Raw genomic sequence first — 45,323 nt, 5'->3', positions numbered from 1 at the left:
GCCGCCCCACCCCGGGCTCCGGCGTCCGGTCAGGCGGGGTGCGGCGCCCAGGCGGCTTCGATCATCCCGAAGACCTCGTCCACCGTGGCCGCCGGGTCGGCCGCGTCGCGGGCCAGTGAGAAGGCGTCGATCACGAAGCGGGCGACGGCCCGGCAGGCGGTGGGGGTGCGGGTCTGCCCGGGCAGGGCGGTGACGGCCGCGGCGAGGGCCGCGGCGTGGCGCAGCCGCATCGACTCCTCGTAGGCGCGCAGGGCGGGCGAGGAGTCGATCAGGCGCCAGATCGTGGCGGCGCCGTCGGCGGTGCAGTGCCGCACCATGGCGTGGATCTCGCGGCGCAGGGCGGGGATCAGCGGGTCCTCGGGGGTCCGGTCGGTGACGGCCCGGACGAGGCGCTGTTCGAAGTCCTCGTCCTGCTCGAAGACCAGGGCCTCCTTGGCGGCGAAGTGGGAGAAGACCGTGGTGACGGCGACGTCGGCCTCGGCGGCCACCTCGCGGATGCCCACCGCGTCGTAGCCGCGCTCCAGGAAGAGCCGCAGGGCGGTGTCGGCGATCTTCCGGCGGGTCGCGGCCTTCTTGCGCTCGCGGCGGCCGGTCGGCTCGGGCGCGGCGCCGGCCCCGGTGGTCCCGGTCGCGGCGATGGTCCCGGTGGTCCCGGTCGGCTCGATGGTCCCGGTCGGCTCGGTCATGCCCGTGATGCTATCAGCCATGAAAACGGAACAGTTCCAAAATCCTAACCGTTAGTGCTACGGTCGGCCGCATGGAGACCATGAAGAAGGTGAGCTACACCGAGTTCGGCGGCCCGGAGGTCCTGCGCCTGGTGGACGCCGCGCGGCCCGAGGCGGGCCCCGGCCGCATTCGGATCGCCGTACGGGCGGCGGGCGTGAACCCCGTGGACTGGCGGCTCCGGGAGGGCCAGGTGCTGGGGGCCCATCCGCTCCGACTGCCCGCCGGGGTCGGGCTGGACGCCGCCGGGGTGGTGGACCAGGTCGGGGCGGGCGTCGAGGGGGTCGAGGTCGGCGACCACGTGTTCGGCGAAGGGGTCGACACCTACGCCGAGTTCGCGGTGCTGTCCGCCTGGGCGAGGATGCCCGAGGGGCTGGGCTTCGAGGAGGCGGCGGGGTACCCCTCCGTGGTGGAGACCGCGCTGCGCGTCCTCCGCGAGGTCGGTGTGCAACCGGGGCAGACGCTGCTGGTCAGCGGTGCGGCCGGGGGCGTCGGTTCGGCGGTGCTGCAGATCGCCCGCGACCGCGGCATCACGGTGATCGGCACGGCCGGCGCCGCGAACCAGGACTACCTGCGCGGCCTGGGTGCGCTGGCCACCACGTACGGCGAGGGCTGGGTGGAGCGGGTGCGCGGGCTCGGCCGGGTCGACGCCGCCCTGGACCTCGCCGGCAACGGTGTGATCCGCGAACTCGTCGAACTGACCGGGGATCCGAGGCGGGTGGTGTCCATCGCCGACCTCGACGCGCCCGGGCTCGGGGTCCGGTTCTCCGGCACGGCCGGAAGCGTCCCGGCGGCGCTCGCCGAGGCCGCCGACCTGATCGCCCGGGGCCGGCTGCACATCCCCGTCGACACCTCGTACCCGCTGGCCGCGGCCGCGGCGGCGCACGCCGACAGCCGGGCCGGGCACACCCGCGGGCGCCGGGTCATCGTGGTGTGAGAGCGGGCTGACGCCCCGGACCGGACCGAGCAGTGCCGGTCCGGGGCCCCGCTCGGGCCGGGGCGGGTCAGCCGTCGTTCTCCGCGGAGGGGATGTAGGCGCCGGGGACGTCGTTCGGGGCGTGGATCGCGTCCTCGCCCGGGTACGGGGTCCGCCAGTTGTGCGTCTGGTACCAGGTCAGGTGGTTCATCTGGGCCGGGTTGGCCCGGTCCGGCGCCGCGTTCGGGCCGGTCAGCTGCTGCTTGGACTTCCAGTCCTCCCACTGGGCCGCGACCTGCCGCTCGGCCGCCGGCGGGGCGACGGTCACCGGCGCCGCCGCGCCCGCGTCCGGGGCCCCGGGTACGTCGACGCCGCAGGACGGCGGGGTCTTGAGGCCGTCGGTCAGCGAGGTGCGGTTGGGCACCGCGGTGAACGGGGTGAGGTCCGGCTTGTCGGTGAAGGCGGTGGTCATCGGGCTGGCCGCGCTGTCCTTCTGGTTCATCGGGTGGATCCCGAGGATCTGCTCGATGGTGCGGACCATGGTGATCTGCGAGTAGTAGCGGCTGTCGACGGCGCCGTGCTGCGCCCAGGGGCTGATGATCTGGATCGGGGCGCGGTGGCCGTCGACGTGGTCGAGGCCGGCCTGGGAGTCGTCCTCGACCACGAAGATCGCGGTGTCCTTCCAGTACTCGCTGTGCGAGATCTCCTGGACGATCCTGCCGACCGCGAGGTCGTTGTCGGCGACCTGCGCGGCCGGACTGGCCGGACCGCCGGTGTGGTCGCTGGACAGCCACAGCATGTTGAGGGCCGCCGGACCGTTCTGCTCGAAGTCCTGCTTCCAGATCTGGTAGCGGTAGAGGTCCGGCACATCGGTGTCGAACTTCGGGAAGCCGGGCACCGACACGTCGTTGAGCGAGGGGATCGGCGAGGAGGAGTTGAGCGGGTAGGCGGTGTCGTCGCCCGTCGCGTCCATGTTCTTCGAGTCGCAGTACAGGTTCTGCCAGGTCGCGCCGTCGGGCTTGGTGAGGAACTGGTGGAACTCGCCGAAGTCGCGCACGTCCTGGCCGGCCGCCTGGGCACCGGTCCACAGGAAGCCCGAGCGCTGGTGGCCCAGGGCGTCGTCCTCGGTGTCGTAGCTGCGCTCGTACTCCCCGGCCGAGGACTCGGTGTACTCCGGATTGTCCGCCTGCATCAGCCAGTTGTGGCCCTCGGCGGAGTTGGTGCCGATGTCGTAGGTGTTGTCGTAGAGCCCGAACTGCTTGGCCAGCGCCTGCTGGTTGGGCGTGACGTTGGCACCGAACTGGGCCAGCTTCGGGTCGCCGTTGCCCTTGCCGATGTCGCCGAAGACCTGGTCGTAGGTCCGGTTCTCCTTGACGATCAGGAAGACGTGCTTGATCGTCGACGGGTCGCCGATCCGGGCCGGCACCGCGACGGGCTTCGCCTTGTGCCCGTCCGCCGTCCGGACGGCGCCCTTGGTCCAGCCGTTCTGCCGGAAGACCTGGTCCGTCCGGGAGCGGATCTCCTGGTCGGACGGCAGGGTGAACTGCGTCAGGCTGGAGGTGGTGTCGTGGGTGTTGTGGGCGCCGGTGGAGTTGGGGCGGCGCGCGTCGATGCCGCGGGTGTTGGAGACGACCACCTTGGAGCCGACGGTGGTGACCTCCGCCGGGAAGTAGTCGGTGGGCAGCAGGCCGACGTAGCTCACCGGCTCCTGGGCGCCCGCGAAGCGGTAGACGGCCACCGCGTCGGCCCGGCCGAGGGTGACCAGCAGGCGCCCGTCGTCGGTGAGCGTGATCGCGGTGGGCTCGTAGCCCACCGAGGCCTCCGGCCAGGGCTTGGTGGAGATCCGCTGCACCACCTTGCCCCGTGCCGCGTCGATCACGGACACCTGGTCGGAGGAGGTGTCCGCGACGAAGACCGTCCCGCCCTTGGCGTACACGGCCGTCGGGTGCAGGCCCACCTCGATGGACCCGACGGCGGCGGAGCGGTCCGCCAGGTCGATCACGCTGACGGTGCCCGTGGTGGTGGCGCCGGTGTCCGGGTCGGCCGGCACCTGGGTGCCGTAGGAGTTCAGCGTGTCGTCGTCGCCGGTGGCGGCGCGCCCGCCCTCGTTGCTGACGTACAGCTTGTGCCCGACCTGGACGATGCCGCGCGGTGCGTTGCCGGTCGTCCAGCTCTGCCCGAGCGCGCCGGTGGCCGCGTTGATCTCGACCACCCGGTTCTGGCCGTTGACGGCCGCGTACACCGTCGAGCCGTCGGCCGAGAACACCAGGCCCGAGGCCAGCGCGTGCTTGGTGCCGTCGGCCGGGATGGCGACCTTCACCGGGTTCGCCAGGGAGCCGTCCGCGTTCACGGTGAACCTGGTGTAGCCGTCGAGCTGGCCGAGCCAGAGCTGCTTGCCGTCCGGTGAGTAGACCGGGGCCTCCTGGCCGACCGAGCCGTCGGTCAGGTGCAGGTCGGCGGTCTTGGCCTTGCCGGCGCGCTGCTGCACCTTGCCGGTCCTGAGGTCGACCACGACCAGCGAGGCGTCGCCGTCGGCCAGCGAGGCGGCCAGGTGGGTGCCGTCCGGGCTGACCCGGGAGCCCATCAGCTTGCCGTTGTCGATGACCAGGCGGTCGCCGTACGGGGCGATGTACTGGTCGCTGGAGATCACCTGGCCGTCGGCGGTGACCTGGCCGACCTGGTCGGTGCCGAACTGGTGGGTGGTGGCGAAAGCGGTGCCCGTGGCCACGGCCACCGCCGTGATGCACGCCGTGGCCAGGGTGGCCCGGCGGCCGACCTTGCGGCCGAGGAGCACCGGGTGCTCCTTCTGGACTCGTCGACGACGCGTTACCTGCATGGCGTCAGCCCTTCGTGGTGAGTGCGCTGCGTTGATTCCGGTGTCTTCGCTGCGGGTGGTGCTTGTGGTGCACGTGGTGCACGTGGTGCCGGTGATGCGAGTGGTGCGGGTCATGCGCTCAGTGCGCTCAGTGCGCTCAGTCCGTCGAGGAGTCGAGCAGGTCGATCTGGCCGTCGAACTGCCAGAGCGGGTTCGGCGCGTCCCCGGTGCCGGTGTGGACCAGGAAGTAGCCGTTGACCTCCTTCGGCCCGTCGCCGTCGGCCATCACCCGGCCGTCCGAGGCGACGTCGAGCTGGTAGACCGCCGTACCGGGGGCCTCGGTGCCGGGCAGGTGCCAGGTGACCACGCAGCGCCAGTCGTTGCCCGGGCCCTCCGGTTCGACCTGGCCGTCGCCCCGGTTGCAGTCCGCGGCCACCCGCAGGTCGGCCTCGGTCACGGCGGGGCGGTGCAACTGCTCGGTCTGCAGCCGGTACAGGTGGGCGAACACGGTGGAGACCGTCCGCTGGACCTTCGCCCGGCTGATCCCCGAGCCCGTCGAGGGCGCGGCCACCGCGACCACCCCGGTGGTCAGCGCGAGCAGCCCGGCCAGCGGCAGCACCCCGTGGGTGAGCGCGCGGCGCTTCTCGCCGTCCTCGCTGCCGTTGGTGAAGTCCCGCCGGACGAACAGCCGGTAGGCCGCCGTGGTCGCCACCACGGCCCAGACCAGGCTGACCGCGACCGCGATCAGCAGCTCCGGCAGCCGGTTCGGCTCGGCGAACAGCCCGTTCCAGGAGACGAAGGCGTAGCCGGGCAGGGCCAGCCGCAGCGGCACCGGGAGCGGCAGCGTCTGGGCGAGCTGCATCGCGACCGCGGACAGCGCGGGGACGAGCAGGCCCATCGGGGAGCGGCCCAGCACGACCGAGCCGAGCAGGCCGAGCGAGGCCAGCGCCATCGTCGGCGCCAGCGCGGCGGCCCAGGCCAGCAGGACGCCCACGGCCGCGTCGGACGGCGCCAACAGGTGCCCGTCGACGCCCACCAGCGGCTGGTTCCCCACCGCGGCGAGCCCGCCCGCCGTACCGGACGCAACCAGTCCGGCCACCAGCAGGACGATCACGGTGGCGCTCGCCAGGGTCTTGGCGAGGAAGATCCGGCGCGGCGAACGGACCGCCACCAGCAGGTGCCGCCAGGTGCCGAGCCGGTCCTCGGCGGCGAACACGTCGCCCGCGACCACCGAGGTCAGCAACGGCAGCGCCCAGGAGCCCGCGAAGCCCAGCAGCACCAGCGGGCCGGCCCACGCCGTGGCGTGCATCCAGCGGCCGAACAGGGTGTCGGAGGGCAGCGTGCCCTGCTGGGCGACGGCGGCCACGAACAGCCCGGGCAGCGCCCAACAGGCCAGCACCAGCAGGCGGATCCGCCACTGCGAGACCAGCTTCACCAGCTCGAAGCGGTACACCCGGCCCACCGGCACCCGGCGCGCCCCGGCCCCTGCCGCCGCACCACCGGCCGTCGTCTCCCCGGCCGTGACCGTGCTCATCGTCCGTCCTCCTGCTGCTCCTCGGTGAGGGCCAGGTACGCGGCCTCCAGCGGCGACACCACGGGGGCGACCTCGCGCACCCGGACGCCCTCCTGCACCAGTCCGTCCACCAGCCGCTCCACGGCCGGCCCGGTGGCGCGCACCACCAGCGCCTCCGTACCGCGCCACGCCCCGGCCCCGTCCAGCACCGTCACCCCGGCCGTCCCGACGGCCACCCGCCGCGCGGCGCCCAGGTCGGAGGTGAGCAGCCGGTGGTCGAGCGCGCGGGTGTCGGCGGCCAACCCGCCCAGCGGGCCGGAGAACCGGACCCGCCCGGTGGCGAGGATCGTCACCTCGGAGCAGAGCGACTCCAGGTCGTCCATCCGGTGGCTGGACAGCACGACGGTCACGCCGTCCTCGGCGAGCCGGCGCAGCGCCCCGTGGACGTGCTGCTGGCCCGCCGGGTCCAGGCCGTTGGAGGGTTCGTCGAGCACCAGCAGCCGCGGCCGGGTGAGCAGCGCGGCCGCCAGGCCGAGCCGCTGGCGCATGCCCAGGGAGAAGCCGCGCACCCGGTCGTCGGCGACGTCCCGCAGCCCGACCTCGTACAGCACCTCGTCGATCCGGCCCGCGCCGGCGTCCTCCCCGCGCAGGGCCGCCAGCGCGGCCAGGTTCCGCCGCGCGGTCAGCGAGGGGTAGAGGCCGGGGCCGTCGACGAAGCCGGCCACGCCGTCGGGTGCGGCAAGCGCCCGGCCGACCGGTCTGCCCAGCACCTCCAGCTCGCCGCCGTCGGCGAGGGCCAGCCCGAGCAGCAGCCCGAGCAGGGTGGTCTTCCCCGCGCCGTTCGGCCCGGCGAGCCCGTGGATCCGCCCGGGCAGCAGCTCCAGCCCGACCCCGTCGAGCGCCACGACATCACCGAAGCACTTCGTCAATCCCCGTGCCCGTACGGCAGGTTGCGTGTCTTCCATGGCTCCTTCTCGCAGTCCCCCAGGGAAGGTAGGGGGTTGACGGGGTGGCGTCAGGAGCGCGCGGTTGAACTCCGGGGGAACAGCAGTCCGAGGGGCCTACACGAAGGGGCACATCACCATGTCGTACGACTCCACGCCGGACACCCTCCGGCACAGCCTGCGGGTCGCCGAGCTGATGGGCGAGCTGATCAAGGAGCTGCTCGACCGCTCCGTCCGGCACGACCTGAGCAAGACCCGCGAACCGGAACGGCCGGTCTACGACGCGGTGGTGCCGCGACTGCGCGCCGCGGCCTACGGCAGCGAGGAGTACCGGGCCCTGGTCGACACGATGGGCGAGGGGCTGCGGCACCACTACGCGCACAACCGCCACCACCCGGAGCACTTCGCCGACGGGATCAACGGCATGACCCTGGTCGACCTGCTCGAAATGCTGGCGGACTGGAAGGCGGCCACCGAACGCACCCCGCACGGCGACCTCGTGGAGAGCCTGGCGATCAACCGCGAACGGTTCGGCATCGCACCGCAGCTGATGGACGTCCTGACGAACACGGCCGGCCACTTCGGGTGGCTGACCGCAGAGCCCGATCCATCCATAACCGGTCAAGGAGGTTACAACATCGAGCCGAATGACTGTGAATGATCCGGATTATCCGTGACAAACCAGGGCAGTTGAGCACCAGCGCCTTGACTGCCACGACGGCCTCGCTCAATACTCGTCACCAGTTGAACCGGTGACGCAGAGAGCAGGCGCACCGGACGGACACTCACCAGGAGGCACAGTCATGGCAGTCAGCTACACCGGAACGGTCATCGTGACGGGCGAGGGCCGCAACGGCGGGCACGTCGCCTCCAGCGACGGCAGCCTCACCACCTCGCTCGCCGTCCCGAAGGAGCTGGGCGGCGCCGGCGGCGCCACCAACCCCGAGCAGCTGTTCGCCGCCGGCTGGGGCGCCTGTCTCCTGGGCGCCGTCCGGCGCGCCGCCGCCGACCGCAAGGTCCGGCTGACCAGCACCTCCATCGCGGTCGGGACCACGCTGACCCACGGGGACGACGGGGAGTTCGGCCTGAGCGCCGTCCTCACCCTCGAACTCGGCGGCGTGGACCAGGAGACGGCCACCGAGCTGGCCCACGCGGCACACCGGATCTGCCCGTACTCCAAGGCGACCCGGGGCAACATCCCGGTGACCGTGCAGGCGACCGCGGTGACCGGCTGACGCCACCGGCACGGGTCGCGTCCGGGCCCCGACCGGACGCGCAAACGCCGAACCCCCGCCCGGTGGCCGCAGCAGCGGCCGGGGCGGGGGCGGAGGACCAGCCCTGCGGCGGGGCGTCAGTCGTCGGCACCGCCGTGCTGGCGGGCCCGGTAGGACGCAGCCTTGACCCGGTTGCCGCAGGTCCGCATGGCACACCACTCACGCCGGTGGCCGCGGGAGCGGTCCAGGTAGACCTGGGTGCACTCCGGCCGGGCACACTCCCGCAGCAGTGCGGCGTCGTCGCCGCCGAGGATCTCGACGGCCTCCCGGGCCAGGGCCGCGAGGCCCTGGGAGACGGATCCGCTCCTGGTCGCCCCGGTGGCGTGCAGGCGCAGCGTCACCGGCAGTCCGGCCGCGTGCCGGTTCAGCTCGGCGATCGCCCGGGCCGGCATCGGCTGCCCGTCCAGCCGGGCGACCACCAGGGCGTAGATCGACTCGCGCAGGTCGACCGCGATGTCGAGGTCGGTCTCGTCGGCACCGGCGCCGCCGTCGAACATCCCGGACTCCACGAACCAGGCGTCGAGTTGCTCGGGGGCGGCCAGCTTCTCCAGCGGCGCGGCGTTGCGCCGGGCGCGCAGCGTGCCGACGAAGTCGAGGGGCAGGGTCCCGCAGGGGAAGGCGTGCATCACGTCACCATACTGACCAGTCACCGCCCCGAACGCAATGCCCGGCGCACTCCCCTGAGCCTTCCCGGGTCTCCGGGGGACTTCCCGACGGCGATGCGCCGCGTCGCCCGCTCCATCACTGTCCAGACCAGTAACGTTCCGCCCGGGTCCGGTTCCCGTACCGGCCCCGCAGCTTCCGGAGGGCAACTCATGATCGACAGGCGCAGCTTCCACAGGACCGTCGGACTCGGCGCCGGCGCGGCCGCCCTCGCGCTGGCCGGCCTGCCGGGCACGGCCGGCGCCGCCCCCGCACCCACCCGCGGCCGCTCCGGCCCGGCCCCGGTGGTGCCGACGATCACCCCCGGCACCCACACCACCTTCCCGGTGCTGCGCCAGGCCACCGCCGGCGTGCTCGACGTCGGCTACGCCGAACTCGGGCCCGCCGACGGGCCGGTGGTGCTCTGCCTGCACGGCTGGCCCTACGACATCCACAGCTACCTGGACGTCGCCCCGCTGCTCGCCGACCTCGGCTACCGCGTGACCGTCCCCTACCTGCGCGGCCACGGCAGCACCCGCTTCCGCTCCGCGCGCACCGTCCGCAACGGCCAGCAGTCGGCCATCGCCCGGGACATCATCGCGCTGCTGGACGCGCTCCGGATCGACCGCGCCGTGGTCGCGGGCTTCGACTGGGGCGCGCGGACCGCCGACATCCTGGCGGCCCTGTGGCCCGAGCGGGTCAAGGCCCTGGTGTCGGTGACCGGTTACCTCATCACCAACCGGGACGCCCAGCGGAACCCGATCGCACCGGTCACCGAGCACGCCTTCTGGTACCAGTACTACTTCGCCACCGACCGCGGCGAACGCGCCATGCAGGACCCGAAGCTGCGGCACGACCTCGCCCGGGAGGTCTGGCGGACCGCCTCACCCACCTGGAACTTCGACGACGCCACCTTCGAGCGCACCGCGGCCGCCTTCGAGAACCCCGACTACGCCGCGATCGTGGTCCACAACTACCGCTGGCGGCTGAGCCTGGCCGACGGCGAGCGCCGCTACGACCACGACGAGCACCTGCTGGCCCGCAAGCCGACCATCCAGGTGCCGACCGTCACCCTCGACCCCGCGCTGGACCCGTTCACCCCCGCCCCCGGCGACGGCTCCTCGTACCGGTCCATGTTCACCGGCCCGTACGAGCACCGGACGCTGCCCGGCATCGGCCACAACCTCCCCCAGGAGGCGCCGACGGCCTTCGCCCAGGCCGTCGTCGACGCCGACCGGCTCTGACGCCGAGTCCCGCGCCTCGCGCCGGAAAAACGAACGGCGCGGGGCGAAGCGGACTGCTACGCTGGCGAACGACCTACCCCCCTACGAGGAGTGCAGCAGACATGGCGGGTGACGACGACATCTCCGGGTGAGTCCCGGGCTTCTTGACCGTTGCGGGCGCAGGGCGCCCAGTGCAGCGGTCGGAATCGTCGTACCCAGTCCCCCTGTCTCATCCGGGCCGGACTCGTCTCCGCCCGCTCACTTCCAGGTAGTCCTCCATGTCTTCTGCGTCCTCTGCGTCTTCCGCGTCCGTCGTCGGCTCCCAGCTGTCCTTCTCCTGGCCGGACGACACCCCCGTGTTCCACGACCTCTCCTTCTCCGTCGGCACCGGCCGCACCGGCCTGGTCGCGCCCAACGGCTCGGGCAAGAGCACCCTGCTCAAGCTGATCGCCGGTCAACTGCGCCCCTCCACCGGGTCGGTGACGATCAACGGCACGGCCGCCTACCTCCCGCAGGACCTCCCGCTCACGGCCGGCCTCACCGTCGCCGAAGTGCTCGGCGTGGCCGGGGTGATCCGGGCCATCGACGCGGTGGAGTCCGGGGACGTCGCCGAGGAGCACTTCACCACCATCGGTGACGACTGGGACATCGAGGAGCGCTCCCTCGCCCAGCTCGAACGCCTCGGCCTCGGCGCGCTGCCGCTGGACCGCCGACTGGGCACCCTCAGCGGCGGCCAGGTCGTCCGACTCGGCCTCGCCGCCCAGCTGTTGAAGCGACCGGACGTCCTGCTGCTCGACGAGCCCACCAACAACCTCGACCTCGGTGCCCGGCACCGCCTGTACGACGCGCTGGAGGACTTCAACGGCTGCCTGCTGCTGGTCAGCCACGACCGCGCCCTGCTCGACCGGATGCACCGCATCGCCGAACTCGACTCGCACGAACTGCGCCTCTACGGAGGCGACTTCACCGCGTACGAGGAGGCGGTCCAGGCCGAGCGGGAGGTCGCCGAGAAGAACGTCCGCAACGCCGAGCAGGACCTCAAGCGCGAGAAGCGCGAGATGCAGCAGGCCCGGGAGCGCGCCGAACGCCGGGCCGGCAACGCCGCGCGCAACCTCAAGAACGCCGGGCTGCCCCGGATCTTCGCCGGGAACATGAAGCGCGGCGCCCAGGAGTCGGCCGGGCGCTCCGGCCAGGTGCACTCCGCCCGGGTCGACGAGGCCAAGGCCCGGCTGGACGAGGCCGGGCGCGCCGTGCGCGAGGAGCAGCGGCTCACCCTCGACCTCTCCGGGACCAGGGTGCCCAGCGGGCGCGACCTCTTCATCGGCGAGCAGCTCCAGGTCCGGCGCGACGGCAGCCCGCTGTTCGCCGACGGCGGGATCGACCTGACCGTCCGCGGCCCGGAGCGGATCGCCCTCTTCGGCGCCAACGGCGCGGGGAAGACGACCCTGCTGCGCCTGCTCGTCGGGGACCTCGCCCCGGACGAGGGCCAGGTCAAGCGCGCCGACGGCCGGGTCGCCTACCTCTCCCAGCGGCTGGACCTGCTGGACCAGGACCGCACCGTGGCTGAGAACTTCGCCGCCGCCGCGCCGGAGCGCCCCGAGGCCGAGCGGATGAACATCCTCGCCCGCTTCCTGTTCCGCGGCGCCCGCGCCCACCTGCCGGTGCGGGCACTGTCCGGCGGCGAGCGGCTGCGCGCCACCCTGGCCTGCGTGCTGTGCGCCGAGCCCGCACCGCAGCTGCTGCTGCTCGACGAGCCGACCAACAACCTCGACCTGGTCAGCGTCGGGCAGTTGGAGGGCGCCCTCAACTCCTACCAGGGGGCGTTCCTGGTGGTGAGCCACGACGAACGCTTCCTGGCCGGCATCGGCGTCGACCGCTGGCTGCGGCTGGCGGACGGCACGCTGACCGAGACCAGCGCCCCGACCGCCTGAGGCCCGCTCCCCCGCGGCGGCCGGCGGGGCCGCGCCGAGGCCCGCCGACCCGCCGGGCCGTTGCCCTCCGGGCGTGGCGCACCCCCGAGGCGGCCCCAACGCGGTTCACCGCCGGGGCACCCGGGGCGCCGGCGCCCCTGCCGAGCGGAGCCTGGCCTCGGTGAGGGCGGTCAGCCGGGCCGCGCTCGGGGTCTGGTCCTCGCGGTGGCGGTCGATCAGCCGGTACTGGGTGGCGGCCCTGCTCCAGGCCTCCAGGCCGGCCGGATCGGCCAGCAGCGCGGGGTTGGCGAGGTAGCGCTCGGCCATGGCGTCGGCGAGTTCCTCGATCCTCGGATCGTCCGGCTCCCAGCCCTCGGCCTCCCAGGCCCGCTGGGCCAGGTCGACGAAACCGGGGTCGTCCAGCTGTCGTTCGAGCTGGGCGAGGAAGGCGTCGAAGCCGCCGGGCACCAGCACCCGGGCGAGCACCAGCGCCTCGCGCTGCCCGGCCACGTAGTCCGGGCCGAAGCCGAGTCCAGCCATCCGGTCCAGGACGGCGCAGGCGCGGTCGGGCAGCAGGGCCCGGTCGCCCTCGGCCAGCCGGTGCAGCGTGGCGCGGCGCTCCTCCAGTTCGGCGATCCGCTCGGCCAGCCGTCGTCGGACGTCGGCCAGGGCGGCGGTGAACTCCTCGGGCCCGGCGTCGAGCAGCGGCCCGACCTCGGCCAGCGGGACCCCGGCGGTGGCCAGCGTGCGCACCTGTACCAGGCGCAGCAGGTGGTCCGAGCCGTACCGCCGGTAGCCGGAGCCGTCCCGCGGCGGCTCCGCCACCAGCCCGTGCTCGTGGTAGTGCCGCACCGTCTTCACCGAGACGCCGAGGAAGGACGCCGCCTGACCGATCGTGACTCCGCTCATCATGCGCCAAGTCTCCCGTGCGATCGGGCCCGGGCCCGGCGGCCGGCGGTCGGCCGGTCAGCCCGCCGACCCGGTCGGCTCGGCCGGCCCGGCCTGCTCGCCGCCGAACACCGCGCCCACCAGCAGCTGTTGGGCCCGCTGGAAGCCCGCGGCGACGGACATCTCCGGGTCGTCCACGAAGTTCAGACCGGCCGTCAGGACCCGGCTCCCGTCGGCGGAGCCGTACATCAGCGCCGCCGAGCCGATGGTGGCGCCGTTGTGGTGGTAGATCGTGCCGCCGGCCGGGCCGAGGTCCTGGGCGAACAGGCCGAGGCCGTAGCCGGCCCGCTCCTCCGGGGTGCGCATCTCGGCCAGCAGCCCGGCGGGCAGCAGTCGGCCGCCCATCAGCGCGGCGAAGTAGGTGTGCAGGTCCTGGGTGGTCGAGATCATGTCGCCGCCGGCCGCGACCCAGCTGGGGTCGTGCCGGGTGACGTCGACCGTGTGCTCCTGCCCGCCGTCCCGGTAGCGGTAGTAGCCGTGGTGGTGCGGCTCGGGGAGCTCGGGCGAGCTGCCCGGCGCCACGGTGCCGGTCAGCCCCAGCGGGGCCAGCACGAGCCGCCGCAGCTCCTCGGCGAACGTCCGGCCGGTGGCCCGTTCGATCACCAGCCGGGCCAGCACGTAGTTGGTGTTGGAGTAGCTCCAGCCCTCCCCCGGCGCGAACCTCGGCGCCCGGGACAGCGCCAGCCGGACCAGTTCCTCGGGCCGGTAGGTGTGGAAGCGCAGGTCCACCCACTCCTTGCCCCGCCAGGGGACGCCGGGCTCGACCGTGCCGTCCGCCAGCAGCTCGCCGGTGTGGCTGAACACGCCGCTGGTGTGCTGGAGCAGCATCCGTACGGTGATCCGGTGGTCCAGCCCGAGTTCGGGCAGGTAGTGGTCGGCGGGGGTGTCCAGGCCGATCCGGCCCTCGGCGACCAGCAGCAGCACGGTGGTGGCGACGAAGCTCTTGGTGCTGCTGCCGATCCGGAAGTGCCCGTCGGTCAGCGCCGGGGCGTCGCCGCCCCGTTCGCGCACTCCGGCGCCGCCGGCCCAGCTGCCCCGTTCGTCGCTCACCCGCAGCTGCACGCCGAGGAAGCCGGAGCCGGCCAGCTCCTCGATCGCCCGCCGCAGTTCCGGTCGGTCCTGCCCCTGGTCGGGGTCGGCGGATCGGTCAGGGTGGGTGGTGGCCATGGGTGCTCCCCGGTGTTCGTCGTGCCCGGACCGCGGTCCGGCTGCTACGACGAATCTCCACCCTGCCCCAGGGGCGGGCTCAAGCGTGATCCGGCTCACAGCGGCGCTGCGCACCGCGCCGGGGACTCAGCCGGCGACTCAGCCGGTGACCTCGATCGTCACGTCGTAACTGCGCTGGTTCGGCGTGCAGTTGAGGGCCTCGCCGCAGACGGTGCGGGAGGCGGTCAGGTGGGCCGTGCCCGCCGTACGGGCGGTGAAGGAGGTGGTGACGGTGCCGCAGCCGCCGCCGGGGCGGCAGGAGGGGGACGGCGCGGTGGTCGGGGAGCCGAGCGGGGAGAGCACCTCGGGGGCGGAGCTGGTGGCGGCGGACCAGTACGTCCCCTGGAGTTCGACCGAGACGGTGGCCCCGACGGTCGCCTTCACCGTGGTGTGGTTGGCCTTCTCGTCGGCGGTCACGGCGGCCGGCTTGATCGTGACCAGGGCCGTGGGGGACGCCGGGGCGGGCGCGCCGGTGGAGCCGCAGCCGGTCAGGGCCAGCAGGGCGGCGGCGCAGCCGAGGGCGAGGGTGAGGGGTCTGCCGAGATTCACGGGGGTTCCTCCGGGTCGGGGTGGAAGCGGTGGTGGTTCGACGCGCGGGACGCCGGATCGGATCCCCCCGAATGCGGAAGTACCGCACCGGGGCGGGCGCGAGGCCCACCCCGGTGCGTCGAGCCGAGGCGATCGTCAGGAGACGGTCACGTCGTCGTAGTAGGTGTAGGTCGGGTCACCCGGGTAGTTGTCGTCGTGGTTGCTCAGGGTGAGGGTGTACGAGTGGCCCGGGGTGACGGCGGCCGTCTTGTTGGTCCAGCTGCCGGTGGTGGTGCAGGTCTTGGCGAGGACCGTGGTGGTGGTGCCGGTGGTGTTGTCCTTCAACGTGGCGGTGGCCCAGTCGTAGGTGACCGTGTCGTCGCAGGTGTTGCTGTACCAGAAGGACAGCTTGCTGGAGCCGGTCGGGGCGGTGAAGGTCTGGGCGACGGAGGAGTCCCCGGTCGGGTTGGTGGAGCCGACCATCGCGCCGTAGCTGCCGCTGTGCGCCGCGCCCGTGGTGGCGGAGGTGGTACCGGCGGCGGTCCAGCCGCTCAGGCTGCCGGTCTCGAAGCCGCCGTTGGTGACGGCGTTGCCGCCGCCGGAGCCGCCGGACTCGGTCCAGCTGAACGTGGTGCTGCCCGCGGCGCCGGTGGTGTCGGTCGCGGTGACCGTCACGTTGGCGGTGCCGGCGGCGGTCGGGGTGCCGGAGATCAGGCCGGTCGAGGAGTTGATCGACAGGCCGGCGGGCAGGCCGGTGGCCGAGTAGGTCAGGGTCTGGCCGGAGGCCGAGTCGCTCGCGCCGATCTGCAGGCTGGCCGCCGTGCCGACGGTGCCCGACTGGTTGCCCGGGTTGGTCACCGTGACGGTGTTGGTGGTGCCGCCGCCGTGGTTCAGGATGGCGTGGGTGATGGCGCAGGAGTTGGTGTCGTTCGACCAGCTGGCCTGCTCGGCGAAGGTGCCGTAGGAGCCGAAGGAGACGTTGGCGGCGCCACCGGTCGAGCCGGGCTGGATCCAGGCGCACTCGTCCGAGTTCTCCTGGCCGTTGTACGAGCTGCCGGAGACGTGGTTGGTCCAGCCGCCGGCCGGGTTCTGGTCGGACATCATCTCGTGCCACTCGTGGCCGAGGGTCATCGTGAAGCCGTCCAGCGTGCCGGGCGAGTTGACGAAGCCGACGCCGCAGCTGCTGCCCTGGTCGATGTTGTACGGCTGGTTGGAGAAGGCGATGTCGCCGTAGGGCGAGCTGGCCGCGCCGCCGTTGAGGGTGGTGTCACCGTTCCAGTCGTGCCAGGCGCAGTACCCGGTGGTGGGGTTCTGGTAGTCGTCCGGGTTGGTGCCGTGCGGCGACAGGACGATGTAGTACGCGTCGCGGTTGGCGGCGGCCGTGGTGTTGCCGAAGTGGCCGGCGGCCTTGACGGCCTCCTGGGCCAGCTGGTTGCCGCTGGCCGAGGCGGGCGAGGCGGCCGCGTTGTCGTACCAGACGCCGGAGAGCACGCCGCCGCTCTGGTACGGGATGAAGTTGGCGTTCGACGGGCAGCTGACCGCGCCGGAGGCGACGTTGGGGCCGTCGCACCACTGGGTCAGGTCGGCCGACCAGGTCTCGCCGTTGGTGCCGATGCCCTTGAACATCTGCTGGGTGGCACCGGCCGCGCCGGCCGAGTCGCCGGAGAACTTGGCGTTGCCGTTGGCGTCGGTGCTCTGGGTGCCCCACTGGGTGCCGTAGAAGACCAGGTAGACCTTGGAGTGGCCGCTCTGCACGCCGATGCCGTCGACGCCGCCGCCGTAGGAGAGCGTCTCCTGGCCGGTGGCCGCCGCCTGGTTGTGGGCGGCCATCCACTCCTTGTACTTCTTCTGCTGCTGCTTGCCCATCACCGCGCCGTGGCGGTACGGGTGGCCGTTCTGGGGGCTCCAGGGGTTGAACTCGTTGTTGACGCTGCCCGAGGAGCTGGAGATGTCCTGGGCGGCGGCCGGTCCGGCCGCGCCGGCGAGACCGGCGGCGGCGAGCGCGATGGACGCCAGGCCGGTGAGCGCCGCGTTCTTCGCGCGCCGCATTCTGGGGGAGTGACCCATGGGGTGAGGGTGCCTCTCTGCTTACCGATCGCCCGTTGCGGCCGGGGGGCCGCGAACGATCCCTTTGTGGGGAAGGAGCAGCAGGCGGAATCCACCGAGCGCCGAATCCGGTTCTATCTTCCGGACAGCCGGAATTGACGGTCTCTCGGTGGGGCCAGCTGCTTGGGGATGAAGGAAAGCAGAGTTGATGAACGGTGGTCAACGGCTGCGGGTAAGGAAACATTAAGAACGGCGTCCGGGCAGGTGAAGGGAGTGATGGGAAGTCAATTCGCCTCCCTTCGCATTCACTGAATATCGCTCGGAAGACTGTTTCGACATTCGGTGAAACGTCACCGTTTCAACATTGCAGCTTTTTCGGAACCAGCTGTCGCACAACACCCGTCACAACCGCCCGCCGGCGCTGTCCGCCGACAGCCGCTGGGCCAGGTACACCGGGACGACGGAGAGCAGCACCAGCACCGCCGCCACCACGTTCACCACCGGGGCCTGGTTGGGGCGCGCGAGGTTGGCGTAGATCCAGACCGGCAGGGTCTGGACGGTCGGACCGGCCGTGAAGGTGGTCACCACGATCTCGTCGAAGGACAGCGCGAAGGCCAGCAGGCCGCCCGCGAGCAGGGCCGACCGCACCGCCGGGAAGGTGACGTGCCGGAAGGTCTGGAAGGTGTGGGCGCCGAGGTCCGCCGAGGCCTCCTCGGCCGAGGGGGCCAGCCGGCGCAGCCGGGCGAGGACGTTGTTGAAGACCACCACCACGCAGAAGGTGGCGTGCCCGATCACCACGGTGAGCAGGCCGAAGCCGATGCCGGCCGGGCCCAGCACCGTGCGGAACGCGGCGTTGAGCGCGATGCCGGTGACGATGCCGGGCAGCGCGATCGGCAGGATCACCAGGAAGGACACCGCCTGGCGGCCGAAGAACCGGTACCGCTGGACGGCGAAGGCCGTCATGGTGCCCAGGACCAGCGCCACCAGGGTGGCCCCCGCCCCGGCCTGCAGCGAGGAGACCAGGGCGCTGCGGGCGCCCTCGGACTGCCAGGCCCGGACCCACCACTCGGTGGTGAACCCGGTCGGCGGCCAGGCGAAGGAGCGGTCCCGGTTGAACGAGTTGACCAGCACCAGCAGCAGCGGCAGGTAGACGACGGCGAGGCCGAGGAAGGTGGCCGCGCGCAGCGCGATCCGGGTGCGGCGGGAGAGGATCACGGGGGTACGCCTCCGAAGGGGTCCTACAGCGAGTCCAGGGCGCCGGTGCGGCGCACGGCGAGCAGGTAGCCGACGATCATCACCACCGGGACGCAGGACAGCGCGGCGGCCAGCGGCAGGTTGAGCGTCACGTTGTCGGCGATCGCGGTGCCCAGCACCTGGGTCTTGCCGCCGACGATCCGTACGGTGATGTAGTCGCCCAGGCTGAGCGAGAAGGTGAACACCGACCCGGCGAACACCGAGGGCAGGACCAGCGGGAGGACCACCGAGCGGAAGGTCCGCCAGGCGGAGGCGCCCAGGTCGGCGGAGGCGTCGAGCAGGTTGCCGGGCAGGTTGTCCAGTCCGGCGTAGACCGGCAGGATCATGTACGGCAGCCACAGGTAGGCGAGGACCAGGATCACCGCCGTGGTGCCGTACCCCGGGCTGGACAGCCCGAACGGGGCGCCGAGCCGGTCCAGCACGCCGCCCTGGCCGAGGATGACCCGCCAGGCGTAGGCCTTCACCAGGTAGCTGGCCCACAGCGGCGTCAGGACGGCCACCACCAGCAGCTTGCGGGTGCGCGGCCGGGCGATCCGGGCCATGTAGAAGGCCATCGGGAAGGCCACCACGGCGTCGATGACGGTGACGGCGGCGGCGATGCCGAGCGTGCGCAGGGCGATCGTCCGGTAGACCGGCTCGGTGAGGACGGTGTGGAAGTTGGCGGTGTTCCAGACCCGGACGAGGTCGTAGGTGAAGTCGTCGACCGCCCAGAAGGCCGAGAGCAGCAGGACGGCCAGCGACCCCAGGTAGGCGAGCAGCAGCCAGGCCATCGGGACGGACAGCAGCAGCGCCAGCCGCAGCCCGGCGTGCCGGTGCAGTACGGAGGCGGCCCGCCGCACGCCGCCCCGCCGCGGCTGCGGTGCCGGGGCGGGTGCGGCGGCCGTGCCGGTCGGGCCGGTCGCCGGGCCGGTCGTGCCGGTCGCGGTCATCAGCCCTTGATCTCGGTCCAGGCGGACGTCCAGGCGGCGTAGTCGGTGCAGGCCACCGTGCGGCCGTCCAGGCAGCTCTTGACCGGGGTGGTCCAGTAGTACACGTCCTTCCAGTAGGCCTCGTCGGCGGCGTGGAAGGTGGTGCAGAAGCCCTTGTCGGTGGTCAGGTCGCAGGCCTTGGAGTTGGCCGGCGCCTCGCCGAACCACTGGGCGACCTGGGCGTTCGCGGTCGGCGAGACGATCCAGTTCATCCACTGGTAGGCGCAGTTGGGGTGGGCGGCCTTGGCCGACACCATCCAGGTGTCGGACCAGCCGGTGGCGCCCTCCTTCGGCAGCACGGCCTTGACCGGCGCCTTGTCCGCCTGGGCCAGGTTGGCGATCACCTGCCAGCTGGTGCCGACCACGGTGTCCCCGGTCTTGAAGGAGTTCTCCGACTTCTGGAAGTCGCTCCAGTACTCGCCGATCGCCTTGTGCTGGGTCTTCAACAGGTCGACGGACGCCTTGAGCTGGGTCGCGTCCAGCGCGTACGGGTTGGTGATGCCGAGTTCCGGCTTCGTCTTCATCAGGTAGAGCGCGGCGTCGGCGATGTAGATCGGGGAGTCGTAGGCGGTGACGTGGCCGGCGTAGGGCGCGGCGCCGTCGAAGACCACGCTCCAGGAGTCGGGGGCCGGGGTGACCTTGTCGGTGCGGTACATCAGCAGGTTGGCGCCGCGGCCGTGCGGGATGCCGTACATCTGGCCGTTCACCGAGTTCCAGGGCTGGTTCTTGAGGCCGTCGAAGACGTCCGCGTAGTTCTGCACCAGGGCGGTGTTGACGGGGGCGACGTCACCGGCGGCGATCAGTCGCAGGGTCGCGTCGCCGGAGGCCGAGACGGCGTCGTACTGGCCGGTCTTCATCAGCGAGACCATCTCGTCGGAGGTCCCGGCGATCTTCGCGTTGACCTTGCAGCCGGTCTGCTGCTCGAAGGGGTGGACCCAGTCGACGCCCTTGTCGTCCGAGCCGTCCTCGGCGTACCCGGCCCAGGCGACCAGGTTCACCTGGCCCTCCCCGGCGCCCAGGGACTGGAGCATCGGCAGCTTCGGCGGGTTCAGCCCGTGCGAGCCGTTCGCGGCGCCCGTGCCGCCGCTGCTGCTGCCGCACCCTGCGGCGAGCAGGACGGCGGCGGTGGCGGCGGCCGCGGCGCGGGCGATCAGGGGGATGCGCATGGCGGGGTGTTCCGATCTTCGGTGAGGGGGTGGGGGTGGGTCAGGAGCCGACCCGGACGGTGTGCCGGCGCTGCCAGGCGAGGACGACCTCGGCGCCGCGGTGGCGCAGGACGTCGGCGGAGCCCTCGTCGACGTTCTGCCGGACGGCGGTCAGCCGCCCGCCGGCCTCCAGGTCGACCAGGAAGCGGGTGTGGCCGCCCGCGTAGACGACCTCGGCGACCCGCCCGGTGGCGGACAGCTCGTCCGGCCCGGCCGGGTCGTCCGGGTGCGCTATCCGGATCTTCTCCGGGCGGACGCTGAACAGCCCGGCCTCGCCCACCACCTGCTCGGCGGCCGGGCCGTCCAGCAGGTTGGAGGTGCCGACGAAGCCGGCCACGAAGGCGGTGGCCGGGTGCTCGTACACCTCGGCGGGCGGGCCGACCTGCTCGATCCGGCCCGCGTTGAACACCGCGACGCGGTCGCTCATCGTCAGGGCCTCGTCCTGGTCGTGGGTGACGAACACGAAGGTGATCCCGACCTCGCGCTGGATCCGCTTGAGCTCGGCCTGCATCTCGTGCCGCAGTTTCAGGTCGAGCGCACCGAGCGGCTCGTCCAGCAGCAGCACCTTCGGGCGGTTCACCAACGCCCTGGCCAGCGCGACGCGTTGGCGCTGGCCGCCGGAGAGCTGGGCCGGGCGGCGGCGCTCGAAGCCCTCCAGCCGGACCATGGCGAGCGCCGCACGCACCCGCTCGGCCCGTGCGGGCTTCGGCACCCGGCGGACCATCAGGCCGTAGCCGACGTTCTGCTCGATCGTCATGTGCGGGAACAGCGCGTAGTCCTGGAACACCGTGTTGACGTCCCGGTCGAACGGCGGCAGGCCGGTGACGTCGGCGCCGCCCAGCAGGACCCGGCCGGAGCTCGGGGCCTCGAAGCCGGCGATCATGCGCAGCACGGTGGTCTTCCCCGAGCCGGAGGGCCCGAGCATCGCGAAGAACTCGCCCTCGCCGATGTCCAGGTCGACGCCGTCGACCGCGCGGACCTGGCCGTCGAAGGTCTTGGCCAGCCCTTCGAGCCGGACCGCGCCGGGGGCCGGCTCCGGTCGGGGTGGACGGTCGTGGCTGCTCAACTCCGGTGGCCCTTCTGGCTGGTACGACAAGCGGACGGTACGGACGGGTTGTCGTGTCGGTTCGCACGGAACCCTAGGAAGGGACCACCCCGCCCGGCTATGGACGCCCGCACGGTCTTCCGTCGGCGAGTTGTGCGGCGCTACAGTCCGGCGCATGCCGGTGACGCTGCGCGATCTGCTTCGGGAAGAGGGCCTCGGCCTGCGACTGTGCACCGGCACGGCCGGGCTCGACCGGGTCGTGCGCTGGGTCGCGGTGACCGAACTCGCCGACCCGACGGAGTGGTTGACGGGCGGCGAACTGCTCCTCACCACCGGCCTGCGGCAGCGCGGCGCCGCCGCGCAGACCGCCTTCGTCCAACGGGTGGCGGCCGCCGGCGCCTCGGGGATCGGCTTCGGCACCGGACTGAGCCACCCCGCCGTGCCCCGGGCCACCGTCGCCGAGGCCGAACGGCAGGGCCTGGCGGTGCTGGAGGTCCCGTACGAGACGCCGTTCATCGCGGTGAACCGGCTGGTCGCCGAACGGATCACGGCCGAGGACCACAGCGCGCAGCGGCGGCTGGTCGACCAGCACGACCTGCTGGTCCAGGCGCTGCTCGGCGGCGAGGGCCTGACCGCGCTGCTGCGGGTGCTGCGGCGGGCCACCGGCTCGGAGGTCGCCGTGGTGGACCGGCACGGGGTGGTGCTGGCCGCCAGTCCGGAGCGGTCGGAGGCGCTGTTCGCGGAGCTGCGGGCGGCCGGGCGGCCGGAGCACCTGGCCGCCGGGCGGACGGGCGCGGAGGTGCCCGGCGGCGCCGGGCCGCTGCGGCTGCCGGTGCAGGTCGACGGCGCGGTCGCGGCCTTCCTCTGCCTGCGCTCGGCGGGCCCGGCGGCGGACGTCCTCCCGTACGCCGTCCGGCTGGTCGGGCTGGAGCTGGCCCGCCGTCAGGCCCACCTGGCCGGGCGGCGGGAGCTGGTCGGCCAGGTCGTCGAGGACATCGTGCGGGACGTGATCGCGCCGGCCACCGCCGAGCGCCGGCTCGCCGCGTTCGGGCTCGACCCCCGGGCCGCCCACCGGGTGGTGCTGGGCCGGCTGGCGCCGGAGGGGGCCGGGTCCGGGTCCGGCTCTGGGGCCGGGGCCGGGGCGCAGGCGGACGGGCGGGCCGCGGACGGACGCGGCGGGCCGGAGGCGGACCGGCGGCTCGCCCGGCTGCCCTGGCTGCCGGCGGAGCACCCCGACTCCGCCGAGCCGGTGCTCACCGCCGTCGTCAACCGGTACCTGGTGGCGGTGCTCCCCCGCTCCGCGCCGGTCGACGACCTGGCCCGGTGCCTCGGCACCGCGCTCTCCGGCCTGGACACCCGCGCGGCGGTCGGCGTCGGCGGCTGCTACCGGGGCGTCGACGGGCTGCGCTGGAGCTGGTTCGAGGCCCAGGCCGCCCTCGCCAAAGGCCCCGGGGTGCACGGCGGCGACCCGCTCAACCTGCCCCGCCTGCTGCTGTCCAGCCCCGACCTGCCGTTGAAGCAGCTCGCCGCCGAGGTGCTGCGCCCGCTCACCCGCTTCGACGAGGCCAACCGCGCCGACCTGGTCACGACCCTGCACGCCTACCTGGCGGCGGACTGCTCGGTGCAGGCGGTCGCCGACCGGCTGTACGTCCACCGCAACACCGTCCGCTACCGGCTGGACCGGATCGAGCGGCTCACCGGCCGCTCCCTGGCCTCCATGCAGGACCGCTTCCAGCTCTGGCTGGCCCTGCTCGCCGCCTACCCCGAGCGCCAACCGGCCGTGCAGCCGCAGGACTGACCCCAACGCGCCGGCACCCCGCCAGCGGTGGGGACCCGATCGGGTGAGCCCGGTCCGCCGCCATCACCCGGACGGGTGACTGCCCGGTGGTGCGGGCCGGGAGCCGGGTGGCAGGGTGGGGGCGCCCGTCCGTCGGCGGGCGGCGAGGGATCGGAGCCGACCGTGGGTCCACGGCGAAGCAGGCGCAGCGGCAGTCGCGGCGGAGCGGGCCACGCGCTCGTGCTCGGTGCGGGGATCAGTGGCCTGTGCGCCGCCCGGGCCCTCTCCGGGTTCTTCGAGCACGTCACCGTCGTCGAGCGGGACACCTACCCGCAACCCCCCGACGTCCGGCGCGGCGTCCCGCAGGGGGCGCACGTCCACTCGCTCACGCCGGGCGGCGCGCAGGTCCTGGCGGAGCTCTTCCCGGGATTAGTCGAGGAGTTGGCGGCCGACGGCGGCACCCTGGCCGGGGCCCTGGACGAGCTCGACATCGTCTTCTTCGGGTCGCGCCTACGGCAGGTGCCGCTCGGCCGGGTGCTCCAGGTGAGCCGGCCCTTCCTGGAGGACCGGCTGCGCGAGCGGGTCCGCGCGCTGCCCGGCGTCACCCTGCGGTCGGGGCTGGAGGCCACCGCCCCCATCACCGCCGACCCGATCACCGCCGGTCCGGCCCGGGTCGGCGGGGTCCGGCTGGCCCGCCCCGGCGAGCCCGACTCCGCCGAGGCCGTCCACGCGGACCTGGTCGTGGACGCGATGGGCCGCGCGGGCCGGGGCGCGGCCTGGCTGAGGTCCCTGGGGTACCGGGCGCCGTCCACGGCCCGCCTGGCCGTCGACGTCGCCTACGCCAGCCGCCGCTACCGGGTCGCCCCGGGCGCCCTGGGAGCAGCCAAGGGCGTGCTGATCGGAGCGACCACCACCCGCCCCCGCGGCGCCGTCCTCACCCAGCAGGAGCACGACGCCTGGGTGCTCTCCCTTTACGGCTTCGGCAAGGACGACCACCCGCCCCTCTCGCCGGAGCGGTTCCTCGACTTCGCCGAGGACCTGCTCCCCGCCGGGACGTCGACCGCGCTCCGCAACGCCGAGCCGATCACCGGGGTCTCCTCCTTCGCCTACCCGGCCTCCCTGCGCCGGGACTTCCACCGGCTGCGCCGGCTCCCCGACGGGCTGATCTCCACCGGCGACGCACTGTGCAGCCTCAACCCGATCTACGGCGCGGGCATGACGGTCGCCGCCCTGGAGGCCAGGGCGCTCCGCAGGTGCCTCGCCGCCGGCCCGGCCGGCCTGCCCCGGCGCTTCTACCGGGAGGCCGCCCGGGCGGTGCGGCTCCCGTGGCTGTTCTCCACCATGGCCGACCGGGCCATGCCCCAGGTCCCCGGCACCCACCCCGCCGTCGCCGGCCTGCTGGCGAGGTCCTTCCAGGCCACCATGCGCGCCGCGGCCGAGGACGCCCGGGTCGCCACCGCCGTCTGGAACGCCGTCAGCCTGACCGGCTCACCGGCCGAACTGGCGGCGCCACGGGTCATGGCCGCCGTGCTCCGGCACTGGTCTCCGGGCCCCACCCCTCGAACCGCGCCCCCACGTGGAAAGGACTGAACCCGTGCCGGACTTCGACCCGAGCGAGCGGAAGGCGTTCGTCGAACGCTGGGTGACCATGTGGGACTCCCCCACCGCCCCCGCCGACGCGATGGAGTACTACACCGAGGACGCCGTGATCGAGGACAAGGCGTTCGACCACACCTACCGGGGCCACCGGGAGCTGCACGAGTACTTCAGCCGGGCCGGCGAGCTCTTCTCCGACATCCGTTCGGTCGGCCAGGGCGTGGTGGTCGGCCCGTCCCACGCGGTGGCCCACGTGCACTACAGCGCCACCGTCCGGGAGCCTTTCCTCTGCCTCCCGGAGTCCAGCCGCGGCAAGCGGTTCTCGCTCTACCTGATGAGCCTGCTCGAGTTCGCCGAGGACGGCCGGATCGCCCGCTCCGTGGACGCCTACGACCGGGCCGGCGTCCTGCAACAGCTCGGCGTCCTCCCCGACTCCGCCGCCGCGCCGACCGCGCACGCCGCGCCCGCCACACCGTTCACCGGGACCACCCCGTCCGGCTGAGGACTTCTCCGGGGGCGGCGGAGCACGGTTCAGCCGGACACTCCGCCGGCGGCCAGGTGAGCGGCGACGTAGGGGACGGCGACGGTCTCCAGGCCGCGGTCGGTGCCGAACGCGGGGTGGACGTTGACCTCGAAGACGACGCCGCCGCTCTCCGCGGCGAGGTCCACCCCGGCGAACGACAGGCCGAGCGACTCGGCCGCGGCGACGGCGAGTTCGGCCAGGCCGGCGGGCAGGTCCCCCGGCTCCAGGCGAGTGGAGACGGCGCCCCGGCTCTCGTTGCACGGTGCGTCCGGGTCCGGCTGGACGTGCTCGACCACCCGCAGGACCCGTCCGCCGAGCACCACCACGCGGTACTGGTGGCGCCGCCCGTCGGGCCCGAAGTTCCGGGCGTCACGGGCGATCAGCCAACCGGTGCCCGCACGGGCGTAGAACTCGGCCGCGGCCCGGAGCTGGGCATGGGTGGAAACGTGGAAGACGTCGGTACCGCCCATGCCGATCGTCGGGCGGGCCCAGACGTCGCGGCCCAGCCGCTCGAACGCCTCGGCGGCCTCCTCGGCGTCGGGCCGGGTGAAGGCCACGGTCGGCATGTGGGCGATGCCGTCACGGGTGAAGCACGCGACGGTCCGGTCCTTCTCGGTCGCCGCCCGCCAGGCCGCCGCGTTCGTCCCGAGGGAGCGCACGCCGGCCGCCCGCAGCCCGTGCTGGACCGTCTCGAAGTCCCGGCGCCGGTGTGGCGGGATCTCGTAGACCAGCACGGTGTCGGCACCCACGCTCACCCCGTCCGCCTCCAGCCGCGGTTCCTCGCCGTCGGTGCGGATCCGGCCGCTGCCGCCGGGGGTGAAGTGTCGCGCGTCCAGCAGGGCGGGGGCCCGGCCGGTCAGGGCGTGCACCGCGGCGACGAGGGTGTCGCGGCTGCCCTCGGTCGAGCTGTGATCGGTCATCAGGACGAGCTCGCTCGATGCCATACCGGCCATTGGACGGCCGATGCCCGCCCGGGACAAGACCGCCTCACCCGCCCGGACAGATCCGGACAGGCTCTGGCAGGACCAGGCAGGTCCGGGCAGGACCTGCCCGATTCCGCGACATCAACCGTCGGTTACCGCCCGGGACCAGGACGTTCTCCTACGATCGGGCCCACGACGGACGCCGAGGACGGGGTTGCCAGCATGGCCGATGACAGCAGCGGGATCGACCGGTCGAAGCCGAGCATCGCCCGGGTCTACGACTACCTGCTGGGCGGCAAGGACAACTTCCCCGTCGACCGCGAGATCGGCGACTTCTTCCTGCGGGACCTGCCGGGCTCGGTGGCGATCGCCTTCGCCAACCGCCGGGCCCTGGTGCGGGCCGTGGGCGCGATGGCCGACGACGGCATCCGGCAGTTCATCGACATGGGCAGCGGGCTGCCGACCGCCGACAACGTGCACCAGGTCGCCCAGCGGCACGCCCCCGACGCGCACGTCGTCTACGTCGACAACGACCCCATGGTGCTGGCCCACGGCCGCGCGCTGCTCGCCACCGACGACCGCACCGCCGTGGCCCAGGCGGACCTGCGCGCGCCGGAGACGATCCGCCAGCACCCCGAGGTGCGGCGCCTGATCGACTTCGACCGGCCGGTGGGCGTCCTGTTCAGCGCCGTCCTGCACCACCTCAACGACGACGAGCGGCCCGCCGACGTGGTGCGCTGGTGGGCGGACCGGGTGGCCCCGGGCAGCCTGGTGTACGTCTCCCACTTCCGCTCCGGCGCGAACGAGGAGACCCGGCTCGCGGAGCAGAAGCTCCAGGGCAGTCTCGGCCGCGGCCGCTGGCGCACCGACGAGGAGCTGCTCGGCCTGTTCGGCGGGCTCGAACTGCTCGAACCGGGGCTGGAGTTCTGCTCCTCGTGGCGCCCGGATCCCGGGGACGGTGGCACCGGCGACCTGACGGTGTGGGAGCGGCTGATCTCCTGCGGCCTGGCCCGCAGGAACTGACGGCCGGACAGACGGCCGACCGGCCGCAGCGCACCGGCGCGCCGACGGCGCCCGGAGCGGGCGCCGTCGCGTTCACCACCAGAGTGATTCCATCCGACTACCGGCTCATCGGCGCGCAACCGCGCGCTCTTACCCCCTGAGGTGTCGGGCCCCGATCCTGGGCTGCGGACTCGGTCGTCATCGAACCGTGTCACCTCCGCAGGCGTGTTCCCCAGGAGAGGAAGCCCCTTCATGGCCTTCGGCATCCGGCTGTCGCACGGCTCCGCCGCCCTCGGCGCCGTCCTCCTCGCCGTCTCCGCCGTCGTTCCGCTCACCGCGACGCCGGCCCGGGCCGCGAGCCCGATCTGTCTCAGCGGTACGCTCCAGTACGACTACCAGTCGGCCGAAGCCGGCCCGGCCAAGCCCACCCAGACCAAACCGGCGCGCAGCGCGGACGCCCAGCTGTGGGGAGCCGAGAAGGTCACCGACACCGCCCACCAGCTGACCGCCGACTACCAGCTGACCAGCGCCGCCGACGGCAGCTTCAACCTCTGCTACACCCCGGCCGCCACCACCTCGATGAGCAGCCTGTGGGTGCGGTTCCGCACCGAGAGCAACCAGTACTGGAAGGTCGCCGACACCACCGGCACCCCGTACACACTGGACTCCGCCACCCAGAACAACATCGCCGCCAGCACCTCGCTGGGCACGGTCAAACCCCCGGCGGCCACCGCCCGGGCCTGGCACGCCTTCGACACCGTCAACCTGCTCTACCAGCACCGGAACAACCCCGCCACCGCCTGCTGGTCCTCGCACGAGGCGAACAACGCCTGCACCGAACTCACCGTCCGCTGGACGGCGAACTCGGCCGACGGGACGTACTACGACCTGGCCGGCACCGTCCACCTGGCCGCCGCCGACCCGGACTCCGAGCACACCGTGCTGCACGAGTCCGGCCACTTCCTGATGCACCGCCTGTACAACGGCGTGTTCCCCGCGGTGAGCAACTGCAGCCCGCACTACGTCAACCTGGTCAGCTCGGCGAGCTGCGCCTGGACCGAGGGCTTCGCCGACTCCACGGCCGCCTACCTGCTCGGCGACTACCGCTACGTCTGGCCCGACGGCAGCAGCTACCCGTTCACCTACACCACCGGCTGGAACACCGGCGACCAGGTCCAGGGCAACGTGGACGGCTCGCTGCTCGACCTGTGGAACAACGTCGACGGCGGCTGGAACGGCACCGTCGCCCTGCTGACCTCGCACGCCCCGTCGACCTTCGCCGACTACTTCAAGAACGACCGACCGCTGGGCAACCTCGCCACCACCGGCAGCGCGCTCAACTACCTGGCCGCCCACACCGTCGACTACGGGCCCAACCCGGTGGGCGACAACCAGTACCACGCCTTCACCAACGGGGGCGGCCTGGCCCTGGAGCACGCCGGGCAGTGCGCCAACTCCACCAACGTGGTCGCCGACCTCGACACCTACGACTCCACCCACGCCTCGGAGAAGTGGAAGCTGGACCCGAACGCGGACGGCACCACCCGGATCTACGACAGCTGCCCGACCCCGCTGACCCTCACCGCGCCCGCCGCGGCCGGCGGCCAGGTCACCCTCCAGGCCTTCAACTCCGCCAGCCAGTACCAGAAGTGGCAGGTCACCCAGAACGGCAGCGGCACCCTGACGATCACCAACCCGGCGACCGGCTACGTGCTCGACAGCGCCGCCGTGAGCACCGGAGCGGCCGTGGTCGTCAACGCGGCCGGCAACGCCAACACCCAGGACTGGGCCACCCTCGCCTGAGCCGCTCCCGGGCCCTGGACCACGCCCCGAGGCGCCGGGCCAAGGCCCCGGCAGCACGACCCCGGGCCCGTCGTCCTCGCTCAGCGCTGAGGACGGCGGGCCCGGGGCTCCGCTACGCGGTCACTGACAGGCCTTGCGGCCGTGGTTCGCCTTCTTCTTCCGCCGGGCCTTCTTCTTGCGGGCGCGCTTGGACACCGTGCTCCTCCTGGTCCTGGGTGGGTGGACGCGGTTCAGGCGGCCCGGCCGACCAGCTGGTCGGCGAGCTTCACCAGGCGCTTCTGCGAGCGCTCCTCCTGGGCGGCCTGGGCCGTCGGCGCGGCGACGCCGCCGTCGTAGTAGGCGCCGTTGGCGATCTCGGCATCCGGCAGGCAGAGCCGGACCACGGCCGCCGCGCCCTCCGCCGCCGGTGCGCCGACCCGCCCGTAGAGCGGCAGCAGCGCCGTGTCGCACAGGCCCGGGTTGAGGCTGACGGCGGTGACGCCGGAGCCGGCCGGCGCCATCTCGGCGGTCGCCATGGTGAGCGCCAGCTGCGACTGGGCGTACGCGGCGACCCGGGAGTACTTCTTCACCCGGTGCGGGTCCGACCAGTTCATCGACGCGGTGCGGTGCAGGGAGGACGACACGTTGACGATCCGGGCGTCCCCGGCGGCCGAGAGCGGGGCCCGGAGCAGCTTGGCCAGCAGGTGCGCGGCCAGGAAGTTGACCTGCAGGGAGAGCTCGTTGCCGTCGTCGGTCAGGGTGCAGCGCTCGGGCGCCATCACGGCGGCGTTGTTCACCAGCAGGTCCAGCGCCGGGTAGTGCTTGACGACCGTGCCGGCCAGCACCGCGACCTCCGCCAGCCGGGTGAAGTCGGCGGCCAGCTCGACGAGTTGGTCACGGCGGGCGCCGGCGGCGATCAGCCGGTCGACGGCGTCCTCCGCCTCGGCGGCGGTGCGGGCGTGCACCAGGACGTTCGCGCCCCGCCCGGCGAGCAGCCGGGCGGTCTCCCAACCGATGCCGGAGGAGGCGCCGGTGACAAGGGCGGTACGGGCGGACAGAACGGTGTCGGACATGACCCATCCAAGGGTGCTGGGCACCGGCGGGGTACGGCGACGGGGCGGCGCGCGGCCGCCCGCGCCGGGGCCGCCGGTGCGAGAAGGAGTGTGGTGCGAGAAAGGTGTACTGCGGAGACGACCGCCCGCCCCCGCCCCGGAGCCGAACGGGGCGGAGGACGGGCGGCGGTGATCGGCACGGGCTCGGCGGGACTGCCCCGGGCCCGTACGCGCGGCCGGTGACCGGCGGGAAGGAGCTCGGTACTACCGGACGGCAGTGGCGACCGCGACCGCGACGACGAACCGCGGCCGGCTATGCGGCGGGCGGTCGTGGTGGCGGGTCGAGCGGTGCATGCCGTCCATCAAAGCCCGCGCCGATGCCCGGGGCAAGCTCCGTCACCCGCCCTGACGAACTCCTGACGCCTCCCTGACGCGGGCCCGGCTGACGGCGGGCCCGGCGGCGCTCCGGGGGGTGGTGCGGGGAACTGAACGGCCCGCGCCCCGGGGTGGCGGGGCGCGGGCCTTCGGTGGTGGTTCAGTGGTGGTTCAGCGGTGTCTCAGCGGTGATCGGTCCGGCGTCAACGGCCCTGGAGCGACCTGGCGTTGTCCCCGAAGGTCCAGCCCTTCGAGCCGTCCCAGTTGAGCGACCAGGTCATCAGGCCCTTCAAGGCGCCGCCGAAGTTGCCCCAGGCCTGGCCGACCGAGCCCGGGTCCATGTAGCCGCCGCCGGCACCCGGCTGGGCCGGGAGGCCGGGCACCTGCTTGTCGTAGGGCACCTTGACGGTGGTGCCCTGGATGGTGAGGCCGTTGTTCAGGCAGGTGGTCTGGACGGTGAAGCCCTGCACCGTACCGGCCTGGTAGGAGTCTCCGGAGCAGCCGTACATGCTGCCGTTGTAGTACTGCATGTTCAGCCACCACAGCTGGCCGTTGTCGGCGTACTTCTTGATGATCGGCAGGTAGGCGCCCCAGATGGAGCCGTAGGTGACGCTCCCGCCGGTGACGTAGGCGGTCTCGGGGGCCATGGTGAGGCCGAAGCCGGCGGGCATCTGGGCCAGCACTCCGTCGATGATGCGCATCAGGTTGGCCTGGGAGGCGGAGGGCGTCTTGATGTCGCCGCTGCCGGAGAGGCCGGTCTCGATGTCGATGTCGATCCCGTCGAAGTTGTACTTCTTGAGGATCGGGACGACGGTCGCCACGAAGCGGTCGGCGACGGTGCTGGAGCTGAGGTCGATGCCGGCGGCGGCGCCGCCGATGGACATCAGAATCGTCGCCCCGGCCGCCTTGGCCTGGCACATCTCGGCGGGGGTGGAGACCTTGACGTTGGCGTCCATGCCGTCCTGCCACTGCACGGTGCCGTCGGAGAGGATCACCGGGAAGGCGGCGTTGATCACGTTGTAGCCGTGCGCGGCGATCCGGCTGTCGGTGATGGGCACCCAGCCCAGGCCCGGGTGGACGCCGTTGGCGGCGCCGTCCCAGTTCTCCCAGTAGCCCTGGAGGACCTTGCCCGTGGGCCGGGGCTTGGTCGGGCAGGTGTCGCCGCCCGGCGGGGTGGTCGGCGGGGTCGTGGGCGGGGTGGTGGGAGGCGTGGTCGGCGGGGTCGTGGGAGGCGTCGTGGGCGGCGTGGTCGGCGGGGTGGTGGGCGGCGTGGAGCTGCTGCCGCCGGGGCCGGTGAGCGACACGTCGTCCGCGTAGTAGGCGGGCTGCCCGTACCAGCCGTGCAGGTAGACCGTCACCGAGGTGGTGCCGGGCCCGGTGGTGAAGTTGACGCTGAGCTGCCCGTAGGAGGCGTTGCCGGGCGCCCAGGTGGACGGGTCGCTGCCGCCGGTGCCGCTGGCGCCCAGGTAGACGTAGCTGCCCTGGACGTAGGCGCTCAGCGTGTACGCGGAGTTGGGCTGCACGCTGATGGTCTGGGAGCACTGGGCGGTGTCCTGGCCGGTCGGCGTGGATTGGAGGGCGGCGCTGCCGGAGTGCACCGGGCTGCCGACCACCGCCGCCGTGCCGGGCGAACAGGTCCAGTTGGAGAGTCCGCTCTCGAAGCCGGGGTTGGCCACCAGGTTGGGGGTCGCGGCCCCGGCGGTGACGGAGCCGGTCACCGCGATGCCGGCGCCGACCAGGGCGGCCGTCCCGACCACGGCGAGGGAGCGGACCAGCGCGCTCGGGCGGTGCTGGGCGGCCCGGGGTGTGGGCCGCGACGCGCGTTCCAGACCCGTCCGGCGCGGCTCCCCGCCGGGACGGCCGGCCTCCGGAGCGGGGTGGGAACCGCCCGACGGGCGTGGGGTTCGGGACCTCCGACGGAACATGCTGTGCTCCCTTCCGACCGGGGCGCCAGGGACGTGACCGACGCGTGGGGGCGTGACGCCCGGCCGTGGGTGAGGTGGGGGACATGTGGGGCTGTGCCGGACCGGATCGTAGGAGGGGAGCCGGAGTTGGTCAATAGGTCTGGACCATTAAGGTCTGGACCACTCACGGTTTGAGCCACCCGGACGGCCGCCCGTCCACCACCCGTGGCGTGTCGGTCCGGGCCGCCGGGGTCCGATCGGACCAACCGCCGGCCGGCCGCGGGAACGCCCGGTCCGGCCCCGACCCCGGGGCGGAGTGGATTTGACGCACGATCATGCCGAGGGTGACGGTTGCCGGAACCCGTTCACCACACCGCGGAATGCAGGGGTGCCAGATGCACGAGCTGATCCTCCGTCACGCCTCGGAGCAGCCGGACCGGGCGGCCTTCACCGACTCCGGCGGTGCGGTGAGCTACGGCGACCTCGCCCGCCGCACGGCCCTGGTGGCCGGCAACCTCCGGGTCGAGCGCGGCAGTCGGGTCGCGCTCCAGCTGTCCGGCGGGGTGCCCGCGATCACCGCCACCCTCGGCGTCACCCGCGCCGCCGCCGTCGGTGTGCCGATCGACCCGCGGCTCGGCGACGACGAGCTCCGGTTCCGCCTGGCCGACGGCGGCGCCGACCTGGTGGTCACCGACCGCGCCCACCTGGCGCAGGCCCGCCGGGTCGCCGGGGTCCGGGTGGTGACCGTGGACGAGCTGCTTTCCCCCACCGGCGCCCCGCCCCGCGACGACCTCGCTCCGGACGAGCCCGCCTGGCTGCACCACACCTCGGGAACGAGCGGGGACCCGAAGGGCGTGCTGTCGACGCAGCGGGCCTGGCTCCGGTCGGCCGACCACGCCTACCGCGGCCTGCTGGGCATGTCCGCCGAGGACCACCTGCTGTGGCCGCTGCCGCTGTTCCACGCCTTCGGGCACTCGATGTGCGTGGTGGGCGTGCTGGCCCTGGGCGCGAGCGCCCACGTGATGGACCGCTTCACCCCGGAGGCGGCCGCCGGGCTGCTCCGCCGGACGCCCTTCACCGCACTGGGCGGCGTGCCCGCGGTCTTCGCCCAACTCCTGGACGCCGGGGCCCCGTTGCCACCGCTCTGCCTATCGGCCGGCGCCCCGCTGCCGGCGGAGCTGCGCGAGCGGTTCCGCCGGGTGTCCGGCCACGAGCTGCACGACGGGTACGGCAGCACGGAGGCCTCCGGGAAGGTCGCCGTCGACGGCGTCGTGCTGCCCGGGATCGAGACCCGGTTCGTCGACGGGGAGATCCGGCTGCGGTTGCCCGGCGCCGTCGACTGGCAGGCCACCGGGGACCTCGGCCGGGAGGAGGGCGGCCGGCTGGTGGTGACCGGTCGGGCGAGCGAGATCATCATCCGGGGCGGGGAGAACGTCCACCCCGCCGAGATCGAACAGGTGCTGGCCCGCTGCCCGGACGTCCGGGCAGCGGCCGTGGCGGGCGAACCGGACCCGGTGCTCGGGGAGGTACCGGTCGGCTACGTCGTCGGCGCGGTGGATCCGGCGGCGGTCCTGGCCTTCTGCCGCCGGCACCTGCCCCCGCACCGGGTGCCGGCGGCGATCCGCCCGGTCAGCCGCATCCCGCAGACCTCCTCGGGCAAGCCGGCCCGGCGGCGACTGCGGTTCCAGTACGTGCTGGACCTGGTCCGCGGGGAGACCGAGGGGATCACCGGCCGGGCACCGGAGGTGGACCAGCCGTTCGCCGAGGCCGGTCTGGACTCGCTCGGCACCGTACGGCTGCGGGACCGGCTGGGCAGCGCGCTCGGGGTCTCGCTGCGCCCGTCGCTGGTGTTCGACCACCCCACGCCCCGCGCGATGGCGGACCACCTGACCGGCGGGGCCACCGACGCGCCGCCCCCCGCGCGCGGGGCCACCGAGCCGGTCGCGATCGTCGGGATGGCCTGCCGCTACCCCGGCGGGATCGCGGGCCCCGAGGACCTGTGGCGGGTGCTCGCCGCCGGCCGGGACACCGTCACGGACTTCCCCACGGACCGGGGCTGGCCCCTCGACGAGCTGTTCCACCCCGACCCCGACCACGTCGGCACCAGCTACGTCACCCGCGGCGGCTTCCTCGCCGACGCGGCCGACTTCGACGCCGCGTTCTTCCGGATGTCACCGCGGGAGGCGCTGGCCACCGACCCCCAGCACCGGCTGCTGCTGGAGACGGCCTGGGAGGCCGTCGAACGGGCGGGCATCGCCCCCGAGTCGCTGCGCGGCAGCAGCACGGGCGTGTACGTGGGCCTGATGTACGACGACTACGCCGGCCGGTTCCGGGGCACCGACCACGAGCTCCTGCCCCAGATCGCGCTGGGGTCGGCGGGCAGCATGGCCTCCGGGCGGATCGCCTACGGCCTGGGCCTGCACGGGCCGGCCCTCACCCTGGACACGGCCTGCTCCTCCTCCCTGGTGACCCTGCACCTCGCGGCGGACGCGCTGCGCGGCGGGCAGTGCGACCTGGCCCTGGCCGGGGGTGCCACGGTCATGGCGAGCCCGGACAGCTTCGTCGCGTTCAGCCGCCAGCGCGGCCTCGCCCCGGACGGGCGGGTGAAGCCGTTCTCCGCGGCCGCCGACGGCACCGTCTGGTCGGAGGGGGTGGGGCTGCTGCTCCTGGAGCGGGTCGAGGACGCGGTGCGCAACGGCCACCCGGTCCTGGCCCTGCTGCGCGGCTCGGCGGTCAACCAGGACGGGGCGTCCAACGGACTCACCGCGCCCAGCGGCCCCGCCCAGGCCGCGGTGATCCAGCAGGCGCTGGCCGACGCCGGACTGACCGGCGCCGACGTGGACGTGGTCGAGGCCCACGGCACCGGAACCGCCCTGGGCGACCCGGTCGAGGCGGCCGCGCTGCTCGCCACCTACGGCCAGGCCCGGCCGGATCCGGTGCTGGTCGGCACCGTCAAGTCCAACCTCGGGCACACCCAGGCCGCCGCCGGGGTCGCCGGGGTGATCAAGACCGTGATGGCGATGCGCCACCGGACGGTGCCCGCCACCCTGCACGTGGGCGAACCCTCCCGCGAGGTCGACTGGACCGCCGGCCGGCTCCGGCTGGTCACCGAGCCGACCCCCTGGCCGGCCCGGGACCGTCCGCGCCGTGGCGCGGTGTCGGCGTTCGGGATCTCCGGGACCAACGCGCACGTGATCGTCGAGGAGTACGAGCAGCTGCGGACGGCCTACCTCTTCCCCGGGGAGGGGGCGCAGAAGCCGGGGATGGGGCGGGAGTCGGCCGCCGGGCACCCCGTGTTCGCTGCGGCCTTCGAGGAGGCCTGCGCCCATCTGGACCCGGCGCTGCGGGAGGCCCTCGACACCGAGCTGGTGCACCGCACCGACTTCGCCCAGGCGGCCCTGTTCGCCTACGAGGTCGCGATGTTCCGTCTGCTGGAGTCCTGGGGCTACCGCCCGGACGCCCTGATCGGGCACTCCGCCGGGCAGATCGCGGCCGCCCACCTGGCGGGCGTCCTGTCGCTGCCCGACGCCGCGCGGCTGGTCACCGCCCGCGGCCGGCTGCTGCTCACCGTCGGCCACGCCGTCCACTCCCCCCTGACGGACCCCCAGCTGGCGGAGTTCGCGCGGGTGGCGGAGGGCCTGACGTACCGTCCCCCGGCGATCCCGGTGATCGGCGCCCGCCCGGACGACCCGGCCCACTGGGTGCGGCACCTGCGCGAGCCGGTCCGCTTCGCCGACCAGGTGGCCGCGGTCGGGGGTGCCACCCTGGTCGAACTCGGCCCGGGCAGCACGCTGGGTGCGCTCGTCGAGGGCGTCGTCCCGACCGCCGACCCCGAGCGGGCGGCGGCCCGACTGCGGGGCACCCGGGCCTTCCGGCGCCGGCGCTACTGGCTCGACCCCGGCGCCGAGCACCCGCTGGTCGGGTCGACCGTCGTCGTCCCCGGATCCGGCGAGGTGGTGTGCGTCGCCGACCTCAGCCCCGCCTGGCTGCTCGACCACGTCGTGGACGGGACGGCGCTGGTGCCCGCCACGGCCGTGCTGGAACTGGTCCTGCACGCCGGCGAGCGGGCCGGGTGCACCGGCATCGACGAGCTGGTGCTGCACACCGCGATGCCCCTGCCCCGGACCAGGCGGGCCGAGATCGTCGTCCGTCCCGAAGCGCCGGACGGCACCCGGGCGTTCGAGGTGTACGCGAACGGGGTCCGCTGCGCCGACGGCCGGCTCCACGCACGGCCGGCCCCGCAGGTGGAGACCGGCGAGTGGCCCCCGCCGGGCGCCGAGGAACTCGACGTCGAACACGCCGACTACGGCCCGGCGTTCCGCGGGCTGAGCCGCCTGTGGCGGCGCGGCGACGAGCTCTTCGGCGAGGTCCGCGGCGACTTCCCCGACGCGGGACGGTACGCCCTGCACCCCGCCCTGTTCGACGCGGCCCTGCACCCGGCCCGGCTGCTCACCGGCGGGGTGCCGTTCGTCCTGCGCGGCGTGCACCTGCTGGCCCGGGGGGCCACGGCCCTGCGGGTCCGGATCCGGGCGGGGCGGATCGACCTGACCGACCGTACGGGCCGGCCGGTGGCGTGCGTCGAGTCGCTCACCGCGCGGGCGGCCGGCACCGGCCGGGGCGCCCTGTTCCGTCCGGAGTGGCGGCGGGTCACGGGGCAGCCGCGGGGGAGGCTGCTGGAGGTGCGGGCCGGGGACCCGCCCGCCGCCCTGGCGCTCGCGCTGCGGGAGCTGCAGGCCGGCCACGAGCACCTGACCGTCCTGGTGCGGCCGGGGGACCTCGCCGGAGCCGCGGTGGCCGGGCTGGTCCGGGTCGCGCAGACCGAGCACCCCGGGCGGTTCACCCTGGCCGAGGTCGCCGACGGGGAGCCGGAGACCGTCGCCGAGCGCGCCGAGCTGGTCCCGGTGGCGGGCGGCGGCTCCTTCGCCTGGCGCGGGACCGTCCTGGTCACCGGCGGCGGCGCGCTGGGACGCGCGGTCGCCGGCCACCTGCGGGCCGGGGGCGTGCGCGTCGTCGTCGCCAGTCGCAGCGGCGAGACCCGGCTGGACGTCACCGACCGGGCCGCGCTGGCCGCCCTGGTCGACTCGATCGAGGACCTGCGGGCCGTCATCCACACCGCGGGCGTCCTGGACGACGGGATCCTCACCTCGATGACCCCGGAACGCCTGGCGACCGTGTGGCGCCCGAAGGCCGAAGCGGCCCGGCACCTCCACGAGCTGACCGCGCACCGGGACCTCGACGCCTTCGTGCTGTTCTCGTCGGCGGCCGGGGTGCTCGGCCACGCCGGGCAGGCCAACTACGCGGCGGCCAACAGCTACCTGGACGAACTCGCCCGCCACCGCAAGCGCCTGGGCCTGCCCGCGCTGTCGCTGGCCTGGGGCCCGTGGACGGTCGGGATGGCGGCCGACCGGTCCGCCGGTCCCGGACTGCTGCCGCTCACCCCGGCGGAGGGCGTGGCGCTCCTGGAGGCCGCGCTGGGCACCGACGAGCCGGTCCTGGTACCGATCGCCTTCGACCGCGACCGCGCCCACGACCTCGCCCCCCGCCCGGAGCCGCGGCGCGCACCGGAACCGGTCCGTCCGGCGGACCTGTTGGAGCTGGTGTGCGCCGAGGTCGCCGCCGTCCTGAGCTATCCGGAGGTGGACCCGGACACCCCGGTGCCGGACCTCGGTTTCGACTCGCTGACCTCGATCGAGCTGCGCAACCGGCTGGAGGAGCGAACCGGCCTGCGGCTGCCCGCCACCGTGGTGTTCGACTCCCCCACCCCGAGGGCCCTCGCCGACCAGCTGCGCCCGCCGCCGGCCCCGGGAACGCTCGCCGACCTCTACCACCGGCTGTGCGGACTGGGCCGGCACCAGGAGGCCATGCACCTGCTCGTCTCCGCCTCCTGGGCACTGCCGTCGGCGGCGGCCTTCCCGCCGGTCGCCCCGCAGCGGCTCAGCGACGGCGCGGGCCCGGCGATCGTCTGCTTCCCCGCCTTCACCTCGCCCCCCGGGGAGTACGGTCCGCTGGCCCGGCACCTGCCCGGCCTGTGGCTGCTCCCGCACCCGGGGTACCGGGGCGGCCCGGTACCGGAGGACGTGGAGGCCCTGGTGCGGACGCACGCGGCCTCGATCGAGCGGCTCGACCGGCCGGTGGTGCTGCTGGGCCGCTCCACCGGCGGCCTGGTCGCGCAGGCCGTCGCGGAGCGGGTCGGTGCCGAGGCCGTGGTGCTGCTGGACACCCACCCCGTCCGGGACGAGGGACGGCTCACCGAGCTGGCGGCCCGCACCGCGCTCCGCCTGGACGAGCCCGCGCTCGCGGCCCTGGGCGCGTACGTGCGCGTCTTCCTCGGCCGGCCGGAGGAGACGACCGTACCGACCCTGCACCTACGGCCCGGCGACATCCCGGGGGACCACTTCTCGGTGCTCGACCAGCACGTGGCGACGACGGCCGAGGCGATCCGGACCTGGCTCGCCCGGACGGTGGGCCCCGGACGGTGACCGGCCCAGGCCCTGTCCGGCCAGGCATTGTCCGGACAGGCCCTGTCCGGTCGGCCGGACAGGGCCTCCGCCGGACAGGGCCTGGCCGTCACCGGCGGGTCTCGATCCGCAGGTCGCCCATGGTCACCCGGCGGAGGTGGTCGCTCGCCAGCACCTCGTGCGGCTGGCCGAGGTCGACCGCGCCCGCCGCGTCCAGCCGGTCCAGCTGGGCGGCCGAGAACTCGACCGCCAGAGCGCCCAGGTTGTCCTCCAGCTGGGCCAGGGTGCGGGCACCGATCAGCGAGGTCGTCACCGCCGGGTTCCGCAGGGTCCAGGCCAGCGCCACCTGGGCCGGGGTGCGGCCCAGCTCGGCGGCGACCTCCCGGACGACCCCGACGACGGCGAGGTTGCGCTCGGTGAGCGTGCCCAGCGCGAGGTTGAGGCTCCTGCGGGTGCCGTCCCCCGCACCGGCGTCGGTCGCGGCCACGTCCTCCCGGCGGTACTTGCCGCTGAGCACCCCGCCGCCCAGCGGCGAGTACGGGACCACGCCCAGGCCCAGCTCGCGGGCCATCGGGATCAGGTCGCGCTCCCCCGTGCGTTCGATCAGGCTGTACTCGATCTGCAGCGCGACCAGCGGCGACCAGCCGCGCAGGTCGGCGATCGCCTGCATCCGGGACACCTGCCAGGCCGGGGTGTTGGAGATCGCCACGTACAGCACCTTGCCCTGCCGGACCAGGTCGTCCAGCCCCCGCAGGATCTCCTCGACCGGGGTCCGGAAGTCCCAGACGTGCAGGTACAGCAGGTCGAGGTAGTCGGTGTCCAGCCTCCGCAGACTCCCCTCCACCGAGCCGAACAGCGCCTTGCGGTGCGCGCCACCGGAGTTGGGGTCGCCCGGGCGGCGCAGCGTCGAGTACTTGGTCGCCAGCACCAGGCGCTCGCGCTCCTGGTGGGCGAACTCGCCCAGCAGGCGCTCGGAGCTGCCGTCGGTGTAGGTGTCGGCGGTGTCGAGGAGGTTGCCGCCGAGCTCGACGTAACGGTCGAACAGCTTCCGGGCCTCGTCCCGTTCGGCGCCCCAGCCCCACTCGGTGCCGAAGGTCGCCGTGCCCAGGGCCAGCGGTGAGACCCGCAGCCCCGACCGGCCCAGCAGCCGGTAGTCGTCGAGGGTCAGTGCCATCAGGTTCTCCTGCGGTCGTGATCGGTTTGTCGGGACCGAGTCTGTGGCGGCGGCGGGCCGGGGGTAAGGGAAGGCCCTTCCTGGGAAGGCCAGTCCCACCCTCGCGGTTGGACCGGCCATGACGACCCGAACCGTGGACACCACCCGGACCATCCGGACCACCCAGGCCACCCAGACCACCCAGGAGCTGGCCGCCTTCCTGCGGAGCCGACGCGAACGCTCCGCGCCGGACCGGCCGGACCTGCCGTCGCGCCGGAGGTCCCGGCGGACACCGGGGCTGCGCCGCGAGGAGGTCGCCGAACTCGCCGGGGTCAGCACCGACTACGTGGTCCGGCTGGAGCAGGGCCGCGGGCTGCGGCCCTCGGCGGAGGTCCTGGCCGCGCTGGCCCGGGCCCTGCGCCTGGACCCCGGCGAACGCGACTACCTCTTCGACCTGGCCGGACGGCGCCGCCCCGGCCGTACCGACGGGCCCGCCCCCGGCGCGGCGCCGTCGCTGGCCCACCTGGTCGACGAGCTCTCGCCGCTGCCGGCCATGCTGCTGGACCACCGCTACGACATCCTGGCCTGGAACCCCGAGCTGGCCCGGCTGCTCCCGGGCTTCGACACCCCGTCGCCGGTCCGGCGCAACGCGATGCGGCTCTGCCTGCTGCACCCGGCGATGCGCGGCTTCTACGCCGACCGCGAGGGTGCGCTGCGGGACGGGGTCGCCCACCTGCGGGCAGCGTGGGCCGCGCACCCGCAGGACCGGGCGCTGACCGACCTCATCGCCGAATTCACCACCCAGGACGAGGACTTCGCCCGCCTGTGGTCCGAGCGGGAGGTCCGCGTCAACGGACGCGGCCGCAAACTGCTGCGGCATCCGGTCGTCGGGGCGATCGCCGTCGACTTCGAGGTGCTGCTGCCGCTGGAGGACCCGGAGCTGCGGCTGCTGATCTACCGCGCCGCGGACGAGGAGAGCCGCGCCGCCCTGGACCGGCTGTGCGCGCGGTGACAGCGGCTCGGGGGGCGGCGGCCCGGTGACAGCGGCCCCGGGGGGCGGCGGCCCGGGGGCGGTCGGTCAGTCCCGTCGTCCGCGCAGGAGCCGGGCGCCGAGGCCCAGGCGGGTGGTGGCCGCCCCCGCACACCCGCCGATCAGGATCGCGGGCCAGGGGCCGGCCCCCAGCCCGCGGCAGACCAGCGTGGTGGCGACCAGTGCGACCAGAAGCACCGCCAGGTCCACGGCGGCGGCTCGGCGGTCCCTGCGTCCTGTCGGCGACATGTCCGCCCTTGCGTTGGAGGTGTGACCTGCGGTCGGTGACATCCAGGACCTTAAAGAGTTTGCAAAGTCCAGGCAAGTGAAGGAGGGATGAGCGGGGGCAGGGCGGGCCAGGACCGCCCCACTCCCGCAGGGGCAAGAAGTGTGATGTTCAAATGTCTGATGTTTGGCTATGGTGCTCCCATGACACGCATCAAGACACCGCGTCGGACGGCGAGCCTGTCCGCGCAACTCGTGGACAGCCTGCGCTCGCACATCGAGGCCGGCGGCTGGCCGGTGGGCACCCGGATCCCGTCGGAGCAGGCCCTCATCGAGGAACTCGGGGTCGGCCGCAGCACCCTGCGGGAGGCGATCGGGGCACTCGTGCACCTCGGACTGCTGGAGGCCCGGGCGGGGGACGGCACCTACGTCCGCTCGTCGAGCGAGCTCCAGGCGGTCATGCTGCGCCGGGCCGGTACCGCCCAGCGCGCGAACGTCCTCGAACTGCGGACCGTACTGGAGGAGTACGCCTCGGGGGCCGCCGCCCTGCGCCGCGACGAGGAGCAGGTGCAGCAGCTGCGGGAGCTGTTGGCCGACGCCGACGCGGCCGCCGCGGGCGGGGACCTGTCGCTGGCCGGCAGCGTGGACGCGCTGTTCCACCGGGCCGTCGTGCGGGCGAGCGGGAACGGCCTGCTGATCGAGGTGTACGACCACCTCGGCACCGCGCTCACCGCCTCCCTCGGCGGCCTGCCCTGGGACGCGGCCCACGCCGAGGAGCACGCCGGACTGCACCGGCGGCTCGTCGACGCGATCGACGGCCGGGACGAGGACGGGGCCCGCGACGCGGCCGCCGCGATCGTCCGGCTCACCCGTGACCACGAGGCCGGTGGCCGTGGAACCGGCAGCCGCACCGCCGGCGGCCACAACTCCGGTGGCCACAACTCCGGTGCGGAGGTGACGAAGTGAGCTCCCCGTCCCCCTCGGTGTCCACCGAACGCCCCACCGCCGAGGCGTCGACCCCGGACCGCACCCGCCCCGCCGTGTCGGTCGGGCTCGTCATCGGGATCTGCCTGGTCGCGGCGAACCTGCGCACCGGTCTGACCGGTGTCGGCACACTACTCCCGGCGATCGAGCAGGACAGCGGCCTGACGTCGAGTTGGGGCGGCCTGCTGAGCACCCTCCCACTGCTGACCTTCGCCGCCACCTCCCCCCTGGTGGCCCGCGCCTCCCACCGGTTCGGCAGCGCCCGGCTGCTGGTGGCGGCGCTCGGGACGCTGGCCGTCGGGACGGTGATCCGCTCGCTCCCCTCGGTGGCCTGCCTGTTCGCCGGGACGGTGGTCCTCTCCGCCGCGATCGCCTTCGGCAACGTCCTGCTGCCCGCGCTGATCCGGCGCAACGTGCCCGCCCACCGCATCCAGGGCGTCAGCGCGCTCTACGTGACGGTCATGGGCCTCACGGCCGCGCTCTCCTCCGGGATCTCCGCGCCGCTGGCCCACAGCCTGCCGGGCAGCTGGCACACCGCGCTGGCCTGGGGCACCGCCTTCACCGTCGCCGCGTTCATCGTCTGGCTGCCCCGGCTGCGGCACGACCGCCCCGGGGCGGGCACCGGCGCGACCCACTCCCCCGCGCCCTGGCGGTCCCCGCTGGCCTGGCAGGTGAGCCTGTTCATGGGCCTGCAGTCCCTGGGCTTCTACACCGCCGTCGCCTGGCTGCCCAGCATCCTGCTCCACCAGGGCGCCGACAGCACCACGGTCGGCTGGATGCTGTTCTACTACCAGGTGATCGCGCTCGCCGCGAGCAGCGCCCTTCCGCTGCTCACCCGGGGCCACCACGACCAGCGGTGGACCGCGGCCGGGGCCTCGGTCGTCGTCGCCGCCGGCTTCGCCGTCCTGCTGTCGGCCCCGGGCCTGACCGTCGTGGCCTGCACCCTGCTCGGGCTGGGCACCGGCGTGTGCCTGGTCCTGGCGCTGAGCTTCCAGAGCGAACGCGTCGGCAGCGCCGGCGAGGCGGCCGCGCTGGCGGGCATGGCACAGTCCGTCGGCTACCTCGTGGCGGCGGCCGGCCCGCTCCTGCTCGGCATCCTGCACGACGCCACCGGCAGCTGGACGCTCCCCCTCGGGCTCCTGGCCGTCCTGAGCACCGCGATGGCGGCCGTCGGGTACGGCGCGGGCCAGGACCGCCACGTGAGGCCGCCCGCCCGCTGAGCCCGGCGCTCCCGGCTCAGAGGAGGACCACTCCCGCCACGGTCGTGGCCACCAGGACCACGATCATCACCGCGTGGTACAGCACGCCCCGCTCCGCCGAGCGCTGCCCGGCGGACCGGTCCAGCATGAACACGGCCGGATCCGCAGGATCATGATGGACCGTCAGTTCCAGGCCGTACGTCCGGGGCGGGCCCGGGAGATCGTTCCGGCAGTGCGCCGTGACGACCGTGCCGTCCCGGGTGGTGAAGGACAGCACCGGGGTGATGGTGGTCGAGGTGTCGCCGTCCTCGTCGACGCTGACGTCCCTGAGCACCGCGACGACCCGGCCGGGCACCGCCTCCAGCGCCGCCAGCCTGGTGATCCGGTCGGCCTTCTCCCGTACCGCTCGCGGGAGCAGGACGATCCCGGCGACGGCCCACGGGCCGGCCACACCGATCAGGGCCCACGGCCACCCCCAGCGGACGGCGGCCAACGCCACCAGCCCGGCACAGACCAGGAAGAGCGCGAGGCCCGGCCGACCCAGCCCGCGGCCGGGTTCCTCGTCGACGGGAGAGAACCGGTAGGCGTGCGGGCGGCCCGGCGGGTACCCGATGCCGAGCTCCCGGCCCTCCCACGCGACGGTGATCATCTCGCCGCGCTCGCCGTCGTTGGTGACCTCGACCTCCTCACCCGAGACCGGGTCCCGGTAGCGGACGACCACCGGGATCCCGCCCTTGCCCGAGCCACCGTGCCGGGGCTCGGTCACCCGGACGATCCGCCCCGTCAGCCGGACCTTCCGCTGGTCCGCGGTCACCCCGGCCAGCGACCTGACCAGCCCGACCAGGGCCACCACGGCCCACAGCCCGCACCAGAGCAGCAGGATCTCGTCCCACCCCATCGCACTCCTCCTCCGTCCGTACCGGTCAGCCGCCGTTGCGCCGCAGCACCTGGCCCCGGCCGTCCGCCTCCAGCGTCGCGGAGCCGCTCTCGCCGGTCACCACGATCCTGAGCGTCAGCGCGCCGGTGGTCCCGTCGGCGGTCAGCTGCCAGCTCTTCGGAGCCTTGACGCCGAGGGTGCTCCGGGCCTCCTCCACCAGGCCGGGGATCCGCTCGTAAGGAAGCGAGCGCGGATCGAACCCGGGACCCTTCCCCGCACCCGGGGCACCGGCACCCGGGACACCGTCGGCCGGGTTGAGGACCACCGTCAGCTGACGGTCCTGCACGACGACGGCGAGTGCCTGGCGCGGCTCGCCACCCGGGGTCAACGACTCGACGGCCTTGCGCAGTTCGCCCTGGTCCAGCATGGACTGCCCCGGGCCGAGGGCGACCGTGCCGGTCGCCGAGGTCACGGTGATCGTGGCGGACGAGGATTCCGAGGAGGAGGATTCCGAGGAGGAGGATTCCGAGGAGGAGGTGACGGCCGGCCGGGCCGTGCCGGTCCCGTCCTCGACCACGGCGAACAGCTCGGTGTGGAACGGCAGCAGCACGGCGCCCACGCCCAGCAGCAGGCCGAGGACGGTCAGCAGGCAACCCGCACAGCCCGGCCCGCTCTCCTCCCGCATCGCCGGGCCGGGCACCGAGTCCAACCTGGCCCCGGCCACGCGCCGTTCCCACTCCGGCGTGGGCCGCTTCACGATCCGCGCCTTCCACGGCCGGTCCGGCGGGTACTCCACCACCACGATCCCGCCCGGCCGGTAGTCGGGGAGTTCGACGAGGTTGATCTCCTGCCGGATCCCCACCCGGAACCCGGGCGCGCCGTCCGGCACCACGCTCAGCTCGAACTGCACCGGGACGTCACTGCTCTCGCCCCTGACCGCCTCCCGCTCCTCGATCAGCGCCAGCGCCCGTACCGGCACGGCCGCCGCCTCCCGGCCCCAGCGCGGCAGCGAGGCGAGGAACGCCACCAGCCCGTAGGCCGCCGGCAGTGCGAGCGACAGGACGATCAACGAGGTCCGCCCGAGCACGCAGCCGCTGACGAACCCGGCCAGCGACGCCCCGATCACGGCACCGGTGAGCAGGCCCAGGGCGAGTTTGGACGGCGTGTTCGGCGAGGGCGGTCCGCCCGCGGCTGTCGTCATGCGGCAGATTGTGCACGTCCCGGGCAACCGCCGACAGTCCCGCGGGTACCCGGAACGGTCACAAGCCGATCACAACTCCCGCACCGCCTTCCCCTCTTGACC

Annotated in this window: 33 protein-coding genes and 2 pseudogenes; 14 read left to right on the top strand and 21 right to left on the bottom strand. The window is 73.8% G+C overall.

Annotated features, from left to right (window positions below; all coding sequences use genetic code 11):
* Positions 1-29: 29 nt before the first annotated feature.
* A complete protein-coding gene (locus tag ACFXPX_RS27785; RefSeq protein ID WP_380643896.1) occupies positions 30-686 on the bottom strand; it encodes a TetR/AcrR family transcriptional regulator in 657 nt (218 codons plus the stop codon).
* Positions 687-766: 80 nt separating this feature from the next.
* On the opposite strand from ACFXPX_RS27785, the gene ACFXPX_RS27780 reads away from it, so the two are divergent.
* On the top strand, positions 767-1,660 hold the full coding sequence (locus tag ACFXPX_RS27780; protein ID WP_380643897.1) for an NADP-dependent oxidoreductase: 894 nt from the start codon (positions 767-769) through the stop codon (positions 1,658-1,660).
* 67 nt (positions 1,661-1,727) lie between these two features.
* On the opposite strand, the gene ACFXPX_RS27775 is transcribed toward ACFXPX_RS27780, so the two are convergent.
* The 3 genes from ACFXPX_RS27775 to ACFXPX_RS27765 all read right to left on the bottom strand — a co-directional run bounded on the left by ACFXPX_RS27775 (position 1,728) and on the right by ACFXPX_RS27765 (position 6,932).
* On the bottom strand, positions 1,728-4,475 hold the full coding sequence (locus tag ACFXPX_RS27775) for an alkaline phosphatase family protein (protein ID WP_380643895.1): 2,748 nt from the start codon (positions 4,473-4,475) through the stop codon (positions 1,728-1,730).
* A gap of 136 nt (positions 4,476-4,611) precedes the next feature.
* Positions 4,612-5,988: an ABC transporter permease gene (locus ACFXPX_RS27770; RefSeq protein ID WP_380643894.1), complete on the bottom strand. Its 1,377-nt coding sequence runs from the start codon at positions 5,986-5,988 to the stop codon at positions 4,612-4,614.
* Entirely contained in the window at positions 5,985-6,932 is a 948-nt protein-coding gene (locus ACFXPX_RS27765; RefSeq protein ID WP_380643893.1) for an ABC transporter ATP-binding protein, read from the bottom strand. Before ACFXPX_RS27765 ends, ACFXPX_RS27770 begins: the two co-directional genes overlap by 4 nt.
* Positions 6,933-7,050: 118 nt before the next feature.
* Between ACFXPX_RS27765 and ACFXPX_RS27760 the strand changes: the two genes are divergently transcribed.
* The gene (locus ACFXPX_RS27760; RefSeq protein WP_380523704.1) at positions 7,051-7,572 is read left to right on the top strand and encodes a DUF5662 family protein; all 522 of its coding nucleotides are present in this window, start codon (positions 7,051-7,053) and stop codon (positions 7,570-7,572) included.
* A 142-nt stretch (positions 7,573-7,714) separates the two neighbouring features.
* Positions 7,715-8,146: an Ohr family peroxiredoxin gene (locus ACFXPX_RS27755; RefSeq protein WP_380523706.1), complete on the top strand. Its 432-nt coding sequence runs from the start codon at positions 7,715-7,717 to the stop codon at positions 8,144-8,146.
* A gap of 116 nt (positions 8,147-8,262) precedes the next feature.
* Here ACFXPX_RS27755 and ACFXPX_RS27750 read toward each other — a convergent pair whose 3' ends face one another.
* Complete coding sequence (locus tag ACFXPX_RS27750; protein ID WP_380643892.1) at positions 8,263-8,814, bottom strand: CGNR zinc finger domain-containing protein; 552 nt, start codon at positions 8,812-8,814, stop codon at positions 8,263-8,265.
* Between the two features lie 186 nt (positions 8,815-9,000).
* Between ACFXPX_RS27750 and ACFXPX_RS27745 the strand changes: the two genes are divergently transcribed.
* Positions 9,001-10,071, top strand: a complete 1,071-nt coding sequence (locus tag ACFXPX_RS27745; RefSeq protein WP_380643891.1) for an alpha/beta fold hydrolase — start codon at positions 9,001-9,003, stop codon at positions 10,069-10,071.
* A 257-nt stretch (positions 10,072-10,328) separates the two neighbouring features.
* The gene (locus ACFXPX_RS27740) at positions 10,329-11,981 is read left to right on the top strand and encodes an ABC-F family ATP-binding cassette domain-containing protein (protein WP_380643890.1); all 1,653 of its coding nucleotides are present in this window, start codon (positions 10,329-10,331) and stop codon (positions 11,979-11,981) included.
* 105 nt (positions 11,982-12,086) lie between these two features.
* Here the strand turns inward: ACFXPX_RS27740 and ACFXPX_RS27735 are convergent, their stop codons facing one another.
* From ACFXPX_RS27735 to ACFXPX_RS27700, 8 genes are all read right to left on the bottom strand, one after another.
* Positions 12,087-12,872: a MerR family transcriptional regulator gene (locus tag ACFXPX_RS27735; RefSeq protein WP_380643889.1), complete on the bottom strand. Its 786-nt coding sequence runs from the start codon at positions 12,870-12,872 to the stop codon at positions 12,087-12,089.
* A gap of 54 nt (positions 12,873-12,926) precedes the next feature.
* Positions 12,927-14,075, bottom strand: coding sequence for a serine hydrolase domain-containing protein (locus ACFXPX_RS27730; RefSeq protein WP_380643888.1), 1,149 nt, complete (start codon positions 14,073-14,075; stop codon positions 12,927-12,929).
* A gap of 138 nt (positions 14,076-14,213) precedes the next feature.
* Positions 14,214-14,663 carry a hypothetical protein gene (locus tag ACFXPX_RS27725; RefSeq protein WP_380643887.1) on the bottom strand — a complete coding sequence of 150 codons (450 nt, stop codon included), beginning with the start codon at positions 14,661-14,663 and terminating at the stop codon, positions 14,214-14,216.
* A gap of 135 nt (positions 14,664-14,798) precedes the next feature.
* The gene (locus tag ACFXPX_RS27720; protein WP_380523720.1) at positions 14,799-16,709 is read right to left on the bottom strand and encodes a putative Ig domain-containing protein; all 1,911 of its coding nucleotides are present in this window, start codon (positions 16,707-16,709) and stop codon (positions 14,799-14,801) included.
* A gap of 381 nt (positions 16,710-17,090) precedes the next feature.
* Positions 17,091-17,903: an ABC transporter permease gene (locus tag ACFXPX_RS27715; protein WP_380523723.1), complete on the bottom strand. Its 813-nt coding sequence runs from the start codon at positions 17,901-17,903 to the stop codon at positions 17,091-17,093.
* Positions 17,904-17,926: 23 nt separating this feature from the next.
* Positions 17,927-18,871, bottom strand: coding sequence for an ABC transporter permease (locus tag ACFXPX_RS27710; RefSeq protein ID WP_380523725.1), 945 nt, complete (start codon positions 18,869-18,871; stop codon positions 17,927-17,929).
* Complete coding sequence (locus ACFXPX_RS27705) at positions 18,871-20,076, bottom strand: ABC transporter substrate-binding protein (protein ID WP_380523727.1); 1,206 nt, start codon at positions 20,074-20,076, stop codon at positions 18,871-18,873. Before ACFXPX_RS27705 ends, ACFXPX_RS27710 begins: the two co-directional genes overlap by 1 nt.
* A 40-nt stretch (positions 20,077-20,116) precedes the next feature.
* The gene (locus ACFXPX_RS27700; protein WP_380409523.1) at positions 20,117-21,181 is read right to left on the bottom strand and encodes an ABC transporter ATP-binding protein; all 1,065 of its coding nucleotides are present in this window, start codon (positions 21,179-21,181) and stop codon (positions 20,117-20,119) included.
* A gap of 154 nt (positions 21,182-21,335) precedes the next feature.
* On the opposite strand from ACFXPX_RS27700, the gene ACFXPX_RS27695 reads away from it, so the two are divergent.
* The 3 genes from ACFXPX_RS27695 (at position 21,336) to ACFXPX_RS27685 (ending at position 25,035) form a co-directional block, all read left to right on the top strand.
* Positions 21,336-22,958 (top strand): PucR family transcriptional regulator, encoded by a 1,623-nt coding sequence (locus ACFXPX_RS27695; protein ID WP_380643885.1) that lies wholly within the window; start codon positions 21,336-21,338, stop codon positions 22,956-22,958.
* A 162-nt stretch (positions 22,959-23,120) separates the two neighbouring features.
* The gene (locus tag ACFXPX_RS27690; RefSeq protein ID WP_380643883.1) at positions 23,121-24,527 is read left to right on the top strand and encodes an FAD-dependent oxidoreductase; all 1,407 of its coding nucleotides are present in this window, start codon (positions 23,121-23,123) and stop codon (positions 24,525-24,527) included.
* Positions 24,528-24,531: 4 nt separating this feature from the next.
* On the top strand, positions 24,532-25,035 hold the full coding sequence (locus ACFXPX_RS27685) for an ester cyclase (RefSeq protein WP_380643881.1): 504 nt from the start codon (positions 24,532-24,534) through the stop codon (positions 25,033-25,035).
* Positions 25,036-25,064: 29 nt separating this feature from the next.
* On the opposite strand, the gene ACFXPX_RS27680 is transcribed toward ACFXPX_RS27685, so the two are convergent.
* Positions 25,065-26,000, bottom strand: coding sequence for a RimK family alpha-L-glutamate ligase (locus ACFXPX_RS27680; RefSeq protein ID WP_380593492.1), 936 nt, complete (start codon positions 25,998-26,000; stop codon positions 25,065-25,067).
* Positions 26,001-26,201: 201 nt separating this feature from the next.
* Here ACFXPX_RS27680 and ACFXPX_RS27675 point away from each other — a divergent pair, with 201 nt between their 5' ends.
* Both ACFXPX_RS27675 and ACFXPX_RS27670 read left to right on the top strand, forming a co-directional pair.
* The gene (locus tag ACFXPX_RS27675) at positions 26,202-27,002 is read left to right on the top strand and encodes an SAM-dependent methyltransferase (protein ID WP_380409533.1); all 801 of its coding nucleotides are present in this window, start codon (positions 26,202-26,204) and stop codon (positions 27,000-27,002) included.
* A gap of 231 nt (positions 27,003-27,233) precedes the next feature.
* Positions 27,234-28,784 carry an RICIN domain-containing protein gene (locus ACFXPX_RS27670; protein ID WP_380643879.1) on the top strand — a complete coding sequence of 517 codons (1,551 nt, stop codon included), beginning with the start codon at positions 27,234-27,236 and terminating at the stop codon, positions 28,782-28,784.
* Between the two features lie 230 nt (positions 28,785-29,014).
* Here ACFXPX_RS27670 and ACFXPX_RS27665 read toward each other — a convergent pair whose 3' ends face one another.
* The 3 genes and pseudogenes from ACFXPX_RS27665 to ACFXPX_RS27655 all read right to left on the bottom strand — a co-directional run.
* Entirely contained in the window at positions 29,015-29,836 is an 822-nt protein-coding gene (locus ACFXPX_RS27665; RefSeq protein WP_380523741.1) for an SDR family NAD(P)-dependent oxidoreductase, read from the bottom strand.
* 557 nt (positions 29,837-30,393) lie between these two features.
* A pseudogene (locus tag ACFXPX_RS27660) lies at positions 30,394-31,353 on the bottom strand (chitinase); the annotation flags it as partial.
* Between the two features lie 183 nt (positions 31,354-31,536).
* Positions 31,537-32,115: pseudogene (locus ACFXPX_RS27655) on the bottom strand (carbohydrate binding domain-containing protein); the annotation flags it as partial.
* Between the two features lie 374 nt (positions 32,116-32,489).
* Here ACFXPX_RS27655 and ACFXPX_RS27650 point away from each other — a divergent pair.
* Positions 32,490-38,573: a beta-ketoacyl synthase N-terminal-like domain-containing protein gene (locus ACFXPX_RS27650; RefSeq protein WP_380643877.1), complete on the top strand. Its 6,084-nt coding sequence runs from the start codon at positions 32,490-32,492 to the stop codon at positions 38,571-38,573.
* An 88-nt stretch (positions 38,574-38,661) separates the two neighbouring features.
* Here the strand turns inward: ACFXPX_RS27650 and ACFXPX_RS27645 are convergent, their stop codons facing one another.
* Positions 38,662-39,726 carry an aldo/keto reductase gene (locus ACFXPX_RS27645; RefSeq protein ID WP_380593497.1) on the bottom strand — a complete coding sequence of 355 codons (1,065 nt, stop codon included), beginning with the start codon at positions 39,724-39,726 and terminating at the stop codon, positions 38,662-38,664.
* Positions 39,727-39,844: 118 nt separating this feature from the next.
* Between ACFXPX_RS27645 and ACFXPX_RS27640 the strand changes: the two genes are divergently transcribed.
* Positions 39,845-40,717: a helix-turn-helix transcriptional regulator gene (locus tag ACFXPX_RS27640; RefSeq protein ID WP_380643875.1), complete on the top strand. Its 873-nt coding sequence runs from the start codon at positions 39,845-39,847 to the stop codon at positions 40,715-40,717.
* Positions 40,718-40,783: 66 nt separating this feature from the next.
* On the opposite strand, the gene ACFXPX_RS27635 is transcribed toward ACFXPX_RS27640, so the two are convergent.
* Positions 40,784-40,933 carry a hypothetical protein gene (locus tag ACFXPX_RS27635; protein WP_380643873.1) on the bottom strand — a complete coding sequence of 50 codons (150 nt, stop codon included), beginning with the start codon at positions 40,931-40,933 and terminating at the stop codon, positions 40,784-40,786.
* A gap of 231 nt (positions 40,934-41,164) precedes the next feature.
* On the opposite strand from ACFXPX_RS27635, the gene ACFXPX_RS27630 reads away from it, so the two are divergent.
* Together ACFXPX_RS27630 and ACFXPX_RS27625 are read left to right on the top strand one after the other, a co-directional pair.
* Entirely contained in the window at positions 41,165-41,926 is a 762-nt protein-coding gene (locus ACFXPX_RS27630) for a FadR/GntR family transcriptional regulator (RefSeq protein WP_380643871.1), read from the top strand.
* Positions 41,923-43,164 (top strand): CynX/NimT family MFS transporter, encoded by a 1,242-nt coding sequence (locus ACFXPX_RS27625; RefSeq protein WP_380523753.1) that lies wholly within the window; start codon positions 41,923-41,925, stop codon positions 43,162-43,164. The genes ACFXPX_RS27630 and ACFXPX_RS27625 overlap by 4 nt, the downstream gene beginning before the upstream one ends.
* Positions 43,165-43,180: 16 nt before the next feature.
* Here the strand turns inward: ACFXPX_RS27625 and ACFXPX_RS27620 are convergent, their stop codons facing one another.
* Both ACFXPX_RS27620 and ACFXPX_RS27615 read right to left on the bottom strand, forming a co-directional pair.
* Positions 43,181-44,041: a DUF3592 domain-containing protein gene (locus ACFXPX_RS27620; RefSeq protein WP_380593501.1), complete on the bottom strand. Its 861-nt coding sequence runs from the start codon at positions 44,039-44,041 to the stop codon at positions 43,181-43,183.
* 25 nt (positions 44,042-44,066) lie between these two features.
* A complete protein-coding gene (locus tag ACFXPX_RS27615) occupies positions 44,067-45,221 on the bottom strand; it encodes a hypothetical protein (RefSeq protein WP_380643869.1) in 1,155 nt (384 codons plus the stop codon).
* Positions 45,222-45,323: the final 102 nt, after the last annotated feature.

Origin of the sequence: Kitasatospora sp. NPDC059146, from assembly GCF_042786665.1 — a bacterium.
Lineage (GTDB): Bacteria > Actinomycetota > Actinomycetes > Streptomycetales > Streptomycetaceae > Kitasatospora.
Note: the sequence above shows the minus strand (reverse complement) of the source record. Positions and strands in the feature narration are given on the sequence as shown.

Bases quoted from the DNA above. Each gene is read 5' to 3' on its own strand.
- ACFXPX_RS27785 (WP_380643896.1), bottom strand. From the start codon at position 686: ATGACCGAGCCGACCGGGACCATCGAGCCGACCGGGACCACCGGGACC.
- ACFXPX_RS27780 (WP_380643897.1), top strand. From the start codon at position 767: ATGAAGAAGGTGAGCTACACCGAGTTCGGCGGCCCGGAGGTCCTGCGC.
- ACFXPX_RS27775 (WP_380643895.1), bottom strand. From the start codon at position 4,475: ATGCAGGTAACGCGTCGTCGACGAGTCCAGAAGGAGCACCCGGTGCTC.
- ACFXPX_RS27770 (WP_380643894.1), bottom strand. From the start codon at position 5,988: ATGAGCACGGTCACGGCCGGGGAGACGACGGCCGGTGGTGCGGCGGCA.
- ACFXPX_RS27765 (WP_380643893.1), bottom strand. From the start codon at position 6,932: ATGGAAGACACGCAACCTGCCGTACGGGCACGGGGATTGACGAAGTGC.
- ACFXPX_RS27760 (WP_380523704.1), top strand. From the start codon at position 7,051: ATGTCGTACGACTCCACGCCGGACACCCTCCGGCACAGCCTGCGGGTC.
- ACFXPX_RS27755 (WP_380523706.1), top strand. From the start codon at position 7,715: ATGGCAGTCAGCTACACCGGAACGGTCATCGTGACGGGCGAGGGCCGC.
- ACFXPX_RS27745 (WP_380643891.1), top strand. From the start codon at position 9,001: ATGATCGACAGGCGCAGCTTCCACAGGACCGTCGGACTCGGCGCCGGC.
- ACFXPX_RS27740 (WP_380643890.1), top strand. From the start codon at position 10,329: ATGTCTTCTGCGTCCTCTGCGTCTTCCGCGTCCGTCGTCGGCTCCCAG.
- ACFXPX_RS27735 (WP_380643889.1), bottom strand. From the start codon at position 12,872: ATGATGAGCGGAGTCACGATCGGTCAGGCGGCGTCCTTCCTCGGCGTC.
- ACFXPX_RS27730 (WP_380643888.1), bottom strand. From the start codon at position 14,075: ATGGCCACCACCCACCCTGACCGATCCGCCGACCCCGACCAGGGGCAG.
- ACFXPX_RS27720 (WP_380523720.1), bottom strand. From the start codon at position 16,709: ATGGGTCACTCCCCCAGAATGCGGCGCGCGAAGAACGCGGCGCTCACC.
- ACFXPX_RS27710 (WP_380523725.1), bottom strand. From the start codon at position 18,871: ATGACCGCGACCGGCACGACCGGCCCGGCGACCGGCCCGACCGGCACG.
- ACFXPX_RS27705 (WP_380523727.1), bottom strand. From the start codon at position 20,076: ATGCGCATCCCCCTGATCGCCCGCGCCGCGGCCGCCGCCACCGCCGCC.
- ACFXPX_RS27695 (WP_380643885.1), top strand. From the start codon at position 21,336: ATGCCGGTGACGCTGCGCGATCTGCTTCGGGAAGAGGGCCTCGGCCTG.
- ACFXPX_RS27680 (WP_380593492.1), bottom strand. From the start codon at position 26,000: ATGGCATCGAGCGAGCTCGTCCTGATGACCGATCACAGCTCGACCGAG.
- ACFXPX_RS27675 (WP_380409533.1), top strand. From the start codon at position 26,202: ATGGCCGATGACAGCAGCGGGATCGACCGGTCGAAGCCGAGCATCGCC.
- ACFXPX_RS27670 (WP_380643879.1), top strand. From the start codon at position 27,234: ATGGCCTTCGGCATCCGGCTGTCGCACGGCTCCGCCGCCCTCGGCGCC.
- ACFXPX_RS27665 (WP_380523741.1), bottom strand. From the start codon at position 29,836: ATGTCCGACACCGTTCTGTCCGCCCGTACCGCCCTTGTCACCGGCGCC.
- ACFXPX_RS27650 (WP_380643877.1), top strand. From the start codon at position 32,490: ATGCACGAGCTGATCCTCCGTCACGCCTCGGAGCAGCCGGACCGGGCG.
- ACFXPX_RS27645 (WP_380593497.1), bottom strand. From the start codon at position 39,726: ATGGCACTGACCCTCGACGACTACCGGCTGCTGGGCCGGTCGGGGCTG.
- ACFXPX_RS27640 (WP_380643875.1), top strand. From the start codon at position 39,845: ATGACGACCCGAACCGTGGACACCACCCGGACCATCCGGACCACCCAG.
- ACFXPX_RS27630 (WP_380643871.1), top strand. From the start codon at position 41,165: ATGACACGCATCAAGACACCGCGTCGGACGGCGAGCCTGTCCGCGCAA.
- ACFXPX_RS27620 (WP_380593501.1), bottom strand. From the start codon at position 44,041: ATGGGGTGGGACGAGATCCTGCTGCTCTGGTGCGGGCTGTGGGCCGTG.
- ACFXPX_RS27615 (WP_380643869.1), bottom strand. From the start codon at position 45,221: ATGACGACAGCCGCGGGCGGACCGCCCTCGCCGAACACGCCGTCCAAA.